At 60.6% G+C, this 53308-nt stretch carries 52 protein-coding genes and 1 other RNA gene; 26 read left to right on the forward strand and 27 right to left on the reverse strand.

The features are described from left to right. A partial coding sequence (locus tag BFQ03_RS02535; protein WP_139115623.1) for a M20/M25/M40 family metallo-hydrolase occupies positions 1–472 on the reverse strand: 472 nt, incomplete at its 3' end. Between the two features lie 160 nt (positions 473–632). Between BFQ03_RS02535 and BFQ03_RS02540 the strand changes: the two genes are divergently transcribed. Continuing rightward, positions 633–2000, forward strand: coding sequence for a CYTH domain-containing protein (locus BFQ03_RS02540; protein WP_065942414.1), 1368 nt, complete (start codon positions 633–635; stop codon positions 1998–2000). Positions 2001–2166: 166 nt separating this feature from the next. Here BFQ03_RS02540 and BFQ03_RS02545 read toward each other — a convergent pair whose 3' ends face one another. Beyond that, a complete protein-coding gene (locus BFQ03_RS02545) occupies positions 2167–2637 on the reverse strand; it encodes an Lrp/AsnC family transcriptional regulator (RefSeq protein WP_029289490.1) in 471 nt (156 codons plus the stop codon). A 127-nt stretch (positions 2638–2764) separates the two neighbouring features. On the opposite strand from BFQ03_RS02545, the gene BFQ03_RS02550 reads away from it, so the two are divergent. The 6 genes from BFQ03_RS02550 to BFQ03_RS02575 all read left to right on the forward strand — a co-directional run bounded on the left by BFQ03_RS02550 (position 2765) and on the right by BFQ03_RS02575 (position 8091). Further along, positions 2765–3100 carry a hypothetical protein gene (locus BFQ03_RS02550; RefSeq protein WP_065942415.1) on the forward strand — a complete coding sequence of 112 codons (336 nt, stop codon included), beginning with the start codon at positions 2765–2767 and terminating at the stop codon, positions 3098–3100. An 84-nt stretch (positions 3101–3184) separates the two neighbouring features. Further along, positions 3185–4936: a type IV pilus assembly ATPase TfpB gene (locus BFQ03_RS02555; protein ID WP_065942416.1), complete on the forward strand. Its 1752-nt coding sequence runs from the start codon at positions 3185–3187 to the stop codon at positions 4934–4936. Positions 4937–5022: 86 nt separating this feature from the next. Next, complete coding sequence (locus BFQ03_RS02560; protein WP_032858941.1) at positions 5023–5943, forward strand: SPFH domain-containing protein; 921 nt, start codon at positions 5023–5025, stop codon at positions 5941–5943. A 10-nt stretch (positions 5944–5953) separates the two neighbouring features. Then, positions 5954–6400, forward strand: a complete 447-nt coding sequence (locus BFQ03_RS02565) for an NfeD family protein (RefSeq protein WP_032858942.1) — start codon at positions 5954–5956, stop codon at positions 6398–6400. A 69-nt stretch (positions 6401–6469) separates the two neighbouring features. Next, positions 6470–6787, forward strand: a complete 318-nt coding sequence (locus tag BFQ03_RS02570) for a DUF2388 domain-containing protein (RefSeq protein ID WP_029289499.1) — start codon at positions 6470–6472, stop codon at positions 6785–6787. Positions 6788–6948: 161 nt separating this feature from the next. After that, complete coding sequence (locus BFQ03_RS02575) at positions 6949–8091, forward strand: DegT/DnrJ/EryC1/StrS family aminotransferase (RefSeq protein WP_065942417.1); 1143 nt, start codon at positions 6949–6951, stop codon at positions 8089–8091. 55 nt (positions 8092–8146) lie between these two features. Here BFQ03_RS02575 and gcvH read toward each other — a convergent pair whose 3' ends face one another. From gcvH to BFQ03_RS02620, 9 genes are all read right to left on the reverse strand, one after another. After that, positions 8147–8530 carry a glycine cleavage system protein GcvH gene (gcvH, locus tag BFQ03_RS02580; RefSeq protein ID WP_032858946.1) on the reverse strand — a complete coding sequence of 128 codons (384 nt, stop codon included), beginning with the start codon at positions 8528–8530 and terminating at the stop codon, positions 8147–8149. Between the two features lie 52 nt (positions 8531–8582). Beyond that, on the reverse strand, positions 8583–9665 hold the full coding sequence (gene gcvT, locus BFQ03_RS02585; RefSeq protein WP_032858947.1) for a glycine cleavage system aminomethyltransferase GcvT: 1083 nt from the start codon (positions 9663–9665) through the stop codon (positions 8583–8585). Between the two features lie 156 nt (positions 9666–9821). Further along, complete coding sequence (locus BFQ03_RS02590; protein WP_032858948.1) at positions 9822–11438, reverse strand: ABC transporter permease; 1617 nt, start codon at positions 11436–11438, stop codon at positions 9822–9824. Between the two features lie 195 nt (positions 11439–11633). Continuing rightward, positions 11634–12638, reverse strand: coding sequence for an extracellular solute-binding protein (locus BFQ03_RS02595; protein WP_032856975.1), 1005 nt, complete (start codon positions 12636–12638; stop codon positions 11634–11636). Positions 12639–12764: 126 nt separating this feature from the next. Next, positions 12765–13982: a 2-octaprenyl-3-methyl-6-methoxy-1,4-benzoquinol hydroxylase gene (locus BFQ03_RS02600; protein WP_167360836.1), complete on the reverse strand. Its 1218-nt coding sequence runs from the start codon at positions 13980–13982 to the stop codon at positions 12765–12767. 9 nt (positions 13983–13991) lie between these two features. Next, complete coding sequence (locus tag BFQ03_RS02605; RefSeq protein WP_032856973.1) at positions 13992–14477, reverse strand: DUF4442 domain-containing protein; 486 nt, start codon at positions 14475–14477, stop codon at positions 13992–13994. Continuing rightward, positions 14470–15657: a 2-octaprenyl-6-methoxyphenyl hydroxylase gene (gene ubiH, locus BFQ03_RS02610; protein WP_032856972.1), complete on the reverse strand. Its 1188-nt coding sequence runs from the start codon at positions 15655–15657 to the stop codon at positions 14470–14472. The genes BFQ03_RS02605 and ubiH overlap by 8 nt, the downstream gene beginning before the upstream one ends. Next, the gene (gene pepP / locus BFQ03_RS02615; RefSeq protein WP_065942419.1) at positions 15654–16976 is read right to left on the reverse strand and encodes a Xaa-Pro aminopeptidase; all 1323 of its coding nucleotides are present in this window, start codon (positions 16974–16976) and stop codon (positions 15654–15656) included. Before pepP ends, ubiH begins: the two co-directional genes overlap by 4 nt. Before the next feature lie 20 nt (positions 16977–16996). After that, positions 16997–17554, reverse strand: a complete 558-nt coding sequence (locus tag BFQ03_RS02620; protein ID WP_032856970.1) for a YecA/YgfB family protein — start codon at positions 17552–17554, stop codon at positions 16997–16999. Positions 17555–17691: 137 nt separating this feature from the next. Here BFQ03_RS02620 and BFQ03_RS02625 point away from each other — a divergent pair, with 137 nt between their 5' ends. From BFQ03_RS02625 to BFQ03_RS02640, 4 genes are all read left to right on the forward strand, one after another. Then, the gene (locus BFQ03_RS02625) at positions 17692–17901 is read left to right on the forward strand and encodes a TIGR02449 family protein (RefSeq protein WP_007982902.1); all 210 of its coding nucleotides are present in this window, start codon (positions 17692–17694) and stop codon (positions 17899–17901) included. Next, positions 17898–18215, forward strand: coding sequence for a cell division protein ZapA (locus tag BFQ03_RS02630; RefSeq protein ID WP_032856969.1), 318 nt, complete (start codon positions 17898–17900; stop codon positions 18213–18215). The genes BFQ03_RS02625 and BFQ03_RS02630 overlap by 4 nt, the downstream gene beginning before the upstream one ends. A 30-nt stretch (positions 18216–18245) precedes the next feature. Then, a non-coding RNA gene (ssrS, locus tag BFQ03_RS02635) (6S RNA) lies at positions 18246–18424 on the forward strand. Positions 18425–18480: 56 nt separating this feature from the next. Next, positions 18481–19116: a 5-formyltetrahydrofolate cyclo-ligase gene (locus tag BFQ03_RS02640; RefSeq protein ID WP_032856968.1), complete on the forward strand. Its 636-nt coding sequence runs from the start codon at positions 18481–18483 to the stop codon at positions 19114–19116. 2 nt (positions 19117–19118) lie between these two features. Here the strand turns inward: BFQ03_RS02640 and BFQ03_RS30165 are convergent, their stop codons facing one another. Next, entirely contained in the window at positions 19119–19271 is a 153-nt protein-coding gene (locus tag BFQ03_RS30165; RefSeq protein ID WP_090292371.1) for a hypothetical protein, read from the reverse strand. 196 nt (positions 19272–19467) lie between these two features. Here BFQ03_RS30165 and BFQ03_RS02645 point away from each other — a divergent pair, with 196 nt between their 5' ends. The 5 genes from BFQ03_RS02645 to BFQ03_RS02665 all read left to right on the forward strand — a co-directional run bounded on the left by BFQ03_RS02645 (position 19468) and on the right by BFQ03_RS02665 (position 25400). Then, complete coding sequence (locus BFQ03_RS02645; protein WP_032856967.1) at positions 19468–19917, forward strand: EVE domain-containing protein; 450 nt, start codon at positions 19468–19470, stop codon at positions 19915–19917. Positions 19918–20003: 86 nt separating this feature from the next. Then, the gene (locus BFQ03_RS02650) at positions 20004–20969 is read left to right on the forward strand and encodes an HlyD family secretion protein (RefSeq protein ID WP_065942420.1); all 966 of its coding nucleotides are present in this window, start codon (positions 20004–20006) and stop codon (positions 20967–20969) included. After that, positions 20966–23683 (forward strand): ribosome-associated ATPase/putative transporter RbbA, encoded by a 2718-nt coding sequence (gene rbbA / locus BFQ03_RS02655; protein WP_065942421.1) that lies wholly within the window; start codon positions 20966–20968, stop codon positions 23681–23683. The genes BFQ03_RS02650 and rbbA overlap by 4 nt, the downstream gene beginning before the upstream one ends. Continuing rightward, positions 23683–24801, forward strand: a complete 1119-nt coding sequence (locus tag BFQ03_RS02660; RefSeq protein ID WP_032856964.1) for an ABC transporter permease — start codon at positions 23683–23685, stop codon at positions 24799–24801. Before rbbA ends, BFQ03_RS02660 begins: the two co-directional genes overlap by 1 nt. Continuing rightward, positions 24798–25400, forward strand: a complete 603-nt coding sequence (locus BFQ03_RS02665) for a hypothetical protein (protein WP_139115624.1) — start codon at positions 24798–24800, stop codon at positions 25398–25400. The genes BFQ03_RS02660 and BFQ03_RS02665 overlap by 4 nt, the downstream gene beginning before the upstream one ends. A 69-nt stretch (positions 25401–25469) precedes the next feature. Here BFQ03_RS02665 and BFQ03_RS02670 read toward each other — a convergent pair whose 3' ends face one another. Then, positions 25470–25877 carry a flagellar basal body-associated protein FliL gene (locus BFQ03_RS02670; protein ID WP_065942422.1) on the reverse strand — a complete coding sequence of 136 codons (408 nt, stop codon included), beginning with the start codon at positions 25875–25877 and terminating at the stop codon, positions 25470–25472. Positions 25878–26026: 149 nt separating this feature from the next. On the opposite strand from BFQ03_RS02670, the gene BFQ03_RS02675 reads away from it, so the two are divergent. Both BFQ03_RS02675 and glpT read left to right on the forward strand, forming a co-directional pair. After that, on the forward strand, positions 26027–27004 hold the full coding sequence (locus BFQ03_RS02675; RefSeq protein WP_032856961.1) for an NADPH:quinone oxidoreductase family protein: 978 nt from the start codon (positions 26027–26029) through the stop codon (positions 27002–27004). A 273-nt stretch (positions 27005–27277) separates the two neighbouring features. Next, the gene (gene glpT, locus BFQ03_RS02680; protein WP_032856960.1) at positions 27278–28615 is read left to right on the forward strand and encodes a glycerol-3-phosphate transporter; all 1338 of its coding nucleotides are present in this window, start codon (positions 27278–27280) and stop codon (positions 28613–28615) included. Here glpT and BFQ03_RS02685 read toward each other — a convergent pair. Then, positions 28612–29265: a gamma-glutamylcyclotransferase gene (locus BFQ03_RS02685; RefSeq protein ID WP_032856959.1), complete on the reverse strand. Its 654-nt coding sequence runs from the start codon at positions 29263–29265 to the stop codon at positions 28612–28614. The two genes, glpT and BFQ03_RS02685, sit on opposite strands and share 4 nt — an antisense overlap. 381 nt (positions 29266–29646) lie before the next feature. Here BFQ03_RS02685 and BFQ03_RS02690 point away from each other — a divergent pair, with 381 nt between their 5' ends. Further along, positions 29647–30123 (forward strand): hypothetical protein, encoded by a 477-nt coding sequence (locus tag BFQ03_RS02690; protein WP_032856958.1) that lies wholly within the window; start codon positions 29647–29649, stop codon positions 30121–30123. A gap of 45 nt (positions 30124–30168) precedes the next feature. On the opposite strand, the gene BFQ03_RS02695 is transcribed toward BFQ03_RS02690, so the two are convergent. The 5 genes from BFQ03_RS02695 to BFQ03_RS02715 form a co-directional block, all read right to left on the reverse strand. Then, complete coding sequence (locus BFQ03_RS02695; protein ID WP_032856957.1) at positions 30169–31137, reverse strand: CDP-6-deoxy-delta-3,4-glucoseen reductase; 969 nt, start codon at positions 31135–31137, stop codon at positions 30169–30171. Further along, positions 31137–32603 (reverse strand): 4-hydroxy-3-polyprenylbenzoate decarboxylase, encoded by a 1467-nt coding sequence (ubiD, locus tag BFQ03_RS02700; RefSeq protein WP_032856956.1) that lies wholly within the window; start codon positions 32601–32603, stop codon positions 31137–31139. The genes BFQ03_RS02695 and ubiD overlap by 1 nt, the downstream gene beginning before the upstream one ends. Before the next feature lie 156 nt (positions 32604–32759). After that, positions 32760–34019 (reverse strand): transcription termination factor Rho, encoded by a 1260-nt coding sequence (gene rho / locus BFQ03_RS02705; RefSeq protein ID WP_003176825.1) that lies wholly within the window; start codon positions 34017–34019, stop codon positions 32760–32762. Positions 34020–34251: 232 nt separating this feature from the next. After that, positions 34252–34581 carry a thioredoxin TrxA gene (trxA, locus tag BFQ03_RS02710; protein WP_032857000.1) on the reverse strand — a complete coding sequence of 110 codons (330 nt, stop codon included), beginning with the start codon at positions 34579–34581 and terminating at the stop codon, positions 34252–34254. A 120-nt stretch (positions 34582–34701) separates the two neighbouring features. Beyond that, positions 34702–35403, reverse strand: coding sequence for a FadR/GntR family transcriptional regulator (locus BFQ03_RS02715; protein ID WP_032856999.1), 702 nt, complete (start codon positions 35401–35403; stop codon positions 34702–34704). Between the two features lie 256 nt (positions 35404–35659). Here BFQ03_RS02715 and BFQ03_RS02725 point away from each other — a divergent pair, with 256 nt between their 5' ends. Genes BFQ03_RS02725 through BFQ03_RS02740 form a run of 4 tightly spaced genes read left to right on the forward strand, consistent with a single transcriptional unit; the run spans position 35660 to position 38499 of the window. After that, entirely contained in the window at positions 35660–36445 is a 786-nt protein-coding gene (locus tag BFQ03_RS02725) for a transporter substrate-binding domain-containing protein (RefSeq protein WP_032856954.1), read from the forward strand. 14 nt (positions 36446–36459) lie between these two features. Beyond that, entirely contained in the window at positions 36460–37128 is a 669-nt protein-coding gene (locus BFQ03_RS02730; protein WP_032856952.1) for an amino acid ABC transporter permease, read from the forward strand. Further along, entirely contained in the window at positions 37125–37775 is a 651-nt protein-coding gene (locus BFQ03_RS02735) for an amino acid ABC transporter permease (protein ID WP_032856951.1), read from the forward strand. Before BFQ03_RS02730 ends, BFQ03_RS02735 begins: the two co-directional genes overlap by 4 nt. Further along, on the forward strand, positions 37762–38499 hold the full coding sequence (locus BFQ03_RS02740) for an amino acid ABC transporter ATP-binding protein (RefSeq protein WP_032856949.1): 738 nt from the start codon (positions 37762–37764) through the stop codon (positions 38497–38499). The genes BFQ03_RS02735 and BFQ03_RS02740 overlap by 14 nt, the downstream gene beginning before the upstream one ends. Here the strand turns inward: BFQ03_RS02740 and BFQ03_RS30395 are convergent. The 4 genes from BFQ03_RS30395 to BFQ03_RS02760 form a co-directional block, all read right to left on the reverse strand. Continuing rightward, positions 38471–39070: a DUF1120 domain-containing protein gene (locus BFQ03_RS30395; RefSeq protein ID WP_082445509.1), complete on the reverse strand. Its 600-nt coding sequence runs from the start codon at positions 39068–39070 to the stop codon at positions 38471–38473. The two genes, BFQ03_RS02740 and BFQ03_RS30395, sit on opposite strands and share 29 nt — an antisense overlap. Beyond that, positions 39036–41465 (reverse strand): fimbria/pilus outer membrane usher protein, encoded by a 2430-nt coding sequence (locus BFQ03_RS02750; RefSeq protein WP_065942424.1) that lies wholly within the window; start codon positions 41463–41465, stop codon positions 39036–39038. Before BFQ03_RS02750 ends, BFQ03_RS30395 begins: the two co-directional genes overlap by 35 nt. 49 nt (positions 41466–41514) lie before the next feature. Beyond that, on the reverse strand, positions 41515–42207 hold the full coding sequence (locus BFQ03_RS02755) for a fimbria/pilus chaperone family protein (RefSeq protein WP_275656690.1): 693 nt from the start codon (positions 42205–42207) through the stop codon (positions 41515–41517). Between the two features lie 135 nt (positions 42208–42342). Next, positions 42343–42990, reverse strand: coding sequence for a DUF1120 domain-containing protein (locus BFQ03_RS02760; RefSeq protein ID WP_032856947.1), 648 nt, complete (start codon positions 42988–42990; stop codon positions 42343–42345). A 481-nt stretch (positions 42991–43471) separates the two neighbouring features. Between BFQ03_RS02760 and ppx the strand changes: the two genes are divergently transcribed. Further along, entirely contained in the window at positions 43472–44974 is a 1503-nt protein-coding gene (gene ppx / locus BFQ03_RS02765) for an exopolyphosphatase (RefSeq protein ID WP_032856946.1), read from the forward strand. Positions 44975–44977: 3 nt separating this feature from the next. Here ppx and BFQ03_RS02770 read toward each other — a convergent pair whose 3' ends face one another. The 3 genes from BFQ03_RS02770 to hemB all read right to left on the reverse strand — a co-directional run bounded on the left by BFQ03_RS02770 (position 44978) and on the right by hemB (position 49914). Further along, positions 44978–46507 carry an amidase family protein gene (locus tag BFQ03_RS02770; RefSeq protein ID WP_239695217.1) on the reverse strand — a complete coding sequence of 510 codons (1530 nt, stop codon included), beginning with the start codon at positions 46505–46507 and terminating at the stop codon, positions 44978–44980. A gap of 152 nt (positions 46508–46659) precedes the next feature. Further along, positions 46660–48882, reverse strand: a complete 2223-nt coding sequence (ppk1, locus tag BFQ03_RS02775) for a polyphosphate kinase 1 (RefSeq protein WP_065942425.1) — start codon at positions 48880–48882, stop codon at positions 46660–46662. Positions 48883–48900: 18 nt separating this feature from the next. Continuing rightward, positions 48901–49914 (reverse strand): porphobilinogen synthase, encoded by a 1014-nt coding sequence (gene hemB / locus BFQ03_RS02780; protein ID WP_065942426.1) that lies wholly within the window; start codon positions 49912–49914, stop codon positions 48901–48903. Between the two features lie 218 nt (positions 49915–50132). Between hemB and BFQ03_RS02785 the strand changes: the two genes are divergently transcribed. Continuing rightward, positions 50133–50774, forward strand: coding sequence for a DedA family protein (locus tag BFQ03_RS02785; RefSeq protein WP_065942427.1), 642 nt, complete (start codon positions 50133–50135; stop codon positions 50772–50774). A gap of 318 nt (positions 50775–51092) precedes the next feature. Then, a complete protein-coding gene (gene elbB, locus BFQ03_RS02790) occupies positions 51093–51761 on the forward strand; it encodes an isoprenoid biosynthesis glyoxalase ElbB (protein ID WP_065942428.1) in 669 nt (222 codons plus the stop codon). Between the two features lie 114 nt (positions 51762–51875). Here the strand turns inward: elbB and BFQ03_RS02795 are convergent. Further along, on the reverse strand, positions 51876–53308 hold a 1433-nt coding region (locus BFQ03_RS02795; RefSeq protein WP_065942431.1), incomplete at its 5' end, for an FTR1 family iron permease.

Genomic DNA, 53308 nt, shown 5'->3' on the forward strand with positions numbered 1-53308 from the left:
CCAGGGGGCGGCCCGCCGCAGCCAGGGCGCGAGCGCCGGCCATGGAGCTTTCTTCATCACAGGTCGCGAGGATCAACAGCGGTTGCTTGAACGGTTGGTCCAGCAGCGGCAGGACCGCTTCGATAGCCAGGGCGAAAAAACCCTTCATGTCGCAGCTACCCAGTCCTACCCAACGGCCATCCACTTCCGTCAACTTCAAAGGATCGGTCTGCCACAGCGCCTCATCGTAAGGCACGGTATCGCTATGCCCCGCCAGTACCAGGCCACCGGGGCCGCTGCCGAAGCTGGCCAATAGATTGAATTTGCCGGGGCTGACCTGCTGGATATCGCAGGCGAAACCCAGGTCGCCCAACCAGCTTGCGAGCAGGTCGATCACCGGGCGGTTGGTCTGGTCGAGAGACGCTTGGGTGCAACTGACCGATGGCGCGGCAATCAGTGCGGCAAATTGTTCTTTCATGGACGGTAAAGGCATGCGCGGTCTCTCAACTTCCACAGATGAAACCCATCATAGAACCATCTGCATTACACAATAAACCCGTTGCGGCACGTTGCCGGGCTCAGTCCTGTACACTGCACGACCTTGGCAGCCACCTTTTCCCCCGGCTGCACTCCCGATCCTGGATGTTCCGGCCATGCAAAAAGAAACCGAAATCAAGCTTCGCGTCAGCCGCGAGACCCTCGCCGCGCTGCGCGAGCACCCGCTCCTGAAAAAACGCAATAAAAGTGGCTGGGAACGCCGTGAGTTGATGAACCAGTACTTCGACACCCCCGAGCGCGACCTGGCCCAGGCCAAGGTTGCCCTGCGCCTGCGCAAGGACGGCGACGACGTGATCCAGACCCTCAAGACCCGTGGCCAGAGCGTCGCCGGTTTGTCGGAACGTAACGAGTACAACTGGGAACTGCCCAAGGCCAAGCTCGACGTGAAAAAACTCGACGGAGAATGCTGGCCCGAGCAGTTGGCTGAACTGGACAAAAAGACCCTCAAGCCGATCTTCACCACCGATTTCGTCCGTGAGCGTGCCGAGATCGCCTGGGGCCGTGGCAAAGCCAAGGTAGTGATCGAAGCAGCCCTGGACCTGGGCCACGTGATCGCCGGCAAGCAGAAGGAAGAAATCTGCGAGCTGGAACTGGAACTGCGCGAAGGCGAACCCGCCGCCCTGCTGGAACTGGCTGCCGAGTTGGCCCAGACCCTGGCGCTGATGCCGTGCGATATCAGCAAGGCCGAACGCGGCTACCGCCTGTTCGACGCCAGCAGCTACTCCCTGAGCCTGCCTGCCCCACAACTGCAACCGCAAATGCCTCTGGATGACGTTTTCGCCGCGCTGATGTGGCATCTGCTGGGCAGCAGCCAGCGCCTGGCCGAGCAGTACCGTTTCAACGGCCACTGGCGCCTGCTGCAGGACTGGGTGGAAAACCTCGCCGAAATGCGCGCCCTGATCGGCAGCCTCGGCCAGGCCGCGCCACGTCAATCCACCAGCGAACTGCGCAGTGCCCTCGACGCCCTGCTGGAAGACTGGCGCCCACTGGTCCAGGCCGGCGAAGAGGATGAAGACGTGCGCAAGGCCGCGCCAGAGCAGTTCATCGAAGAATTGGACGACGTGCGCTGGGGCCTGTTCTCACTGAACACTTCGCGCTGGCTGCTGGCCCGCACCTGGACCCTGGACCGCAACGTGCGCGGCAACCGCCAGGGCGCCGCCCAGGTCGCCAACTGGCTGCCGCGCCTGCTGGCCGACGAAGCCGTCGCCCTGCGCCTGCCGCGCTACCAACAACAGCCGGAAGACCTGGCCGAGCAACTGCCGCGCATCGAGCGCCTGCAGGCGTGGCTGCACCATGCCCGCCACCTGCTGGAAATTGCGGAGCTGGATCGTTTGTACGGTGAGCTGAACAAGTTGGCCGCGCTGGCCAACCTGCCGATCACTGATGAGTCGCTGGATGCGCGGATGCATCAGGTGATTGCGGTGTACCAGAACCGGGCCTGGAAGACTTTGCTGCGTCTGTAAGATTGCTATCGCGTGTAGGAGCGAGCTTGCTCGCGAAGGACGTCAACGATAACGCGTGTTTGCTAGGTAAACGCGGCGCTCTCACGTTCTTCGCGAGCAAGCTCGCGCCTACAAAAAAGCCTTAACTGACTGGCATTAGGGCTTGCCGGCGATGACGTCCGCACTCTCACCGCAACACTGGCAGACTGGTAGTGGACTTGATCTCCGACAGCGCCACAATCGAGTTGACCTCCTGTATCCCCGGCACCATCGACAGTTTCTCGAAGAAGAAACGCTCATACGCCTCGATATCCGAGGTGACAATGCGCAACAGAAAATCCACCGCCCCCATCAGCACATAACACTCCAGTACTTCCGGGAATCCACGAATCGCCTCAGTGAACTCCGTGAAGTTGGACCGCCCGTGGGCGTTGAGTTTGACCTCGGCAAAGATCTGCGTGTTGAGGCCGATCTTCTTGCGGTCGAGCAACGTCACCTGCGCGCGAATCACCCCCTCTTCCTTGAGCCGCTGGATCCGCCGCCAGCAGGGCGACTGCGATAGCCCGACTTGTTCGGCAATCTGCGCGCTGGAGAGCGACGCGTCTTCCTGGAGCAACGCCAGGATCCGGCGGTCGTAGACATCCAACTCACTGTGCATAAAAATACCTTACAAACCATTACCTACGAATCGTATAAGTCATTTATAAGGCATATCGCTCAAACATAGATAAGAAATACCCGACACGCCATGTAAAAATTTCTCCAGTCAGATTTGGAGAACGGCCATGCATTCAGTCCCCACCAGCCCCGCGACCCGCCACGATGCCTGGGCAGTCAGCAACAGCCATTGCCAGGTGCGCTACCAGATCCTCGCCGAGGCTGAACCCGATGTGCTGTGCCGGATCCTCAATTACTTCGCCTTGCAGTTCCTGGTGCCGCAACAGGTAAACGTGACCCGCGACGAAGACCTGCTGAACGTCGAGGTGGTGATGGACGGCCTGAGCTGGCACCGCGCCCAGGTGATCGGTGAAAAACTTCGTAACCTGATCAGCGTGTGCTCGCTGGAGCTGCAACCTGTTGAATCCACAAGGCTGCAAGCGGTATCGGCGGCGGCTCAGTAAAAACCGGTAATAACCCACTGGGCGACAGCAATCAGGGTGGGACTAGCCTTGGCGCTACTGCTTGAAATCGCCCAGGAAACCGCCATGCCCGCAGTGCCAGAACTTCAGGATCGCAGGCTCTGCCTCGACGAACTGCTGCCCGCCCTCACCGCCCACGGCCTGCTCGACGAAGCCCTTGCCGAACGCTTGCGGCGCACCCCGACCAACGACTTGCATCCGCTGGAGTTTCTCGCCGACCAGTCACTGCCCGACCCTGCGCGGCCGGGCATGTCGCTGTCTCTGGAAGCACTGACACAATGGCTCGCCATTCACGTCGAACAGCCCTATCTGCGCATCGACCCACTGAAAATCGATGTGGCGAGCGTGGTGCCACTGATGTCCCACGCCTTCGCCCAGCGGCACAGCATCCTGGCGGTCGCCCTCGATCGCGACAGCGTGACGGTGGCCTGTGCCGAACCGTACCTGCGTGAGTGGGAAACGGGCCTGGGTCATGTCTTGAAGCGTTCGATCAAGCGCGTGGTGGCCAACCCCCAGGTGATCCGCCGTTGTACCCAGGAGTTCTTCCGGCTAGCCAGGTCGGTCAGCGGGGCCGACCAGACCAACCCCATGGCGTCCCCTGTCGAGCAGTTGCTCAACCTTGGCGCTGGCGACCAGGAGCCCGATGCCAACGACGCGCACATCGTCAACATTGTCGACTGGCTGCTGCAATTTGCCTTCGGCCAGCGCGCCAGCGATATCCATATCGAGCCCGGCGGCGACCAGGGCCGCATGCGCTTGCGCATCGATGGGTTGCTGCACGATGTCTATCAGTTTCCGCCACAGGTCACGACCGCCGTGGTCAGCCGCCTGAAAAGCCTCGGGCGGATGAATGTCGCCGAGAAGCGCAAACCCCAGGATGGCCGGATCAAGACCAAGACACCCACGGATATCGAAGTGGAGCTGCGTCTTTCGACCCTGCCCACGGCCTTCGGCGAGAAACTGGTGATGCGGATTTTCGATCCCCAGGTGCTGCTCCAGGACTTTCAGCAGTTGGGGCTTTCGGCCGATGACCTGCAGCGCTGGCAACATATGACCCGTCAGGCCAACGGCATCATCCTGGTCACAGGTCCCACGGGGTCAGGCAAGACCAGCACCCTCTATACCACCCTGCGGCAACTGGCGAACCGCACGGTCAACCTGTGTACGGTGGAAGACCCTATCGAGATGGTCGAGCCGGCCTTCAACCAGATGCAGGTCCAGCACAATATCGACCTGACCTTTGCCAGCGGCGTCCGCGCGCTGATGCGCCAGGACCCGGACATCATCATGATCGGAGAGATCCGTGACCTGGAAACCGCCGAAATGGCAATCCAGGCGGCATTGACCGGCCATCTGGTGCTATCGACCCTGCACACCAACGACGCCCCCAGCGCGGTCAGCCGCCTGCTGGAGCTGGGCATTCCCCATTACTTGATCAAGGCCACATTACTGGGGGTCATGGCCCAGCGCCTGGCGCGCAGGTTGTGCCCGCACTGCAAAAGCCCGGTGACGTTGAACGAGGACGATTGGAACAGTGCCACGCGGCCATGGGCGCTACCGACACCTGTCGGCGCGTTCCAGGCCAAAGGCTGCGCGGATTGCCGGGACAGTGGCTATCGCGGACGCATCGGGATCTACGAGGTCATGCTGATGAATGACGGCGCCAGGACCTTGGTCTGCGTCGATACCGATCTGCAGGCATTGCGTCGCGAAGCCCTCAAAGACGGCATGTGCAACCTGCGGTTGGCGGGCGCTCACAAGGTTGCCGACGGGCTGACCACCCTGGAAGAAGTGTTGCGGGTCACGCCGGCACTGTAGCGTTGAACGAGTAAACCGTTCTTATCTACGACAACCCCGTTACAATCGACAGACCTCGCGTCACCACCACCAGACAAGGAATCGTTATGCAGATCGGAACCGTGCTTCTCCTCTTCGTCGGCTTGGCCATCGCCATCCTGTTCATGGGCTTCAAGGTCGTACCCCAGGGCTACCAATGGACGGTGGAGCGTTTCGGCCGCTACACCAACACGCTCAAGCCTGGCCTGAATATCATCATTCCGGTGATGGACCGCATCGGGCGCAAGATCAACGTGATGGAAAGCGTGCTGGATATTCCGCCCCAGGAAGTGATCACCGCCGACAACGCCACGGTACAGATCGACGCGGTGTGTTTCTTCCAGGTGGTGAACACCGCCCAGGCGGCCTACGAGGTCAACAACCTCGAACATGCGATCCGCAACCTGCTGCAAACCAATATCCGTACGGTGCTCGGTTCCATGGAACTGGACGCCATGCTCAGCCAGCGCGACGGTATCAACGAGAAGCTGTTGCGCACGGTCGACGAAGCCACCGCGCCGTGGGGCATCAAGATCACCCGGATCGAGATCAAGGACATCAGCCCGCCTGCCGACCTGATGGCCGCCATGTCGGGCCAGATGAAAGCCGAGCGGATCAAGCGCGCACAGATTCTTGAGGCTGAAGGCCTGCGAGCGTCCGCCATCCTGACCGCCGAAGGTAAGAAACAGGCGCAAATCCTGGAGGCTGAAGGGGGTCGTCAGGCGGCGTTCCTCGAATCCGAAGCCCGTGAACGTCAGGCCGAGGCAGAAGCCCGCGCCACCCAAGTGGTGTCGCAAGCGATTGCTACCGGTAACGTGCAAGCCATCAACTACTTTGTCGCACAGAAATACATCGATGCACTGGGCAAGCTGGCCTCGGCCAACAACAGCAAGGTGATCCTGATGCCGCTGGAAGCCAGCCAGGTCATCGGCGCAGTGGGCGGCATCGGCGAAATCGTCAAGGCCACCTTCGACAACAAGAAAGCCTGAGGCCCGCACCATGTGGGAGTTCCTGCAACACCTGTCGTTCTGGGATTGGCTGGCGCTGGGCACGGTGCTGTTGATTCTCGAAGTGTTTGGTGCCGGCGGTTATCTGCTGTGGATGGGCATCGCAGCAGCAGCGGTTGGCGTGCTCAAGTTCCTGATGCCGGGGCTTGGGCTGGAGCTGCAACTGCTGCTGTTTGCCGTGCTGTCGATACTGACGGCGGTGTACTGGTGGAAACGCCAGCGCAGCAGCGCCAAGGCCAGCGACCAACCGGGCCTGAACATGCGTGGTTCGGAGCTGATTGGTCGCACCTTTATGGTGCATCAAGCCATTATCGATGGCCGGGGCAAGATCAAGGTCGGTGACGGCGTGTGGATGGTCACCGGGCAGGATTCGCCAGTAGGCGCTCAAGTCCGGGTGGTTGGCCAGGACGGTGTGATTTTACGGGTCGAAACTGTTTAGTCATCCACGGAACTAGGCTGGGTTATCTACAATCAAACTGTTCAGTTAACCCAGTCGGAGTCACCCATCATGCGTCTCAAATATGCTGTCGCCACCCTCGCCGTGCTGTCCCTTCCTGTTGGTTCAGCGATGGCCGACAGCTTCTGGCGTAACGTCATCTCGTCGGGCGCTACCACAGGCTCCACGTACCTGACCTTCAAGGACCACAAGCTGGTCGTCGCCGCCCAGGACGATGCCGGCAGTTTCGTCGCCAGTGATGGCGGTATCCGTGGCCCATACCTGGAAGCCGCCATGCAGAAAGTGCGTGCAGACAACCCAGGCCTGAAAGCCACTGATATGGAGTTGGCCAACGCCATCCTGGCGAAAAACGCTGTGGCTGCCGAGTAAATCCGGCGCATGAAAAAGCCGCTTTAGAGCGGCTTTTTTTTGCCTGTTTTTCGACGATACGTTCACAGGCGACAGGCTATATTCAGTTCCCTCGTGCGACGATGCCGGGGTTGATTTGAGTTTTTATTCTTGGTTTTTCTCAAGCGGGTATCTTCGACATCATGAGCCAACTGCCTTTCCTGCCGTTTTCAAAACCGGTCATTGATGAAGCCACCATCGCGGCGGTCGGTGATGTGTTGCGCTCTGGCTGGATCACCAGCGGGCCGAAGGTGCAGGCGTTCGAAGCGCAATTATCGGAGTACTTTGGCGGCCGGCCGGTACGCACCTTCAACTCCGGCACCTGCACCATGGAGATTGCCCTGCGTATCGCCGGCGTCGGGCCGGGGGATGAAGTGATCACCACGCCGATCTCCTGGGTGGCGACGGCCAATGTGATTCTGGAGGTGGGCGCCACACCGGTGTTTGCCGATATCGATCCGGTCACCCGAAATATCGACCTGGCTCAGGTGGAAGCAGCCATCACGCCGCGCACCAAGGCGATCATTCCGGTGTACCTGGCGGGCCTGCCGCTGGATATGCCGATGCTCTACGCCTTAGCCAACAAATACGGGTTGCGTATCGTCGAGGATGCCGCCCAGGCGCTGGGCTCCAGTTGGGATGACCAGCGGATTGGCGCCACCGGGGATCTTGTCTCGTTCAGTTTCCAGGCGAACAAGAACATCACCTGTTCCGAAGGCGGCTGCCTGGTGCTGAACAACGCCGAAGAAGCGCGCCTGGCGGAAAAGTACCGGCTGCAAGGCGTTACTCGCAGCGGCTTCGATGGCCTGGACGTGGATGTACTGGGCGGCAAGTTCAATATGACTGACATCGCCGCCGCAATCGGGCTGGGCCAGTTTGCCCAGATCGAACAGGTCACCGCCCATCGCCAGGCCCTGGCCCGGCATTACTTCGAGTGTTTTGGCAGCGATTTCGAGACAACGTACGGCGCGCAACTACCGCCTGCGGACTTTGAAAACAGCAATTGGCACCTGTTCCAACTGGTACTGCCCGAGCGTCAGGATGGCCTCCCGGCCCGTGCCACGTTCATGGAGCAGATGCAGGCCCAGGGTGTAGGCATTGGCTACCACTACCCGCCGATCCACCTGCTGAGTTTGTATCGGGCACAAGGGTTCAAGGAAGGCATGTTCCCGGTAGCCGAAAAAGTCGGGCGTTTGATTGTCTCGTTGCCGATGTTTACGGCGATGAGCAAGGCGGATGTGGAGCGTGCTGTCGCGGCGGTGAAAACAGTACTGCAGACGGGTTAAACCCAATCAATGTGGGAGCGGGTTTGCTCGCTCCCACAATGGGTTGTGCGTAGGCTTATTCGCCAATGGCGGCCTTGTAGCCGGCAGCATCCAGCAGCTTTTCCAGCTCGGCGGGGTTGCTTGGCTTGAGCTTGAAGATCCAGGCCTCGTAGGGCTTTTCATTGAGCGACTCAGGGGCATCGGCCAATTCATCGTTGACCGCAATTACTTCACCCGACACTGGCGAATAAATATCCGAAGCAGCCTTCACCGACTCCACTACGCCCGCCGCGTCGCCGGCGGCGAACACCTTGCCCACTTCAGCCAACTCAACGAAAACCACATCACCCAATGCTTCCTGGGCATGGTCGGAGATCCCGACGGTCACGCTGCCGTCGGCTTCCAGGCGTGCCCATTCGTGGCTTTCGGCAAAACGCAGTGCGGCAGGGATATCGCTCATAGTCTGTGTCCTCAAAAAGAAATGTCAGCGGCCATTGGCCCGCCGGAAAAGGTTAGATCAAGGTCTTGCCATGGCGCACGAAGGTCGGCTTGACCACTCGCACCGGGTACCACTTACCGCGAATCTCTACTTCCGCACGGTCAGCGGTGGCCATCGGTACACGCGCCAGCGCAATGGATTTGCTCAGCGTAGGAGAGAAACTACCACTGGTGATCTCTCCTTCGCCAACATCAGCGATGCGAACCACTTGATGAGCGCGTAAAACCCCACGTTCTTCCAGCACCAGGCCCACCAGTTTGAGCTGCACGCCAGCCGCGCGCTCGGCTTCCAGGGCGGCGCGGCCAATGAAGTTGCGACTGGCGGGTTCCCAGGCAATGCTCCAGGCCATATTGGCGGCCAACGGTGAAACGCCCAGGTGAATATCCTGGCCGTAGAGGTTCATTCCGGCCTCCAGACGCAATGTGTCACGCGCGCCAAGGCCAATGGGCGAGATACCCGCGCCTACCAGGTCATTGAAGAACGCCGGGGCCTGGTCGGCAGGCAGGACGATCTCCAGGCCATCTTCACCGGTATAACCGGTACGGGCGATAAACCAGTCGCCGTCGGCACGGCCCTCGAAAGGCTTGAGCTGGTGGATCAAGACGCCGCGTGACTGGGTGACCAGTTCGGCAATCTTGTGCCGGGCCTGAGGGCCCTGGATAGCCAGCATGGCCAGGTCCGGACGCTCGCGCATGTGTACCTGATAGCTGCCCAGCTGGGCCTGCATCCAGGCGAGGTCCTGGTCGCGGGTGGCCGCATTGACCACCAGCCGGTAACCGTCGTCGGCACGGTAGACGATCATGTCGTCCACCACCCCGCCCTGCTCGTTGAGCATGGCGCTGTACAACGCATGGCCACAGCCATGCAAACGATCGACATCATTGGCCAGCAGCAATTGCAGCCACTCCTTGGCCTGGTGGCCCGAGATGTCGATCACGGTCATATGGGAAACATCAAACACCCCACAGTCACGGCGCACCTGATGGTGCTCCTCGACTTGCGAGCCGTAATGCAAAGGCATATCCCAACCGCCAAAATCGACCATTTTCGCGCCTAGGGCGAGATGCAGGTCATACAGAGGCGTACGCTGTCCCATGGGTTTCTCCTTCCGGGCGTGGCGAAGGTGCGGACGGTCGCCGTTCGGGCTACACACCTTGAAATACAAGGCTTGCAGCCACGTTCAGCCATCCGATCTGAAAGATGGACCGCACCGAATGCCGCGCATTGTAGCCTCAAGCCGTAGGACTGGCACCTAACCGATTCGTCGGGCAGAACGTCGAATCAAGCCGATGACCGGCAACAGGCCGACCAATACCAGGGTCAGAGCGGGCAAGGAGGCGCGCGCCCACTCGCCTTCGCTGGTCATCTCAAAGATGCGTACCGCCAACGTATCCCAGCCGAATGGGCGCATCAGCAAGGTCGCGGGCATTTCCTTGAGCACGTCGACGAACACCAGCAGGGCTGCGCTCAAAGTGCCTGGCAGCAAAAGTGGCAGATACACTTTGCAAAACAGTCGTGGCCCACTGACCCCAAGACTACGCGCCGCTTCCGGCAGGGACGGGCGAATACGTGCCAGGCTGTTTTCCAGTGGGCCATAGGCCACGGCCAGGAAGCGCACCAGATAGGCCATCACCAGTGCCGACAGACTGCCCAGCAACAACGGCTTGCCCGCGCCCCCCAGCCAGCCGGAAACAGGGATTACCAGTTCACGGTCCAGATAGCTGAACGCCAACATGATCGACACCGCCAGCACCGAACCCGGCAAGGCGTAACCCAGGTTACCCAGGCTGATCCCGGAACGAATCGCCCGGGTCGGCGCCAGACGGTTGGCGAACGCCAGCAGCAGCGCCACGCTGACGGTGATCAGCGCGGCCATGCCCCCCAGGTAGAGGGTATGCACGATCAGCCCAGCGTAGCGCTCATCGAGATCAAAACGACCGCGCTGCCAGAACCACGCCACCAATTGGATCATGGGGATGACAAAGGCGCAGGCAAATACCAACCCGCACCAACCACTCGCCGCAGCCGCCTTGAACCCACGCAGGTGATACAGCGCCTTGCCGCGCGGCCGTTCATTGCTGGGACGGCTGGCACCACGGGCACGGCGCTCGCCGTAGAGCACCAGCATCACCACCAGCAGCAGCAGGCTCGCCAGTTGCGCGGCGCTGGACAGGCTGAAAAATCCGTACCAGGTCTTGTAGATCGCGGTGGTGAAGGTGTCGAAGTTAAAGACCGACACCGCACCGAAGTCCGCCAGGGTTTCCATCAGTGCCAAGGCCACGCCAGCGCCGATGGCCGGTCGCGCCATGGGCAAGGCCACTCGCCAGAACGCCTGCCACGGCGATTGCCCCAGCACCCGCGCCGCTTCCATCAACCCCTTGCCCTGCGCCAGAAAGGCGGTGCGCGCCAGCAGGTAGACGTAGGGATAGAACACCAGCACCAGCACGATGATCACGCCACTGGTGGAGCGCACGCGCGGTAGGCGCAGGCCCGTGCCGAACCACTCGCGCATCAGGGTCTGCACTGGCCCCGAGAAGTCCAGCAGGCCGACGAAGACAAACGCCAGCACATAGGCGGGAATTGCAAACGGCAACATCAGCGCCCAGTCCAGCCAGCGCCGGCCGGGGAATTCACAAAGGCTGGTCAGCCAGGCCAGGCTGACGCCCAGCACCGTTACGCCAACCCCGACGCCCAGCACCAGAGTCAAGGTATTGCCCAGCAGACGCGGCATCTGGGTGTCCCACAGGTGGGACCAGATTTGGGTGTCGATGCTTTGCCAGGACAACAGCAGGACGCTCAACGGCAGCAGCACCAGGGCGGCGACGGTGAAGACTGGCAGGTACCAGCGGCGTTGGGCGGGGTGGGCCAAAAGCGGATTCTCAAGCAGTGGATGATTTGGAGGCATGTACAAAACATTGTGGGAGCTGGTTTCTGTGGGAGCCGGGCTTGCCCGCGATGCTGACACCTCGATTTATCAGAAATACCGAGGTGATGCTATCGCAGGCAAGCCAGCTCCCACACAAGCCAGCTCCCACATTAGATTTGCGGTGTTTTTAAGCCCGTATCAGTTCCAGCCCGCGCGATCCATCAGGCGAATCGCTTCGGCCTGGCGCTTGCCCGCGACTTCCACCGGCAGGGTATCGGCAACGAACTTACCCCAGGCAGCTACTTCTGCAGACGGCTGCACCGCCGGGTTGGCCGGGAACTCCTGGTTCACGTCAGCAAAGATCTTCTGTGCTTCTGGGGTGGTCATCCACTCCACCAGGGCCTTGGCCGCCTCCGGGTGCGGTGCATGCTTGGTCAGGCCAATACCCGACAGGTTGACGTGCACGCCACGGTCGCCCTGGTTCGGCCAGAACAGTTTGACGCCCAGGTCCGGCTTTTGCTTGTGCAGGCGGCCGTAGTAGTAGGTATTGACGATGCCGACATCACATTGCCCGGCGTTGATCGCTTCCAGCACGGAAACGTCATCGGAGAACACGTCAGTGGACAGGTTACTCACCCAGCCCTTGATGATTTCTTCGGTCTTGGCCGCGCCATGGGTCTCGATCAGGGTGGCGGTCAGCGACTGGTTGTAGACCTTTTTCGCCGTGCGCAGGCACAGGCGGCCTTCCCATTGCTTGTCGGCAAGGGCTTCGTAGGTGGTCAACTCACCCGGCTTCACGCGGGCAGTGGAGTAGGCAATGGTCCGCGCCCGCAGGCTCAAGCCGGTCCAGGCATGGCTTGCAGCACGATATTGCGCAGGGATGTTGGCGTCGATCACCTTGGAGGTGAACGGCTGCAGGATGCCCATCTGCTCGGCTTGCCAGAGGTTGCCGGCATCCACGGTCAGCAGCAGGTCGGCGGTGGCGTTCTCGCCTTCGGCCTTGATGCGCTGCATCAGCGGCGCTTCCTTGTCGGTGATGAACTTGATCGGGACGCCGGTCTTCTTGGTGTAAGCGTCGAATACCGGCTTGATCAGCTCGTCGATACGAGAGGAGTAGACCACTACTTCGTCAGCCGCCTGGGCGGTCGTGCTGGCAATCAGGGTGAGTGCCAGGGCAGTCAGGAGGCGCTTGGGTGCCAACATGGGTGCGGTCTCTCGTAATCGAAGGAGTGCAAATGATAAGGACTCACATTTAGCATCTCAACCGAACACTTGGTGGAGGCGTTACGAGATGTTGCATAACTGGATTCTGGGGTGCGGCAACTGGCCTCAGGGCTTGGCCAGATCCGGTAGATCCCCGGTCAACCCCAGCGCCTGGCGCACAAACAGCGCCTTGGCCTCGGGCATCTGGTCGACCATCTTCAACCCGGCATTGCGCAACCAGCGCAACGGCAATTGATCAGCCTGGAACAACCGCTCAAAGCCCTCCATTGCCGCCATCAGCGCAAGATTGTGGGGCATGCGCCGGCGCTCGTAGCGACTGAGCACCTTCACATCGGCCAAGCGCTCACCGCGCTCGGACGCCTGCAGCAGCACCTCGGCCAGCACCGCCGCGTCGAGGAACCCCAGGTTAACGCCCTGCCCCGCCAACGGGTGGATGACATGGGCCGCATCGCCAATCAGGGCCAGGCCTTCGGCGACGTAACGCTTGGCGTGACGCTGGCGCAGTGGCACGCACAGGCGTGGGTCGGCACTGACCACGGTGCCCAACCGGCCTTCAAAGGCACGTTCTAGTTCGCGGCAGAAGGTTTCGTCGTCCAGGGCCATCAGGCGTTCGGACTCGCTCGGTGTGGTTGACCAGACGATGGAACACCAATCTTCCTGGCCATCGCGCACCAATGGCAGGAACGCCAGCGGCCCGTGGTCGGTAAAACGTTGCCAGGCCGTGCGCTGGTGCGGCTGGCTGCTGCGTACGCTGGTGACAATGGCGTGATGCAGGTAATCCCATTCGCGGGTGGCGGTGCCGGTCAGGCGGCGTACCGCCGAGTTGGCCCCGTCCGCGGCGATCACCAATGGCGCGCGCAGGGTGCGGCCATCGGCCAGGGTCAGCAGCCAGTCGTCGCCGGAGCGGCGCATCTGCTCCAGGCGGGCATTGGCCAGCAGGCCCAGGTCGCAGTCGTGCAGGCGGTCGAGCAAGGCGTCCTGGACCACGCGGTTTTCGACGATATGCCCCAACACTTCGGCATGCACGCTGGCCGCCGAAAAGTGGATCTGCCCGGTGCCGCTGCCATCCCAGACCTGCATCTCGCCGTACGGGCTGGCGCGGCGGCTGGCAATGCCATCCCACACCCCCAGGCGCTCAAGAATGCGCTGGCTGGCCGCCGACAAGGCACTCACTCGCGGTTCAAAAGGAGCCGCGGCGTCGAATGGCTTGACGCTCAACGGGCTGCCGTCGAGCAGCAGCACTTGCAGGCCACTGCCTTGCAACGCCAGCGCCAGGGCGCTTCCGACCATTCCGGCCCCGACAATCAGCACATCTGCGCGCATGTCCATGCTTTAAGCCTGTCTCGCTGGCGGCTTGCGCCGCACGTAAAGGGTTTTGTCGACGCGCGCCACCAGGGTGCCGGAGCCGTCATGAATCAGGACCTTGAGGTGGGGCAAATACTTCTCGCCACCTGCGGTCTGTCGACGAATTTCATCCAGCAAGGCGTCGTCGATGGAAAATTCGGCATACACCGGGCCTTTGCCCGGCGAGATGAAATCGATGCTGGCGGCCTTATCCCAGACGATGTAGTCGCGCCCCAGGTTCTCCATCAACAGCAGCATGTAGAACGGGTCGACCATCGAATACAGGCTGCCGCCAAACTGGGTCCCGACATAATTGCGGTTGTACCAGCCCAGGCCCATGCGCACCTTGGCGTGACGAAAATCCGCACTCAGGTGCTGCACCCGAACCCCAGCCCCCAGGTACGGCGGGTATAGGCTCAAGAACCAGCGCAACAACCGCGCCTTGCCCAGGCGCTCGATCAGCCACTTACGCATCGGGGCGCGTACCCAGGCCCATGGCCTGCCGAGCGAACCAGCGCTTGGCCGGCGGCAACAGGTCCAGGCCCAGCAGGCCCAGGTTGCGGCCCATGGCGACCAGTGGTTGGCCGCTGCCGAACAGGCGGGTGACCTGGTCGGAGAAACCCACGGTCATTTGCTGATCCAGGCGCTGGCGTTCGCGGTAGGCCTGCAAGGTCGCCAGGTCGCCCGGTATTGCCGGCCCGCCCAACAACGCCTCGGCCAATGCATAAGCGTCGCGCAGCGACAGGTTGAAACCCTGGCCGGCAATCGGGTGCAGGCTGTGGGCGGCGTTGCCGAGGATCACCAAGTGCGAGCGCACTTGCTCCTCGGCCTCCACCAGCGTCAGCGGATATAAGTGACGCGCGCCGACCTGTTTCAAGGTGCCCAGGCGGTAGCCGAACACGCCCTGCAACTCACTGAGGAAGCTGCGCTCATCCAACTGCGCCAAGCGCTGGGCGTCCATGCCGACACGGGTCCAGACTAGCGCACAGCGGTTGTCCGCCAGCGGCAACAAGGCCATCGGGCCCTCATCGGTGAAACGCTCGAACGCCTCGCCGTTATGCGCTTCGCTAGGGGTGATGTTGGCGATCAGCGCGCTCTGGTTATAGGGACGCTGTTTGACGCCAATACCCAACTGCTCGCGCAAGCCGGAGCGGCCGCCATCGGCCAGTACCGCAAGGTCGCACTCGATGACGGTTTCATCGTTGAGGGTCAGGCGGTAGCCGTCGGCCAGCGGTTCCAGGCGGCTGACTTCAGCCGGGCAACGCCAACTGATCACGTCCTTGTCCAGGCCTTGCCACAGGCACTGCCCGAGCCAGGCGTTTTCCACCACGTAGCCCAGGGCCGGCACGCCTTCTTCCAGCGCCGACAAGCGGGCGGTAGAGAAGCGGCCACGATCGGAAACGTGGATTTGCTTGATCGGCTCGGCACGCCGGGAAATGTCCTGCCACACGCCCAGGCGCTGGTAAATCTGCCGCGCACCAAACGACAGCGCCGAAGAGCGGGCGTCGTAGCTCGGCTGATAGCTGTCGCCGGGAGCGAAGGGTTCGATCAACACGATCTTCCAGCCCCGGGCCTTGGCCCCGGCCTGCAACGCCAACGCCAGGCTGGCGCCCACCAGGCCGCCGCCGATAATGGCCAGGTTGACCCGGCTCATCGGGCGGCCGCCATCAGTGCTTCGATCTCGGCCACGGTCTTGGGTACGCCGCCGGTCAGAATTTCACAGCCTTGCTTGGTCACCACCACGTCATCCTCGATGCGCACGCCTATGCCACGCCATTTCTTTGCCACGTTCTGGTTGTCCGGGGCAATGTAGATGCCCGGCTCCACGGTCAGGGCCATGCCCACTTCCAGCACTCGCCACTCGCCGCCGACCCTGTATTCGCCGACATCATGCACATCCATGCCCAGCCAGTGTCCGGCGCGGTGCATATAAAAAGCCTTGTAGGCTTCGCTGGCGATCAACTCGTCCACATCACCCTGCAACAAGCCCAGCTTCACCAACCCGGCGGTGATGACGTGCACTGTCGCCTCATGCGCCTGGTTCCAGTGCTTGTTCGGTGCGATCTGCGCAAAGGCGGCTTCCTGAGAGGCCAGCACGATTTCATAGATCGCTTTCTGCTCGGCGGAAAACTTGCCATTGACCGGCCAGGTGCGGGTGATATCGCTGGCGTAGCAGTCGATCTCACAGCCGGCATCGATCAAAACCAGATCACCATCCTTGAGCAACGCGTCATTCTGCTGGTAGTGCAGGATGCAACTGTTGCGCCCCGACGCGACGATGGAGCCATAAGCCGGCATCTTCGCCCCGCCCCGGCGGAACTCGTAATCAAGCTCGGCTTCCAGGCTGAACTCATGCAGCCCGGCGCGGCTGGCCTGCATCGCCCGGATATGGGCAGCGCAGGAAATCCGCGCAGCTTCGCGCATCACCTTCACTTCTGCGGCGGATTTATACAGGCGCATGTCGTGAAGCAGATGATCCAGGGCAACGAATTCGTTCGGCGGCTGCGCGCCGAGGTGCGCCTTGGAGCGGATCACGTTGATCCATTCCATCAGGTGCCGGTCGAACTCGGCATTGCTGCCCATGGCCGAGTACACCCTGTCGCGACCTTCGATCAGGCCGGGCAGGATGTCGTCGATATCGGTAATCGGGAAAGCATCGTCGGCGCCGTATTCGCGAATCGCGCCTTCGGTACCGGCGCGCAGGCCGTCCCACAATTCGCGCTCGGCATTGCGTTCGCGGCAGAACAGCACGTATTCGCCATGGGCGCGGCCCGGCATCAACACAATCACCGCTTCCGGTTCGGGGAAGCCGCTCAGGTACTGGAAGTCGCTGTCCTGGCGGTAGACATGCTCGACATCACGGTTGCGGATCGCCACGGCGGCGGCCGGCAGGATCGCGATGCTGTTGGGTTCCATCTGCGCCATGAGCGCCTTGCGGCGGCGGGTGTATTCCGCTTTGGGGATATGGATCATGGGCAGATGGGTTCCCTCTCTTAGTGCAGCGACGGCTTGGGCGCTGCGGGCTCAGCGGACTTTTTGGTCTCGGTGAACAGCAGCAGCGGCGCGACGCGCAGGTATTCCATGACTTCCATGTAGTCGCCTTCGCCGTCTTCGGATTCTTCCAGGGCATCTTGCACCTGGGAGATGGCTGCCAAATCCTGCAACACTTCCTTGGCGTCGCTGCTCAACTCCAGGCCACCGGCATTTACGCCAAAACCATGGAGGAAGCCCTGGCACCATTGGCCCAGTGCGGCGGCGCGTTCGGCGAGCGGGGCGTCATCGCTTGGCAGCAGCAGGACCACAGTGACGTCATCACCGGTCAGTTCGCCCTTGACCATCTCTTGTAGGCCGATCAAGGCATTGCGCACGTTGTCCAACGGCTCGGTTTCCAACAGCTCGGCAACGTCAGCCAGCCAGTTGTCGGCGTCAAAGCCAACACCGGTGCAACTGCGGCCCAGCAGCACGCCGTGCAGTTCGGCAGGCGAGCAAGGATGACCGCTGGAGCTCAGCAGTTTGGAAAAAGCGTCGTACGGGGAGTTCTGAATAGGCATGATGAGCTAGGCGCCAGGCGGCGCGATGTCTAGAATGAAGCGCTGTATCCTAGCACCGGCAGACGCACCCGACTATCAAGGGCGTCAGATCGTTTATCCTGCAGTTGCCATTCATCAGACAAATCCAGTGGAACCCCATGGAAGACACCGACTTGCAAGCGCTGATGGCCAGACTCGAATTGCTAATTACCCGGGTCGAGCAACTAAAGAGTCAAAACGGACTCCTATTAGCTCAGGAAAAGACCTGGCGCGAGGAACGCGCTCACCTCATTGAAAAAAACGAAATCGCCCGGCGTAAGGTCGAATCGATGATTTCGCGCCTGAAGGCCCTGGAGCAAGACTCATGAGTTCAAGCAATAGCGTCACCGTGCAGATTCTCGACAAAGAATATTCAATCATCTGCCCCCAGGAAGAGCGCAGCAACCTGGTGAGCGCCGCCCGCTACCTGGATGGCAAGATGCGTGAGATCCGCAGTAGCGGCAAAGTCATCGGCGCCGACCGTATCGCCGTGATGGCCGCGCTGAACATTACCCACGATCTGCTGCACAAGCAGGAACGCCCTGACGTACAGGCCAACGGCTCGACACGCGAGCAAGTGCGCGACCTGCTGGAGCGCGTTGACCTGGCTCTTTCCAACGATCAAGAGCAACCCAAGGGCTGATTGCAGCGGCTGTTTGGGGTATACTCGCTTCACTCCCTGGCGTGCTTGCCAGTCGGCGATGTCCCTGAGCCGATTCGCACTACCCTGGAAGTTGCACGTTGGGCTGGTGTGCATGTCCGCTAGACGGAAAGCCTTAAAGCCTACTGCATCTTCCACCTTGAACTTTCGGGTTCAAGGGCTAAGTCGACAGCGGTTCTGTCGGGGAGCCTGATTCCCAAACTCAATGCCAGTCCCCGGACTGGCATTGTTGTATGAGCCGACCACCATGACCGAACCTGCGCCGCTTTCCCGTCCGCAACTTCGACGCATGTTACGCAAGGCCCGCCGTGCCCTGACGCCGAGCGAGCAGCGCCAGGCCGCCCTTGGCCTGTATCGGCAACTGGCACAGCACCCGCTGTTTCGCCGGGCCAAACATATTTCCCTGTACCTGCCGATGGATGGTGAAATCGATCCGCGCTTGCTGCTGCGCGCGGCCCAGCGCCGAGGCAAGGCCACTTACCTGCCGGTGCTCAGCGCCTGGCCGCGGACCAAGATGGTGTTCCAGCGCGTGCGGCGCGGGGAAAAACTCAAAGCCAATCGCTTCGGCATTCTTGAGCCACGGGCCAACCTCGGACAACAGCGCAAAGTCTGGGCACTGGACCTGGTGTTGTTACCGTTGGTGGGCTTCGACGATGCCGGTGGGCGACTGGGTATGGGTGGCGGTTTTTATGACCGCAGCCTGGCCTATCTTTCGCGCCGCAGTCACTGGCGCAAGCCAACCCTGTTGGGCCTGGCCCATGAATGCCAAAAAGTCGAACGACTGGCGCAGGCAAGCTGGGATGTGCCGCTGGAAGGCACCGTTACCGATAGGACGTGGTATGTCGCAGAGGGGACGCCGCTGGAATCAACGGCGCCAAAATAGAGTCAGCGCTTGAACAATTGTGGCTGCTGCTGTTGTGCAAGTTCAACGGGGGCTTCGGTCTTGTTCGACCACAAGCTCTGTGCATACCCGGTGGTCACGACGCCCAGACCGAACAAAATAACCAAAATCCATAGTAAATCCGGTTTGCGTTTCATCGATTGCCCCCCTTCAGGCATATCACACACGATGACAGCAACGTTCCAAAGTAGTCCGTTCCAGCTGCGTCAAGCTTAAAATCCCGGCATTCTGCGTTAACGTGAACCAACACGCAAACCTTGACGTCAACCGACCGTCGGTTTGTCATGAAAGTGACGCACAACCTGCCCAATCCCCTGCAAAGGAGCAAAAACCATGGCCTATTGGCTGATGAAATCCGAGCCCGATGAGCTGTCCATCAAGGGCCTGGAAAACCTCGGCGAAGCGCGCTGGGATGGCGTGCGCAATTACCAGGCGCGCAACTTCCTGCGGGCCATGGCCGTGGGTGATGCGTTCTTCTTCTACCACTCCAGTTGCCCGGAGCCGGGGATTGCCGGCGTAGGGAAAATCGTCGAAGCGGCTTACCCAGACCCGACAGCGCTGGAACCTGACAGTCATTACTTCGACGCCAAGGCCACCCCGGAAAAAAATCCGTGGAGTGCGATCACCGTTGCCCACGTCGAAACCTTCCCCAAAGTCCTCGGGCTCGGCTACCTCAAACAGCAGACCGCCCTGGCTGAACTGCCACTGGTGCAAAAAGGCAGTCGCTTGTCGGTGATGCCGGTGACAGCCGAGCAGTGGGCGGCAATCATGACCCTGCGCTAGCGCCTAAAGGGATTCATTTGACCGGTATCAACGGCTATCGGTTACGATCCCGGCAAACTAGGACGCTAACACCGCAGGATGCACCCATGTCGACGCCCCATCGCAGTTCGCATTTTTTCGCCTTTCTCCTGATTCTGTTGTTGGTAGCCGCCGGTGGCTTCGGCTACTGGAAGTCCACCCTCGACCGCCTGCCGGAAGGCTTGAGCATGGGCAACGGCCGGCTGGAGTCCACCGAAGTGCAGATCGCCACCAAGATCCCCGGCCGCCTGGCCGAAGTACGGGTCGATGAAGGCGACAAAGTGCTAAAGGGCCAGTTGCTGGCGCGTATCGACACCCGCACCCTGGAAGCCCAGCGCGCCCAGGCCGAGGCCGAAGTGTTGCGCGCCAAGGAAAACTTCGCCGCCGCCGAAGCCAACGTGCAACTGCGCCAGAGCGAAAACCTGCTGGCCAGCCAGGAGCTCAAGCGCACCCAGGAGCTGTACCGACGCGGCTTCGCCAGCGCGCAGTTGATCGACCAGCAGCAGGCGCACCAGAACACCGGCAATGCCGCTGTGATCGCCGCCCAGGCCCAGGTCAATGCGGTCAAGGCCGCCATCGGTGCTGCCCAGGCCCAGGTGGCACAACTGACCAGTGAAATCGAAGACAGCAGCCTGCGCGCGCCCATCGACGGCATCATCCAGTTGCGCCTGGCCGAACCTGGCGAAGTGCTCGGTGCCGGCGGGCGGGTGCTGCTGCTGATTGATCCGAATGACCAGTACATGAACCTCTATCTGCCCGCCTCCGTCACCGGGAGCCTGACCGTGGGCAGCGAAGCGCGGATCGTGCTCGATGCCCTGCCGGATCAGCCACTGCCGGCAAAAATCAGCTTTGTCGCGGCCAAATCCCAGTTCACACCCAAAGAAGTGGAAACCCGCGATGAGCGCCAGAAACTGGTGTTCCGCGTCAAGCTGCGCCTGACTCAACCCAGCGCCGTGCCCCAAGCCAAGCCCGGCATGCCCGGCGCCGGCTACGTGCGCACCGCCGACCTGGACTGGCCGGCCAACCTGCAATGAACGGCCTGGCGCTGCACGCCACCGGCATCAACCACCGCTACGGCAAGCAACAGGCACTGATCGACATTGCCTTCAGCTTGCCGGCCGGCACGCGCTGCGGGCTGATCGGCCCGGATGGCGCGGGCAAGTCGAGCCTGCTGGGCTTGATCGCCGGGGTCAAAAAGCTGCAGGCCGGTGATTTGCAGGTACTCGGCGGCTCCATCGAAGACCGCCGCCACCGCAACAGCCTGTACCCGTTGATCGCCTTTATGCCCCAGGGCCTGGGCGGCAACCTGTACCCCGAGCTGTCCATCCGCGAGAACATCCGTTTCTTCGCCACCCTGTTTGGGCTGTCGAAGGCCGATTGCGACCAGCGCATGCACAACCTGCTGCTGGCCACCGACCTGGCACGCTTCGCCGACCGCCCGGCGGGTAAGCTGTCGGGCGGGATGAAGCAAAAACTGGGGCTGTGCTGCGCGCTGATCCACGATCCGGACCTGTTGATCCTCGATGAACCCACCACCGGCGTCGACCCATTGTCACGTCGACGCTTCTGGGAACTGGTGGAAAGCGTACGCAGCGAGCGCCCGCAACTGACACTACTGGTGGCCACGGCCTACATGGAGGAAGCCGAACAGTTCGAACATTGCCTGATGCTCGACCGTGGCAAACTGATCGCCGATGGCCTGAGCCATGAACTGGCCGCCATCACGCCCAGCGGCAAACTGGATGACGCCTTCACCCACTTCCAGGGCGACAGCGCCCACGACAACCAGCCACTGGTGATCCCTCCCCGGGAAAACGGCAACAGCGACATCGCCATCGAAGCCCACGACCTGACCCTGCGCTTTGGCGACTTCATAGCGGTGAACAAAGTCAGCTTCGCCATCGGGCGTGGCGAGATTTTCGGCTTCCTGGGCTCCAACGGCTGCGGCAAGACCACCACCATGAAAGTCCTTACCGGGCTGATGCCGGCCAGCGAGGGCAGCGCCATGCTGTTGGGCAACCCGGTGAATGCCAAGGACCTGGCGACCCGCAAGCGCGTGGGGTTCATGTCCCAGAGTTTCTCGTTGTACGGCGAACTCAGCGTGCGCCAGAACCTGGTGCTGCATGCCCAGTTGTTCGACTTGCCCAAGGCCGACAGTGGCCCGCGTATCGATGAGCTGATCCAGCGCTTTGACCTGAGCCATATCGCCGACCAGCCGTCCGGCGAGTTGCCGCTGGGGTTGCGCCAGCGCCTGTCCCTGGCCGTAGCGGTGCTGCATCGGCCGGAAGTGCTGATCCTCGACGAACCCACCTCCGGCGTCGACCCCGCCGCGCGGGATGATTTCTGGCGTTTGCTGGTGGAGTTGTCCCGCGAGCAAGGGGTGACCATTTTCCTGTCCACCCACTTTATGAACGAAGCCCAGCGCTGCGACCGTATTTCGTTGATGCATGCCGGCAAGGTGCTGGCCTGCGACACCCCAGACGCCCTGCAACAACAGTTCCACGGCGACACACTGGAAGCGGCCTTCGTCACCTGCCTGGAACAGGCTCAGGGCGCCCCCGAAACCGCCACGCCGAACGAAACCGTGAGCGCCGCCAGTGCGCCACCCATCAGTAAACGCGGCTTCAGCCTGGCCCGCTTGCTGGCCGTAGCCAGCCGCGAAGGCAAGGAGTTGCTGCGCGACAAGGTCCGCATGGCCTTTGCCCTGCTCGGCGCGATTTTCATGATGGTGATCTTCGGTTACGGCATTTCCCTGGATGTGGAAAAGCTCGCCTTCGCCGTGTATGACCAGGACCAGACCCCGCAAAGCCGTGCCTATCTGGAAGCCTTCCGCAGTTCGCGCTACTTCGCCGAACAGCCACCGATCACCGACTCGGCCGAACTGCACCGCCGCCTGCAACGCTCGGAAATCAAACTGGCCCTGGAGATTCCTCCCGGCTTTGGCCGCGACCTGTATGCCGGACGCCAACCCGCGGTGGCCGCCTGGCTCGATGGCGGCATGCCGTTTCGCGCCGAGACCAGCCGCAACTATGTAGAAGCGGTACACCAGGCCAATCTCCAGCAATTGGCCGAACTCAACAGCACACCGCTGTCCCAACCCGCTGCCGCCAAACTGGAAACCCGCTTTCGCTACAACCAGGACGTGGTCAGCGTAAATGCCATCGGCCCGGGCGTGATGGCGCTGATCCTGGCGTTTATCCCGGCGATGCTCACCGCCCTGGGCATCGTGCGTGAAAAAGAACTGGGCTCGATCACCAACTTCTACGCCACGCCGCTGACCCGCCTGGAATTCCTCCTCGGCAAACAGGCACCCTACCTGGCCGTCAGCCTGATCAACCTGGCGTTGCTGGTGGCAATGAACCGCTGGCTATTCGGCGTGCCGTTCAAGGGCAGCGGCGTGACCCTGGCGTTTGGCGGCCTGTTGTATGTGCTGGCCACCACCAGCATGGGCCTGCTGATTTCCGCGTTCACCCGCACCCAGATCGCCGCGATCCTCGGCACCATGATCATCACCAGCCTGCCGACCATCCAGTTCTCCGGGCTGATCGTGCCACGCTCATCCCTGGAAGGTGCGGCCGCACTGATGGGTATGCTGTTTCCCGCTGGTTACTTCCTCGACGTCGCCGTTGGCACCTTCACCAAAGCCCTGGACCTGCGCCAGCTATGGCCACAGTGCCTGGCGCTGTTCGGGTTTTTCCTGGGGTTCACCGGGCTTAGCCTGGTCATGCTCAAGAAGCAGGAGGCCTGATGCATAAGCTTGCGCATATCCTGCGTCTGGGGATCAAAGAACTCACCAGCCTACGCCACGACAGCGTATTGCTGCTGTTTCTGTTCTACGCCTTCACCGTGGCTATCTATATGCCCGCGGCCGGCTCGGTGATTGGCGTGCACAACGCCAGCGTCGCGTTTGTCGATGAAGACCATGGCCAACTGTCCCGCCAACTGGCGCAAGCCCTGCAACCACCGCAATTCCAGCCCGCCGCACCACTGGCCTACGACCAGTTGGACAAGGTCATGGACAGCGGCCAGTACACCTTCGTGATCAATGTGCCGGCCAACTTCCAGGCCGACCTGCTGGCCGGACGCCAACCGAGCGTGCAGGTCAACGTGGATGCCACGGCGATGAGCCAGGCCTTTATGGGCGCGGGGTATATCGGGCGGATATTCCAGCGCGAACTGCTGACCTACAGCGGCCAGGCCGACGTCGCCAGCCGGGCGCCGGCGACACTGACCACCCGGGCACTGTTCAACACCAACCTGGAGGGTGGCTGGTTCCTGGCGGTGATCCAGATCGTCAACAACATCACCATCCTTGCCATCGTCCTGACCGGCACCGCACTGCTGCGCGAGCGCGAGCACGGCACCCTCGATCATTTGCTGGTGCTGCCGCTGACCGCGCTGGAAATCATGCTGGCAAAAATCTGGAGCAACATGCTGGTGGTGGTGCTGTGTACGTGGCTGTCGCTGGAAGTGGTGGTCAAGGGCATGCTCGGCGTGCCGCTGGCCGGTTCGTTGAGCCTGTTCCTGCTGGTGACGGCGTTGTACCTGTTTGCCAGCACCGCCCTGGGCATCTTCCTCGCCACCCTCGCCCGCTCGACGCCGCAGTTCGGGCTGCTGGCGATTCCGGTGATCATTCCGATGCTGTTGCTGTCAGGCGGCAGCACACCGCTGGACAGCATGCCGCAATGGTTGCAGTGGGTGATGCAGGGCTCGCCGTCGACGCATTTTGTGAGCTTGAGTGCGGCGATTCTGTTCCGCGATGCGGGAGTGAACGTGGTGTGGCCGGATTTGCTGGCGCTGGCGGGGATTGGGTTGTTGTTTTTTGCGGTGGCGTTGGCGCGGTTTAGGAAGAGTTTGGCTTCTTGAATAAAACCTTCAAAACTAAAAGCTATAAAAATATTGCACTTAGTAAAAAATACCATAAAGACCTGTCAGTTATAACAGTAGTCCGCGACCCTCTCCGATGGTTAATTATAAAAGCGAGTGCAAACTTATTGCCTTCAACATTTCAAGGAAAGCAAAAAATGATTAACTCACCGGAATCAAATAAAAACCGCTCCCAAGACAACGATATCAAACACGATATAAAAATCATTATTGACCCAAAAAAACCTCTAGGGAGAACAACGGTCACTGGAGAATTCAGTCCACATGGCTCCCTAGGAAGGATAGAGGTTGAATATACCCACAAGGACTTAATATATACTCTTAAAGCTATTAGATACATGTGCGCGAACGACACTGGATTCTCGCGAAATCCAAAATTCATAATTAAGCCCATGCTTATCCAAGGACCTGAGCTATCATTCACCCCTGTTAAGGATGGGCAATGGCATGCCTGGGGGGCGTCTGGAGATTATAAAACAAGTCAACCTAGCTTAATCGTCACCTTTACGTTTATTTTCGACTCAAATCCAGACGGGGCCTCTATAGTTGACAATAAGACATTACTACTTACCGCATAATTTTCATTGCAACCAGCAACCTAGGTTGCTGGTTTTCTATACCTGACAAAAAACTCAATCAGTTCAGCTCTATTGAATGATCAGGTTATTGAACAACAGATCCTCAACCACCGGTTTACCCGTCTCGTCACTCATCACTTGCTGCGTCTGCTTCAATGCTTCCTGGCGCAGCTTTTCCTTACCCTCAACACTGCCCATGCTCTCGACAGTCTGCTGGGTAAACAACGCCACCAATTGGTTACGAATCAACGGTTCATTGGCCTTGATCGCCGCCGCCGCTTCCGGGCCGGTCACGCGCAGGGCCACATCGGCTTTGTACACCCGCAGTTTCGGGCCGCCATCCAGGGCATAGTTGCCGACAAAGGGCGGGGTCAGGCTGTAATAGCTGACCTTCGGCGCTTCGCCTTCCTTGGCTTCTTCGGCATGGGCTGCCATCGGCAACGTCAGGACCAGCATCAACAGGATCCACGCTTTCACAGTTCATTCCTCAAATTCGGTTGCCAGTAGCATAACGCTAGCAAGGCAGAGCACAAGCTTATGGCGACTTATCAGGCCGGGGCATGCTCGTTGACCCGTGACCTGACCCACCTACACTTATCGGCCACTACGCCAAAAGGAAGAGTCCGATGAAAGCCGTGCTGTGCAAAGCCTTCGGCCCCGCCGAAACCCTGGTGCTGGAAGAGGTCGCCAGCCCCGCGATCAAGAAGAACGAGATCCTGCTGGATGTGCATGCCGCGGGGGTGAATTTCCCGGACACGCTGATCATCGAGGGCAAGTACCAGTTCAAACCGCCCTTCCCGTTCTCGCCGGGCGGCGAAGCGGCAGGCGTGGTCAGCGAAGTCGGGGAAAAGGTCAGCCACCTGAAGGTCGGTGATCGGGTCATGGCGTTGACCGGCTGGGGCAGCTTTGCCGAACAGGTCGCGGTGCCGGGCTATAACGTGCTGCCGATTCCGCCGAGCATGAGTTTCAACACCGCCGCCGCCTTCAGCATGACCTACGGCACCTCGATGCACGCCCTCAAGCAACGCGGCCACTTGGCGGCCGGCGAGACCCTGCTGGTGCTGGGCGCATCCGGTGGCGTGGGCCTGGCCGCCGTGGAAATCGGCAAGGCCATGGGCGCCCGGGTGATCGCCGCTGCCAGCAGCGCCGACAAATTGGCCGTGGCCAAGGCGGCGGGGGCTGATGAGTTGATCAATTACAGCGAGACCAATCTCAAGGATGAAATCAAGCGCCTGACCGACGGCAACGGCGCAGACGTGATCTACGACCCGGTGGGCGGCGATCTGTTTGACCAGGCCGTTCGCGCCATTGCCTGGAACGGCCGGCTGCTGGTGGTGGGGTTTGCCAGCGGGCGCATTCCCGAGTTGCCGGTGAACCTGGCACTGCTCAAGGGCGCGGCGGTGGTTGGGGTGTTCTGGGGCGCATTTGCCCAGCGCCAACCCCAGGACAATGCGGCGAACTTCCAGCAATTGTTCAGTTGGTATGCCGAGGGGAAGTTGAAGCCATTGGTGTCGCAGGTGTATCCGCTGGATAACGCAGCGCAGGCGATTAATGACCTCGGGCAGCGCAAGGCCGTGGGCAAGGTAGTCGTCCAGGTCCGCTAGTGATTTGAAATGCAATCAATGTGGGAGCGGTGTATCAGTCACATTTTCAGTGGCTGATACACCGCAATCGCGAGCAAGCCCGCTCCCACATTTTGATCTCCAGCGCTATCAGAAGCCAGTTACGACCACAACTTATCTATTTGCGACATGTTCGTAAAAGAACATGCAATTGCTCAAATTTCCTGTGTTTGCAGATAAGAGGCGATGCTATTTTCGGTAACGAAACTGTAACATTCGCATCCGCAGTCAAAACAAGAAATCTGGAGCTCTTGAATGTTTGCTTTCTTTCGTCCTGCCGCACATCAGGCGCCCCTGCCTGAAGAAAAAATCGACAGTACCTACCGACGCCTGCGCTGGCAGATCTTCGCCGGTATTTTCATCGGTTACGCAGGGTATTACCTGCTGCGCAAAAACTTCTCCCTGGCCATGCCGTACCTGATCGACGAGGGTTACACCCGTGGTCAACTGGGCTTGGCCATGTCGGCGATTGCGATTGCCTACGGTCTGTCCAAGTTCCTCATGGGCCTGGTGTCCGACCGCTCCAACCCGCGCTATTTCCTGCCCTTTGGCTTGCTGGTATCGGCCGGGGTGATGTTCATTTTCGGTTTCGCGCCTTGGGCCACCTCCAGCGTGACCATGATGTTCATTTTGCTGTTCATCAACGGCTGGGCCCAGGGCATGGGCTGGCCGCCGAGCGGGCGAACCATGGTGCACTGGTGGTCGCAGAAAGAACGCGGCGGCGTGGTGTCGGTATGGAACGTGGCGCATAACGTCGGCGGCGGCCTGATCGGCCCGCTGTTCCTGCTGGGCATGGCCTGGTTCAACGATTGGCATGCGGCGTTCTATGTGCCGGCCACCGTGGCCCTGCTGGTGGCGGCATTTGCCTTTATCACCATGCGCGATACCCCGCAGTCTGTGGGCCTGCCGCCCATCGAGCAGTACAAGAACGACTACCCGGAAGGCTACGACGCCAGCCACGAAGAGGAATTCAGCGCCAAGGAAATCTTCGTCAAGTACGTGCTGCGCAACAAAATGCTCTGGTACATAGCCCTGGCTAACGTCTTCGTCTACTTGCTGCGCTATGGCGTGCTGGACTGGGCGCCGACTTACCTCAAGGAAGCCAAGCACTTCACGGTCGACAAGTCGTCCTGGGCGTACTTCTTCTACGAGTGGGCTGGGATTCCCGGCACACTGTTGTGCGGCTGGATGTCGGATAAGATCTTCCGTGGCAACCGTGGCCTGACCGGCATTGTGTTCATGGCGTTGGTCACCGTCGCGACCCTGGTGTACTGGCTCAATCCGCCAGGCAACCCGATGGTCGACATGATCGCGCTGTTCTCCATTGGCTTCTTGATCTACGGCCCGGTGATGCTGATCGGCCTGCAGGCGCTGGAGCTGGCACCGAAGAAGGCTGCGGGTACGGCGGCGGGCTTCACCGGCCTGTTCGGTTACCTGGGCGGTTCGGTGGCGGCCAGTGCGGCCATGGGCTACACCGTGGACCACTTCGGCTGGGACGGCGGCTTTGTGCTGCTGATCGGCGCGTGCCTGTTGGCCATCGCGTTCCTGATTCCTACGCTGTGGCACACCAATAGCGTCAGCTCGGCGCGTTAATCGCCGCCGCAGCCTTTGGCACATCGCTTGAGCCGCGCCTCCAGATTCTTGTCTGGCATGGCGTGGCTACGCAGGGCGTTGACGGTCTGCTCGACATAATCGCGAGTAGTGCCGTAGCGCCCGCAAGCGCTGGCGAATACCTGATTCAGCACACTGTCGGGCAAGTTGCCAGCATAGCTGGGCAGGTGCCGCTCCAGCACAAAACCCAATGCCTGCACCTGGCTGCCATCTTCAAGCCGGCAACTGAGCCAGTGCGGCCGATACGAAGGGTAAGGCATCTCCCGCTGCCACAAGGCATAGAGCGAGGCTTCCAACTGCTCCTCCGGCAGGCGGTAGGCAAAGCCGCTGCACGAGCCGCCACGATCCAGGCCAAATACCAACCCCGGCAACTCCGGCGTGCCCCGATGCTCGTGGGACCACAGGTACAGGCCCCGGTGATAACCGTGGACCCGTGCGCGCAGGCGCTGGGTGGCCGAACACTCGGGGCGCCAGATCAGCGAGCCATACGCAAACAGCCAGACCGGCCCACCCTTGTGCAGGCCCATGGTGGCCTGCATCGAGCTCATCAATTGTTCGTGAGTGAGTTGCGGCCCCAGATCGAGTCGCGGTGGGTAAGCCAATTGCAGAAGTTCGGATTCAATAACGGTCATGGCAGATCGCTTAGGTCTCCTGTGCATTACCAGTTATAGGCGACTTTACCGTAATAGAACGCGCCGCTGTAACCGCAAGGCGAAAAAGTGCTATAGGCCGCGTAGTCACGCCGGGCGTACCCGCTTCAGCGCCTTCCACCAAGCTGTATTGGCGGGAAGTCGGTAGCCCGACGACATATAGCTTAATGACATTTATTTGTACGAATAAATACCCTTTATGAATAAGAAAAAGCATAAGCAACGTGCCCCTTTCGTCAGGATTACTCCAGAAAACCCCGCTATTTTCAGCGCCCGTTCAGCCTTTATGGAGGATGAACCCTCAAAATAGGCCCGCGTCACGACCCATTTAGCCGTGCATTCACCGACTATCGAGGTCGCCCCATGAAAAACCGACTTTCCGGCCTGCTGCTCCTGGCGCAGGCCACCACCGCCCTGGCCGCCGAAGCGCCAGCCAACGACGACAAAGGCTTCTGGTACGCCCAGACCAGCGTCTACACCCGGCACTTTGCGCCGGACCCCGAGCACAACAACAACCAGGACCTGATCGGCCTGGAGCGCAATGACGCTTCGGGGTGGGTGTATGGCGGTGCGACCTTTCGCAACTCGTTTCGCCAGCGCTCGTATTACGCTTACGCGGGCAAACGCTATGACATGGCCGACTATCCGGTGTACTTGAAGCTGACCGGCGGGGCGATCCAGGGCTACCGCGGCAAGTACCGCGACAAGATTCCATTGAACCGCTATGGCGTGGCGCCAGTGATCATTCCTTCGGTCGGGGCTCACTACGGGCCGGTAGCGGCGGAGTTCGTGCTGCTGGGATTCAATGCGGCGATGGTGACCACGGGCGTGCGGTTCTGACGCAGACAGACAGTGGACACCATCCAATGTGGGAGCGGTGTACGGTCAGGAGCGCGGGGCGTAGGCAAACACGTCGGCGCGCATCTGGTGTGCATCCATGCCGGCGTTGACCAGTGCATCCAGCGTGCCATAGATCATCGCGGGTGAACCGCTGGCGTAGACATGCACACCCTTGAGGTCGCTGATGTCTTCACACACCGCCTCATGCAACAAACCACAGCGCCCCTCCCAACCGCACAGGTCACTGACCACTTTGTGCAGGAACAGATTGGGCAATTGCTGCCACTGCTCCCAATGTTCGACCTGGTAGAAATCATCCGGTTGGCGCACGCCCCAATACAGATGCACCGGGTGCTTGAAACCGCTGGCCCGGCAGTGCTCGATCAGGCTGTGCATCTGTGCCATACCGGTGCCAGCCGCGATCAGCACCAGCGGCCCGTCGGGCAATTCGGCCAGATGGGTATCGCCAAATGGTAGCTCGACCCGCGCCATCTGGTTGCGCTGCAACTGCTCGATCAGGCTGCGGGCGCTGTCTTCACGCACCAGCACATGCAACTCCAGCTCCCGCCCGGCGTGGGGCGCCGACGCCAGGGAAAACGCCGACTTTTCGCCGTTTTCCCGCTCGATCATCAGGTACTGGCCCGCGTGGTAGCGTACCGCCTTGCCGGCCGGCGCCCGCAGGCGCACGCGCCACACGTCGCCACCCAGGTCCACGCACTCGCTCAACTGGCAGGCAAGTTTGCGAACCGGCAACTCTCCCGGCGCCAGCACGCCATCCCACAGCACGACGCAATCTTCCAGCGGCTCGGCAATGCAGGTGTAGAACTCACCATGGTCACGCACCTCGCCGGCCTGTTGCACCCGGCCCTCGACCAACAGGGCCGCGCACACGTGGCACACGCCGTTGCGGCACGCCTGGGGGCATTCGTAGCCAAGGCGCCGTGCACCTTCAAGAATCCGCTCGCCGGGCTGCAAGTCAAGGACCGCGCCGGAAGGTTGCAGGGTTACACGCATCAATCTATTCCCAATTCTTTCCACATCGCATCGACACGCGCCGTCACGGCGTCATCCTTGACGATTACCCGGCCCCACTCGCGGGTGGTTTCACCCGGCCATTTATGGGTGGCATCCAGGCCCATCTTCGAGCCCAGGCCCGACACCGGCGAGGCGAAGTCGAGGTAGTCGATCGGCGTGTTGTCGATCATTACCGTGTCGCGCTTGGGGTCCATGCGCGTGGTAATGGCCCAGATCACGTCGTTCCAGTCCCGGGCGTTGATGTCGTCGTCGGTGACGATAACGAACTTGGTGTACATGAACTGTCGCAAAAACGACCACACACCGAGCATTACCCGCTTGGCATGGCCCGGGTACGACTTCTTCATGGTCACGATGGCCATGCGATACGAGCAACCCTCGGGCGGCAGGTAGAAGTCGGTGATTTCCGGGAACTGCTTCTGCAGGATCGGCACAAACACCTCGTTCAGCGCCACGCCGAGAATCGCCGGCTCATCAGGCGGCCGGCCGGTGTAGGTGCTGTGGTAGATCGGTTTGATCCGGTGGGTGATGCGTTCGACGGTGAACACCGGGAAGCTGTCGACTTCATTGTAGTAGCCGGTGTGGTCGCCATACGGGCCTTCATCGGCCATCTCGCCCGGATGAATCACGCCTTCGAGGATGATTTCGGCGGTGGCCGGCACTTGCAGGTCGTTGCCACGGCACTTCACCAGCTCGGTGCGGTTGCCGCGCAGCAGGCCGGCAAAGGCGTATTCGGACAGGCTGTCGGGCACCGGCGTCACGGCGCCGAGGATGGTCGCCGGGTCGGCGCCCAGGGCCACCGAGACCGGGAACGGCTGGCCGGGGTGCTTCTCGCACCACTCACGGAAGTCCAGCGCGCCACCACGGTGGCTCAGCCAACGCATGATCACTTTGTTGCGGCCGATCACTTGCTGGCGGTAGATCCCCAGGTTCTGGCGATCCTTGTTCGGGCCCTTGGTGACGGTCAGGCCCCAGGTGATCAGCGGGCCGACATCGCCGGGCCAGCAGGTCTGGACCGGAAGCATCGCCAGGTCGACATCATCGCCTTCGATGACCACTTCCTGGCAAACCGCGTCCTTGACCACCTTGGGCGCCATGGCAATGATCTTGCGAAAGATCGGCAGCTTCGACCAGGCATCCTTCAGGCCCTTGGGTGGCTCGGGCTCCTTGAGGAAGGCCAGCAGCTTGCCGATCTCGCGCAACTCGCTGACCGACTCGGCGCCCATGCCGAATGCCACCCGATCGGGTGTGCCGAACAGGTTGCCGAGCACCGGAATATCAAAACCTGTGGGGTTCTCGAACAGCAGCGCCGGGCCCTTGTTACGCAAGGTACGGTCGCAAATCTCAGTCATTTCCAGGACCGGGGACACCGGCACCTGAATACGTTTCAACTCTCCGCGCTGCTCAAGTTGCTGCACGAAATCCCGAAGATCCTTGAATTTCATTAACCATGCCACCCGTAAAATAGGCGTACATCCTACCTGCTCTGAAGGCCGCTGGCAGCTTATCGCCGCGCATTTGCGCTCGGAACTTGCTTAAAAAACCGGCGAAAAAAAATGGCGCCCCTTGGGGCGCCATTCTTTCGGACCTGAAACGTCGTATTACTTACGCTTCATCGACAGGAAGAACTCGTCGTTGGTCTTGGTGGTTTTCAGCTTGTCGATCAGGAACTCGATGGCGGCGACTTCGTCCATCGGATGCAGCAGCTTGCGCAGGATCCACATGCGCTGCAGTTCGTCATCGGCAGTCAGCAACTCTTCACGGCGGGTGCCGGAACGGTTGATGTTGATGGCCGGGAACACACGCTTTTCAGCAATGCGACGGTCCAGAGGCAGTTCCATGTTGCCGGTACCCTTGAACTCTTCGTAGATCACTTCGTCCATCTTCGAGCCGGTTTCAACCAGCGCGGTGGCGATAATGGTCAGCGAGCCGCCTTCTTCGATGTTACGCGCGGCGCCGAAGAAACGTTTCGGCTTCTCCAGGGCGTGGGCATCGACACCACCGGTCAGGACCTTGCCGGAGCTCGGGATCACGGTGTTGTAGGCACGGGCCAGACGGGTGATGGAGTCGAGCAGGATCACCACGTCCTTCTTGTGTTCGACCAGGCGCTTGGCCTTCTCGATCACCATTTCGGCAACCTGCACGTGGCGGGTTGGCGGCTCATCGAACGTCGAGGCAACCACTTCGCCGCGCACGGTGCGCTGCATTTCGGTCACTTCTTCCGGACGCTCGTCGATCAGCAGCACGATCAGGTGAACTTCAGGATTGTTACGCGCGATGTTCGCTGCGATGTTCTGCAGCATGATGGTCTTACCGGCTTTCGGCGGCGCGACGATCAGGCCACGCTGGCCCTTGCCGATCGGGGCGCACAGGTCGATGACTCGACCGGTCAAGTCTTCGGTGGAACCGTTGCCGGCTTCCATCTTCATGCGCACGGTCGGGAACAGCGGCGTCAGGTTCTCGAAGAGAATCTTGTTCTTCGCGTTCTCGGGACGATCGAAGTTGATCGTGTCGACCTTGAGCAGGGCGAAATAACGCTCGCCTTCCTTTGGAGGGCGGATCTTGCCAACGATGGTGTCACCGGTGCGCAAGTTGAAGCGACGGATCTGGCTCGGCGAGACGTAGATATCGTCTGGGCCGGCAAGATAGGAAGCGTCTGCAGAGCGAAGGAAGCCGAAGCCGTCCTGGAGAATCTCCAGCACGCCATCACCGGAGATTTCCTCGCCGCTTTTCGCGTGCTTTTTCAGCAGGGAGAAAATCACGTCCTGCTTGCGCGAACGGGCCATATTTTCTATGCCCATTTCTTCGGCCAGTTGGAGCAGGTCGGTAATCGGCTTTTGCTTGAGTTCAGTCAGATTCATATAGGAATGACGTAATCATTTATAGAGGGGGGGAATTAAGCTTTTGGCTTAATGAGGCCGCGCCGCAGAGAAGGCGACAGGATCGCGTACTAATCGAAAGGAATGCGTCGGCGACGGCTTGCAGGGGGCAGTGGAGAAACCAGTGCGGGGCCGAATGTACCACCTGAATTTCAGAGCGTCTAGCCCTGCTTCACGAAAAAGCCCCGCAATTTGCGGGGCTTTTTGACGACGCTTAGATGTTGGCGTCGAGGAATGCAGCCAGTTGCGACTTCGACAGTGCGCCGACCTTGGTGGCCTCGACGTTGCCATTCTTGAACAACATCAGGGTCGGGATACCACGCACGCCATGCTTGGCCGGGGTTTCCTGGTTTTCGTCGATGTTCAGCTTGGCAACGGTCAGCTTGCCTTCGTAGGTGGTTGCGATGTCGTCCAGGACCGGAGCGATCATTTTGCAAGGACCGCACCACTCAGCCCAGTAATCAACCAGCACCGGGCCTTGGGCCTGCAGTACTTCGGCCTCAAAGGTCGCGTCGGTGACGTGCTTGATAAGATCGTTGCTCATGGATGTCTCCGGGTTGTAAGCAAAAAAAACGTTGCCCATCATAGCCGCCCTTCCTTCGTTCAGGAAGCCGCCGCTGATTGACTCTTGCTATCACGCGTCATCATTTTCGGTATTACCGATTCAGGATGTTGCCGGCGTGACAAAGGCGATGCCCGTGCGCAGCGCCGCGTTACGCACGTGCTCCTGCATGGATTTATGTGCCGCCGCGCTGCTGCGCCGGGCCAGGGCACGGAGGATCTTGCGGTGCTCCTGCCAGGTTTCCATGGCCCGCTCCGGTCGGATGAACGGTAGTTTCTGGCTTTCCAGGAACACCTCGGCACTGGCGCTGAGGATGCTGACCATCGCCTGATTGCCACTGGCCAACAGGATGCGCTGGTGGAAAGCGAAGTCCAACCGTGCGGCCGCCTCGAAATCACCGGCCTTGAGTTCCCGGCGCATGGCCTGGACATTGTCTTCGAGCTCATCCAGCTCCTCGGTGGTCAACGTCATGGCCGCCAGCCCCGCCGCAAACCCCTCCAGGGCATAACGCAACTGGAAGATATCCAGCGGGCTGGCCTGCGCGGTAAATGGCCAGGCCACTGCGCCCAGATCGGCCTCAGGCGGCGCCTGCACAAACACGCCCTTGCCCGGCTGCACACTGACCACTCCCAGCGCACTGAGCGAAGACAAGGCCTCACGCAACGAGGCACGACTGACCCCCAATTGCAGCGCCAGGTCGCGCTGGGAAGGCAATGCATCGCCGGGGCCGAAGCCCTGTTCCTTGATGAGTTTGCGGATAGCTTGCAAGGCCGCTTCCGGTACGGCTTGGGCGATGGAATTCATGAAAAAACCCGAGGTTTCAGTCAACAGTGGGCCTAGTTGTAAAGCTATTCTCGGCAGCCGGCAAGCCACGCCCTAAAGGGGCTCGCGCGGTTTTGCCAGCGCTCGAAAAGGGTGCAAAACGAGACCTGACTGTTCAGACCAGTCAGACCGATATATGCCTGGAAAAACCTGCCTTGCAGGCGTTTCAGGGCGTCATGGCATGGGCTATGCACTGGCAAAACTCAGAAATGTCCTTCACCACTTTCGGAGAGTTGCCATGACCAAGCGTTGCAGCGCCCTGCTCACTGCCTTGTTTGCCAGCCTGATGCTTAGCCAGGCGCCTGCCCAGGCCAATGGCCTGGACGATATCGTCGCACGTGGCACCCTCAAGGTCGCCGTGCCCCAGGACTTTCCGCCGTTCGGCTCGGTTGGCCCGGATATGCAACCGCGCGGTTTGGACATCGACACCGCAAAGCTGCTGGCCGAGCAACTCAAGGTCAAGCTGGAACTCACACCGGTCAACAGCACCAACCGCATTCCATTCCTGACCACCGGCAAGGTGGACCTGGTGATTTCCAGCCTGGGCAAGAACCCGGAGCGCGAGAAGGTCATCGACTTTTCCAAGGCCTATGCGCCGTTCTATCTCGCCGTATTCGGCCCGCCGGAAGCGACCATCACCCACCTCGACGACCTCAAGGGCAAGACCATCAGCGTGACCCGGGGCGCCATTGAAGATATCGAGTTGACCGCCGTAGCGCCCAAGGAAGCCACGATCAAGCGCTTCGAAGACAACAACTCGACGATCGCCGCCTACCTCGCCGGCCAGGTGGACCTGATCGCCAGTGGCAACGTGGTGATGGTGGCGATCAGCGAGCGCAACCCCAAGCGGGTGCCGGCGCTTAAAGTCAAACTCAAGGATTCGCCAGTGTATGTCGGCGTCAACAAAAACGAGCCGGCGCTGTTGGAAAAGGTCAACCAGATCCTGGTCGCCGCCAAGGCTGACGGCAGCCTGGAAAAGAACGCAATGCAGTGGCTCAAAGAGCCATTGCCTGCCGATCTCTGAGGCGGAGCTGATTGATGGCCTATCAATTCGACTTTGTGCCGGTGCTGGCCAATACCGACCTGCTGTTGCGTGGCGCGCTGTTCACCCTGGAGCTGACCGCCATCGGTGCGATCCTGGGGGTGGCGCTGGGGATTGTCGGCGCCGTGGTGCGCGCCTGGAAAATCCAGCCGTTCTGCTGGTTCTTCGGGGTGTATGTCGAATTGATTCGCAACACACCGTTCCTGGTGCAGTTGTTCTTCATCTTCTTCGGCCTGCCGTCCCTGGGCTTGCAGATTTCCGAATGGCAGGCGGCGGTACTGGCGATGGTGATCAACCTCGGCGCCTATTCCACGGAGATCATTCGTGCCGGTATCCAGGCGATTCCTCGCGGGCAACTGGAGGCGGCGGCAGCCTTGGCCATGACGCGTTTTGAAGCGTTTCGCCATGTGGTGCTGCTGCCGGCGCTGGGCAAGGTCTGGCCGGCCCTGAGCAGCCAGATCATCATCGTGATGCTCGGCTCGGCGGTGTGTTCGCAGATCGCCACTGAAGAGTTGAGCTTTGCCGCCAACTTTATCCAGTCGCGCAATTTCCGCGCCTTTGAAACCTATGCCCTGACCACGCTGGTGTACCTGTGCATGGCGTTGATGATCCGCCAGTTGCTCAATTGGATCGGTCGCCGCTATGTAATGAGGAACAGCCGATGAGTGATTTTTCATTCTGGGACATCGTGCGCAACCTGCTGACCGGCCTGCAGTGGACGTTACTGTTGTCGCTGGTGGCGTTTATCGGCGGTGGGCTGATCGGCTTGCTGGTGATGACCCTGCGCATCAGCCCCAAGGCGCTACCGCGCAACATCGCCCGGACCTATATCGAATTGTTCCAGGGCACGCCGTTGTTGATGCAATTGTTCCTGGTGTTCTTCGGTGTCGCCTTGCTGGGGATCGATATCTCGCCGTGGCTGGCCGCCGCGATTGCCTTGACCCTGTTTACCAGCGCCTACCTGGCCGAGATCTGGCGCGGCTGTGTCGACTCCATTGCCCATGGCCAATGGGAGGCTTCCGCCAGCCTGGCGCTCAATCCTTATGAGCAACTGCGCTATGTGATCCTGCCCCAGGCCCTGCGAATTGCCGTGGCACCGACGGTGGGCTTCTCGGTGCAGGTGGTCAAGGGCACGGCGGTGACGTCGATCATCGGCTTCACCGAACTGACCAAGACCGGCGGCATGCTCGCCAACGCCACCTTCGAGCCCTTCATGGTCTACGGCCTGGTGGCGCTCGGTTACTTCCTGCTCTGCTACCCCTTGTCCCTCAGTGCCCGCTACCTGGAAAGGAGACTGCATGCCTCTGCTTAGAATATCCGCGCTGCATAAGTATTACGGCGATCACCATGTGCTCAAAGGTATCGACTTGAGTGTCGAGGAAGGCCAGGTGGTGGCGATCATCGGCCGCAGCGGCTCGGGGAAGTCTACGTTGCTGCGCACCCTCAATGGCCTGGAGTCGATCAACGACGGGGTGATTGAAGTCGACGGCGAATACCTCGATGCGGCCCGTGCCGACCTGCGCAGCCTGCGGCAAAAAGTCGGCATGGTGTTCCAGCAGTTCAACCTGTTCCCCCATTTGACCGTGGGTGAAAACGTCATGCTCGCGCCCCAGGTCGTGCAAAAGGTCACCAAGGCCAAGGCTGCGGAACTGGCACGACAGATGCTCGACCGTGTCGGCCTGGGAGAGAAGTTCGACGCGTTCCCGGATCGCCTGTCCGGCGGCCAGCAGCAACGGGTGGCCATCGCCCGCGCATTGGCAATGTCGCCCAAGGTGCTGCTGTGCGATGAAATTACCTCGGCCCTGGACCCGGAACTGGTCAACGAAGTACTCAGTGTGGTGCGCCAACTGGCCAAGGACGGCATGACCCTGATCATGGTGACCCATGAAATGCGCTTTGCCCGGGAAGTCGGCGACAAGCTGGTGTTCATGCACCAGGGCAAGGTGCATGAAGTCGGTGACCCGAAAGTGCTATTTGCCCAACCGCGCACCGCCGAACTGGCCAATTTCATTGGCTCGGTGGAGTCGCCGGGCTGACGCCAACGCCATGCGACAACCACTCGACCTGCACCTGGCCCTGGAGCGTCGTTTCGCTGCGCACAGAGAACGCGTCAACCGGCAGGAATGGGGCGATCTCCAGTTGTGCCGATAGCCGTCGGCCCGTTATCGGTACGCCAGCCGCACGGGCAATCAGGACCTGCCCGGGCACAAGCCGCTCGCTGGCGTGCGCAGGCACCGAGCTCTCGGCGACCAACTCCACGGGTCGGCCATCAAGGTGGGCGTGCCGGATATTCAGGGCAAAGGCCCCGGTGGCGCCAAACCGAAAGCCCAAAGGCCCCGCAGGTACCCCACTGAACCGTACTGCCATGGGAACGGGATCAATGCACACCACGTTCAGGAGCACGGTCCGGGTACCGTAAGACTGTGCACTGACATGTTCATCGGGCGCTTGACGCATTACGCCGTAGTCGACCCGTGGCTGGCTTAACGCCAACTGACAGGTAGCGAGACTGGCCTCGCTGGCCAATAACGCCACGACGAATAAAAGACACGGATAAATCCTGCCGATCGATTTACAACGCACGGCAGGTCGCCGAAGCAGTTTCATAAAGTTTGTCATTGGAGGGCTCTGGCTCAAGGTTCAGTTGCAGCAGGCAAGGCTTCGTAGAGCCCGGTAGCTCAACACTCAGGGTCTGTTGGGGCTGGCTGTCATTCAGGAAAATCAGGCCGTCGCCCACTACGTTGGTCAGGAAGGCCTTGTCCTGGCCAAATACTGCAGCGCCCTGGGGTAACGCACGTCCCTGCGGGTCATGGGCCGTCAACAGAACCCGACGGGCGCTGACCACCTTGAACTCCACGGAATTGAACGACCCACGAGCAGCGGCAAGCGTTTGGGTGCCGTTCTTGAGATCGACACGCTTGGGCAGGGACTGGGTCTGCACTTCGAGGTGGCTGGTGCTATAGGCCGGCAATCCAGGAATGACCGCGTGACCGCGGTAGTCGGTCCAGACCGGCCCATGGGGTGTCGAGACTTTGGCTCCCGTGATGTTTCCCACCGATAGCAGGCCGAAAGTATCCTGCACCGCGTAGGGTGAAAAGGTCAGCCCTTGTCCATGAGCCACGACGCCCCCCTGCAATTGCCCGGTGTAGGTGGTGCCTGATGCGTCCCGGTTCACCCCCGCACCCACGCGGGTGTAGCGAGGCATGACGTCTACACGACCATGCACCGCCTTCTGGCGATCCGTAAGGTCGCGCTCGGTGCCCACTTCATAGTTCACATACTCGTTGACCCGTTCCGACAGTGTTGTACCGATATCGGAGCGGCCGTTGCGCCGGCTGGCGAAAGATGTGAGGCGGCGATCATCGCCAAACGGCACACTGACTTGCAGGCGCACCGACAGCCCTTCGGAGGGAAGTTCCTCGTTGACGGCATAACGGCGCTTTCGCCGGCGCGACGGACCGGTCTGCGAGTCGGCGACGAGTGCGACATCGACGTCGTCGAAACGCTTGGTCCACGACGCGAACACATGCTCGGTGCTCTGCCCGTCAAATTGCGCGTTATGGGAGTAGGTGACGGAGAGCGTACCCAAAACCGGCGCGGCCCAACTCAGTCCGGCGGTGTACTGGCGCTGAAAACGCGTGTCCAGAAGATCGTTGGTCGAGGCTGTGCCGACCTCCAGGACATCACGGTAACCTCGACTCTGGGTGGTGGCACTCAGGCTTGCCTCAACACCCGCGCCCAACGGGCTACCCAGCGACACGGAGTTGCGTGTCCCGCCCACACCGCGAACCTTATCGCGGGACCGATTGTGTCGTGCACTCACTGAAACCCGTTGGAAAAAGACACGACTCAACGTGCCACCTGCCGCGTGGTATTCATCTGTCCCCAATAAACCGAGCCCCAGGGCTGTGCCTGCGCCCAAATCCCAGGTGCCGCTGCCCATCGCCACCACCGGTTGCTCCCTGTTGCTGGCGATGGTTTCCCGCACCTTGCCCAGCGCAAAGTCGAAACCAGGTTGCACGGGCACGTAGGCACCGAAAGACGCCGCAGGCACCACGAAACTGCGTTTGCCTCCCCGCGTACCGATGACACTCACGTCCAGGTCGCTGGTACCATTGAGCAGTGGCAGGTCCGTCAGGCGAAAAGGCCCTTCGGGCACCAGGGTCGAATGGATCAACACCCCGGACTGGCGCACCTCAACCCTTGCCTGGCTATGGGCCAAGCCTTCGACCACTACACCGTTGGTGCTCCCGACACGGGCGACACCATCAGGAAAGAGCTGGAACCCCGAGAGCTGGAGGCCGCCAAATACCGGGTTCCTGCTGGAAATCTGACCCGCCTGGAAGGTCGACTTCAAGGCCGCGAAATCTCGCTGGGCATAGGCGTACACATGTTCGCTGCTACCCTTGCCGTTATCGGAAACATAGAACTGCCGACTGCGCACAATCCAGTTGCCAAGATTGAAGCCCGCCTCGGTATAGGCCGAGACAAAACGGTTGGAGTCGCCGCGCGCATGGTTATCGAATCCAAGCACATCGTAATTGAGCATGGCGGCCGTACCGCCCTGGCTGAAACTGCCAGCCTCCCACTCGGGTTCACGCAACGATTGCGTAGGTACCACCAGGGACACCTCGTCACTACCGGGGCGCAATCTCACCAACGTCGCCGGGAACTCGCCAAGGAAATCGTGACACGCCTGGTCGGCCGTCACACCAGCCTGCAAGACCGCAGGCGGCACCCGCAAACCAGCTTTGTCCAGTAACCCCCGGGTAAAACACAGTTGGCCCTGGTAATCGAACCGGGCATCCACCAAGCCTAGCGCCGCGCCATTGACCCGCAGCCCGACCACCTGGACACCTTCGCGAAAACGCGCCGCGCTGCGGAAATAGTCCGAAACTTTTGGATCAATGCCATGAGTGGTCAGGGCTGCCAGGTCAAACCCTTCCCCCAACTCGATGGCCAATGCATCCCCATGATGCCCAAAAAGGGTTGCCAACCCCATGAACAGCCCCGAATAACAGGCGCCGCCCACTCCCTTGCCCACCACTCGGTTAAATCCCATGATCGGCAACATCTGCGCTGTAGCTGTCAACGGTGAACCCGTACACCGTGGCGGGCTGCAATACGACCGAGGTAACGCCCGCCAGTGGCCCCTGGGCATCAACCGCCAGTACTTCACCTGGCAGGATGTAACTGCGCGGCAAGGTTGCCAACGTTTTCCCCGGGAGCAGTTGCAACTCCAGCGCCAACCGCACCACATACGCACTGTCGTTATGAACGGCCAGCCCATTGCCCTGGCGCTTCCATTTCAACAACTCCCAGGGTGCCTGGTGCTTGGCCAACCCCTTGGGATGCAGGATCAGCGGTAAATTCTGCCGCAGGGTAAAGCCAATGGTCGCCCCACCAGGGCTGCGGGCCTGTGGAATGCCTTCAAAGGAAACACGTTTCAATCGTTGGGTCTTGAGCGGCGTGCCAGATGTATTGATAAAACGAACCAACTGGGTCTCACCGGCTTCGACCCGGGTAATCGGTGGCGTGACGATCAGCAGTGGCTCTTTATCCTCCGGTATATTCTCGATCACCGAGTGAAGTAGTGCGGGCCCCGGATCTGTGTTCTTGATATTGATCGTCGCTTCACCGTTCTCCTCATACAGCACGACAACCGTTGTTTCGGGTTGCATACCATCGGCCACCGCCATGCCACTTGCGCAAAACAATAATATTGCACACCACGATAGCGTCACACCTGCTTTCAAAAAACAACTCACTGTGTTTTCTCCGCAACGATCAAGACAAATAGCAAACGCACAGAAAAACAGCCGACAAGTCCCGAAAGCGTCATGACACTTTTCGTTTCAATATCGGCTGTTACTAGAGGTTTAGATGTAACTAAGCACTAAGGTGGCGCGGCCATCCAGCGTCACATCACGGGTGAGGTCCAGGTCTTGCGCTTTGTTAATGACCGCCATCACTTCAATGATGCCCGTGAGCTGAGCAATGGATGCGGGGGTTATGCTCGCACCATTACGCCACGAGTACTGGGTAGGCGCTTGTGCGACTTTTCCGTCACTGTTCTGCCAGGCGCCGGTGCTGACCCGCATGATCGGACTCAACGTGAGACCTGAAGACCTCAGATCTCGCAGAGTGACCGAGTACCCCCCGGTACGTCGGGACGATACAGCGCCCAACCCGAAGTTCTGCGCTTCGGTATAGCCGCCGCCGAGAATGCCAGTGACCTTGCTGCCCGCCTGCAAATCGGTCAGGGTCAGGCCGAACTTGGCCGGGGTGGTACCGCAGTTGACAACCAACGATGTGGTTTGCGGTGAGCGAGGATTGAAGCTGGTCTGGGACAACTCACCGGAACGGATAACCCCATAGTCGATGATGCCACTATTACCCAAGCTCAAATTGCAGGCTGCGGGCGTGATCGTCCCCCGCACTACCAACTGAGCAACGTTTGTTGCCTGAGCGCCAATACTTGCAGCCAGGCAAATAACACCCATCGTCAAACCCAATACTTTTTTCATGATCGACCTGTCGTTAGAAAGTGTTCAGGCATTACTTCTTTAATAACCAGGCAATTCCTTCGTCGCCATTAGTTCCTCCCTGAAACACAAAGCTATAAATAAATAACACCACGGCATCATTGCCGACCGACAGTTTCACCTTCGACTCACTCAATAAATATAAGACGACACCCAGAACTCTGTGGGACTCGTTTAAAACAACTGACTCTTTTACCACCCACCAAAGTAGTCCAGAGCAGATTAAGGATGAGTATAATTAACTACTCCTGTAGGAAATTATATAATCTCCAAAATTCTCTAAAAGTCTTTTAGTTCCCTACACCCCACTAAAGATATGTCATCGGTCATCCGGAAACTTTCCCTACATTTCCTACAAAACTTGATCAAGAGCAGGCGTAGGACAAATCACCGAGCACTACGCGTTGGCGTCAGCGTTTGATCGTGGCACGATGGCAAGGTTATCGACCGAGATCCCCTACCCATGCCGCAATCCCAAGCCAAGAATCTGTCCCTGATCGCCGCCATCGACCTGGGCTCCAACAGCTTTCACATGGTCGTGGCCAAGGCCCAGAACGGTGAGATCCGCATCCTTGAGCGGCTCGGCGAAAAGGTACAACTGGCTGCCGGGATCGACGATGAGCGCAAGCTCAACGAAGAATCCATGCAGCGCGGGCTCGACTGCCTCAAGCGTTTTGCCCAACTGATCAACGGCATGCCCCAGGGCGCCGTGCGAATCGTCGGTACCAACGCATTGCGCGAAGCGCGTAACCGTGGCGAATTCATCCGCCGCGCCGAGGAGATCCTCGGGCACCCGGTGGAAGTCATCTCCGGGCGTGAAGAAGCACGCCTGATCTATCTCGGCGTTTCCCACACGCTGGCCGATACCCCCGGCAAACGCCTGGTGGCCGACATTGGCGGTGGCAGCACCGAGTTCATCATCGGCCAGCGCTTCGAGCCGCTGCTGCGCGAAAGCCTGCAAATGGGTTGCGTCAGCTACACCCAGCGCTATTTCAAGGACGGCAAGATCACCCCGGCCCGCTACGCCCAGGCGTACACGGCGGCGCGGCTGGAGATCATGAGCATCGAGCATGCCCTGCACCGCCTGACCTGGGATGAAGCCATCGGCTCATCCGGCACCATCCGCGCCATCGGCCTGGCCCTGAAGGCTGGCGGCCACGGCACCGGCGAGGTGAATGCCGAAGGCCTGGCCTGGCTCAAGCGCAAGCTGTTCAAGCTCGGCGATGCCGAGAAAATCGACTTCGAGGGCATCAAGCCCGATCGCCGGACCATCTTCCCGGCCGGTCTGGCGATCCTTGAGGCCATCTTCGACGCCCTAGAACTGCAACGCATGGACCACTGCGATGGTGCCCTGCGTGAAGGCGTGCTCTACGACCTGCTGGGCCGCCATCATCATGAAGATGTGCGTGAGCGCACCCTCGGCTCACTGATGGAGCGCTACCACGTCGACCTGGAGCAGGCGGCGCGGGTGGAGCGCAAGGCGCTGCATGCGTTTGACCAGGTCGCCGAGGATTGGGACCTGCAGGACGGGGTCTGGCGTGAACTGCTGGGCTGGGCAGCCAAGGTCCATGAAGTGGGTCTGGATATCGCCCACTACCATTACCACAAGCACGGCGCGTACCTGATCGAGCACTCCGACCTGGCGGGCTTTTCCCGGGAAGACCAGCAGATGCTGGCGCTGCTGGTGCGCGGTCATCGCCGCAATATTCCCAAGGACAAGTTCGCCGAGTTCGGCGCCGAGGGCATCAAGCTGATTCGCCTGTGCGCCCTGCTGCGCTTTGCGATCCTGTTCCACCACATCCGTGGCACCCAGCAGATGCCGCAGGTCACCTTGCGCGCCAATGGTGACAGCCTGGATGTGGTATTCCCCGAAGATTGGCTGGACGAGAACCAACTGACCCAGGCGGATTTTGCCCAGGAAGCCGAGTGGCTGACGCGAGTGGGTTTAAGCCTGAACGTGTGCTGATCCCTAGACGCTCTCGGCCGACGACAACATCGGCGCGCCAGGCAGGAACGCCGGCTCGCGGATAGCCTGCGATGCCTGTTCATAGCCATACGCAACCGAGAGCAGTGTGGCTTCACTGTTGCTCGTACCCGCAAAGTGCAACGCGGTTGGCATGCCCTCATCATCCATGCCCGAGGGCACCGATATGCCGGGGTAGCCAGCTGCCGCGGCAAAGAAATAACTGTCTGAACGAAAACTCGACAGCACCGCGTCCAGCTTATGCTCCTTCAGTGGCTTATCGAAGATATCCCTGAAAATCGGGAGAACAGCCTCCCACAGCTGCTCCCGTTGCTCATCCGTCACCGCCAGGCTGTTGATGTGTTCCAGCAGCGCCTGGTCCGGCTCTCCGGCTCGCCTGTCACGCTCGTTGAACGCAATAAGCTCGGCCAACGACTTCACCGACAACCCTTGCCTGCCAGCTAGGTAGCCGTCGATTTTTTGCTTGAGCCCTGCAAAAAGCGCATCGTTGTATTGATCGTACGTCTCTGGCGCCACATCAGCGTCCAGGCTGGCTATTGGCACAAGGACTGCCCCCTTGGCCACCAGCAATCTGATCGCGTCCTCGAAATACTGCCTATCCGCGCGCCTGGCCGGGTCCCTGGCCTGCTCTGGCGACAACTCAGGCACCGGCGTGTAGCCAATGCGTTTGCCCTGCAAGGCATCGGGCGTCAACCCGGCGGTGTAGACCGTTGTTTCGACCATGGCGTTTAGCGCTTCGCCAGCATCGCGCACGTTACGCGTAAACGTGCCCACCGAGTCCAGTCTTGAGCTGGTCATCACCCCCTCGGTACTCACCAGTCCGGCCGTGGTTTTCAAACCGAGCACACCGTTGTAGGCCGCCGGCGCAATGATCGAACCGTTGGTCTCGATGCCCAATGCGAGCGGGACAAGTCCCTGGGCTACCGCCACGGCCGATCCAGTACTCGACCCCGCCACCTGCCCACCCAGTCGATGAGGGTTAAGGGTTTGCCCGCCACGGGAGCTCCAGCCATCAACCGGTACGCTGGAGCGAAAGTTGGACAGCTCACTCATATTGGTTTTACCCACGATCACTGCACCCGCCTTGAGCAAGTTATCCACGACCTTGGCGTTTTTTGTCGTCGGCGAACCTAGCAGCGCACGGGAACCCGCACTGGTGTGCATTTTTCCGCGGGTTTCGAATACATCTTTCAGGGCAATCGGCACACCGTGCAAAAAGCCGCACACCCCGCCGCGGTTACGCTCCTGATCGCGCGCCCGCGCCTGCTCAAGCGCATCGGGGTTGATCTGCACAAACGCGTTGCCGCCTTGCAAGCCATGATCGATGTTTGCGATGTTTTTCAACGAGTCCCGCACCAGAGACTCAGACGTCACCGCCGCCCGGGCCATGTCGCGCGACATGGCCTGCGCACTGCGGTAGCCCTTCGGCGGCGAGGTCAATGCCTCGTAAAGCCCCGCTGCTCCCAACCCGATTCCTATGCCTGATCCCATCATCGAAAAATCCTCAACTGCCATGTACAGGCTATCGCCTGATAGCCAGAGGTCAGTCTAGGAACGGGAACATACAACCCCCAACCTGGCAAATCCGACAGGCTTGTCCGATTTCTCAGTGGTGGATGTAGGCGGGAAACATGGAAGCGGACCTGCCCGCTTCCATGAGGGGAGCGTCAACGAACGGCCAGCACCGGGCTGCCGAGCCGCTCCAGCAACGTCGCCTGCGCACTGCGCGGGTTCTGGTTGCCGGTCGGCGTGTTGCGCACGTAGCGCCCATCCGACTGCAGGCTCCAGCTGTGGGTGTTATCGGTGAGATAACTCTCCAGCTCTTTCTTGACCCGCATGATCAGCTTCTTGCCTTCCACCGGGAAGCAGGTCTCCACACGCTTGTCGAGGTTGCGCTCCATCCAGTCGGCGCTGGAGAGGAACATCTGCTCCTCGCCGCCGTTGAGGAAGTAGAACACCCGCGTGTGCTCCAGGAAGCGGCCGATGATCGAACGCACGTGAATATTGTGCGACACCCCGGCAATGCCCGGGCGCAGGCAGCACATGCCACGCACCACCAGGTCGATGCGCACACCGGACTGGCTGGCCTTGTACAGCGCGCGGATGATCTTCGGATCGGTCAGCGAGTTGAACTTGGCGATGATATGCGCCGGCTTGCCGTCGAGGGCGAACTGGGTCTCGCGGGCAATCATGTCGAGCATGCCCTTTTTCAGGGTGAACGGCGCATGCAGCAGCTTCTTCATGCGCAACGTCTTACCCATGCCGATCAATTGGCTGAACAGTTTGCCGACGTCTTCGCACAAGGCATCGTCGGAGGTCAGCAGGCTGTAGTCGGTGTAGAGCTTGGCGTTGCCGGCGTGGTAGTTACCGGTACCCAGGTGCGCGTAACGCACGATTTCACCGGCTTCGCGACGCAGGATCAGCATCATCTTGGCGTGGGTCTTGAAGCCGACCACACCGTAGATCACCACCGCACCGGCCGCTTGCAGGCGGCTGGCCAGTTGCAGGTTGGATTCTTCATCGAACCGCGCACGCAGCTCGATCACCGCCGTGACTTCCTTGCCGTTACGCGCGGCATCCACCAGCGCATCGACGATTTCCGAGTTGGCGCCGCTGCGGTACAGGGTCTGGCGCACGGCCAGGACGTGTGGGTCCTTGGCAGCCTGGCGCAACAGGTCGACCACCGGGGTAAACGACTCGAACGGGTGCAGCAGCAAGATGTCCTGCTTGCTGACCACGCTGAAGATGTTCTCGCTGTTTTGCAGCAGTTTCGGGATCTGCGGGGTGAATGGCGTGTATTGCAGCTCCGGATGGCTGTCCAGGCCAGTAATGCTGAACAGGCGCGTCAGGTTCACCGGGCCATTGACCTGGTACAGCTCGGTCTCGGCCAGGTTGAACTGCTTGAGCAGGTAGTCCGAGAGATGTTTTGGGCAGGTGTCCGCCACTTCCAGGCGTACTGCATCGCCATAACGGCGGGAGAACAGCTCACCGCGCAAGGCGCGGGCCAGGTCTTCGACGTCTTCGGTATCCACGGCCAAATCGGCGTTACGGGTCAGGCGGAACTGGTAGCAGCCCTTGACCTTCATGCCCTGGAACAGGTCATCGGCGTGGGCGTGGATCATCGACGAAAGGAATACATAGTTATCGCCAGCCCCCCCTACCTCTTCCGGTACCTTGATGATCCGTGGCAACAGGCGCGGCGCCGGGATGATCGCCAGGCCCGAATCACGACCAAAGGCATCGATCCCTTCGAGTTCGACGATAAAGTTCAGGCTCTTGTTCACCAGCAGCGGGAACGGGTGTGTCGGGTCGAGGCCAATCGGGGTGATGATCGGCGCGATTTCGTCACGGAAATAGCGACGCACCCAGGTCTTGAGCTTGACGGTCCAGTTGCGCCGACGGATGAAGCGCACCTGATGCTTTTCCAGCTCCGGCAACAAAATGTCGTTGAGGATGGCGTATTGGCGATCCACATGACCGTGCACCAGTTCGCTGATGCGGGCCAGTGCCTGGTGCGGCTGCAAACCGTCGGCGCCGGCCTGTTCGCGGGCAAAGGTGATCTGTTTCTTGAGGCCGGCAACACGAATCTCGAAGAACTCATCCAGGTTGCTGGAGAAGATCAGCAGGAACTTCAAGCGCTCCAACAGCGGGTAGGACTCATCCAGCGCCTGTTCCAGCACGCGGATGTTGAATTGCAGTTGCGACAGCTCGCGATGGATATACAGGCTGCTGTCATCCAGGTTCGGAATCACGATAGGCGGTGCCGCCACCATCGGCTCCGCGAGCACGACAGGCTGCTCAGGTGCAAGCTCCGGCGGGGTTTCGGCGACTTGTTCAACCACCGGATGCGCATCTTTTACGGCAACGTCTGTGAGTCCTTCGGTATTCATCGAGTGTTCCTGTGAGGGCTATTGTTGCTCTCTAAGCAATTGGGCGGCACGGGCGGCAAAGTAAGTCAGGATGCCATCAGCCCCCGCACGTTTAAAGGCGGTAAGGGATTCCAGGATGACTCCTTCACTCAACCAGCCATTTTGAATCGCAGCCATGTGCATGGCGTATTCACCACTGACCTGATAGACAAAGGTCGGCACCTTGAATTCCTCCTTGACCCGATAAAGGATGTCCAGGTACGGCATGCCGGGCTTGACCATCACCATATCGGCACCTTCGGCCAGGTCCGCCGCCACTTCGTGCAGGGCTTCATGGCTGTTGGCCGGGTCCATCTGGTACGAGGCCTTGTTGGCCTTGCCCAGGTTCAACGCCGAGCCGACCGCATCGCGGAACGGGCCGTAGTAGGCGCTGGCGTACTTGGCCGAATAGGCCATGATCCGCACATTGACATGGCCGGCCAGCTCCAAGGCTTCGCGAATCGCCTGGATCCGACCGTCCATCATGTCCGACGGGGCCACCACCTGGGCGCCCGCTGCGGCATGGGACAGCGCCTGCTTGACCAATGCGTCGACGGTGATGTCGTTCTGCACGTAGCCTTCTTCATCCAGAATGCCATCCTGCCCGTGGGTGGTGAACGGGTCCAGCGCCACGTCAGTGATCACCCCAAGCTCAGGGAAACGCTCGCGCAGGGCGCGGGTCGCGCGCTGGGCAATACCTTCGGGGTTCCAGGCCTCGGCGGCATCCAGGGACTTGAGCCCGGCCGGCGTGACCGGAAACAGCGCCAGCGCCGGGATCCCCAACTCGACCCACTGCGCCGCTTCTTGCAAAAGCAGATCAATGGTCAAACGCTCGACACCCGGCATCGAGGCCACCGCTTCCCGGCGATTTTCACCGTCCAGCACAAACACCGGCAGGATCAGATCATCCACCGTCAGGACATTTTCACGAACCAGACGGCGAGAAAAGTCATCACGACGGTTGCGGCGCAGGCGGGTAGCGGGAAACAGGCGTTGGGCGGGGGTAAAGCTCACGGCAGACTCCTGAGCCCGGCTTGACGGGCGAGCGTGACAGTTATAAGCGGCCATTATGACGAAGGAATGACAGTTGTGCTTACTCATACAACCGGCATGCGACCTGTCGCCGCATTCATGGTTTCTGTAGGAAATGTTCACTTTGTGACACATCTCGATACTTTCATGAATGTTCACGAAGGCGTAGGCTGCGCGTTCATTTCGCCAGCACCCAGACAATGCTCCAACAATTTCTGAATGACTTTGGCTACTTTGCCCTCTTCCTGGGGACGTTCTTCGAAGGTGAGACCATTCTGGTGCTCGCGGGCTTCCTGGCGTTCCGCGGATACATGGATATCAACGTGGTGGTGGTGGTTGCGTTCTTCGGCAGCTATGCCGGCGACCAGCTCTGGTATTTCATGGGCCGTAAACATGGGCGCAAATTGCTGGCGCGCAAGCCGCGCTGGCAACTGCTGGGCGATCGGGCGCTGGAGCATATCCGCCGGCATCCGGATATCTGGGTCCTGAGTTTCCGCTTCGTGTATGGCCTGCGCACAGTGATGCCCGTGGCCATTGGCCTGTCAGGCTACCCGCCGGGACGCTATCTGTTGCTCAACGGCATTGGCGCGGCGATCTGGGCGGCAGCGCTGGGCGCGGCGGCCTACCACTTCGGCGCCGTGCTCGAAGGCATGCTGGGCAGCGTCAAGAAGTACGAGCTGTGGGTGCTCGGCGCCTTGCTCTTGCTCGGTCTGGGCTTATGGTTACGCCGGCGCATCCGTAATGCCCGCCTGGCGCGGGAAAACTGCGCCGCCGAGAAAGCCCAGTTGGCGCAGGTACAGGCCGAAGCGAAAAAGCCCGAGTCTACGACACCCGCCGAGTAAGTCGGACCGATGAGGCACCGCCTGCGGCAATGCGCTGGCCAAGGCAGCTTGTGCCACCCACTCTCGGTGCGCCGGGTATCACTGCACCATTGCGCATAGAACTGCAGGTTGGCCCACGGCGGGTTCCAACTGGCCAGCGGCGTGGCCACGCCAAAGATCACCGCCTCGTTTTCGTCCTCCTCCTGTGAAGGAGCAAAAACCATGGGCAAATCCGGTCAATTATTGTTACATCAAGATTAGGTGCAATGGCCGGATGCCCTATTGGCAATGAGCGACAAATAAGTAGACATTTAACGCCATAAATCAGGAGAAATGCCCATGAGCAAAAAGATTGCAGTGATCCTTTCCGGCTGTGGCGTGTACGACGGCGCTGAAATCCATGAAAGTGTGATCACTTTGTTGCGCCTGGACCAGCGCGGCGCTCAGGTTCAGTGCTTTGCCCCGAACATTGCGCAACACCATGTGATCAACCATCTCACCGGCGAAGAAATGCCCGAGTCACGCAATGTGCTGGTGGAGTCGGCGCGCATAGCGCGGGGTGAAGTGAAGGATATTCGCGAAGCCAACGTTGAAGAGTTCGACGCGCTGATCGTGCCCGGTGGGTTTGGCGCAGCCAAGAACCTGTCGAACTTTGCCGTTGAAGGCGCTGGTTGCAGCGTCAACCCGGACGTACTGGCGCTGGCCGAAGCCTTTGCCGAAGCGGGCAAGCCCGTGGGGCTGATCTGCATCTCGCCGGCGCTGGCAGCGAAGATCTACGGCCCAGGCGTGGTGTGCACCATCGGCAACGATGCTGGCACGGCAGCAGCCCTGGACAAGATGGGCGCCACCCACCAGGAATGCGCGGTGGACGAGATCGTCGAAGACAAGGCGCGCAAACTGGTGAGCACACCGGCCTACATGTTGGCCAAAAACATCAGCGAAGTGGCCTCAGGCATCAACAAGTTGGTGGACCGGGTGCTGGAACTGACCCACGAGAACGACGCCTGACCCGCCCCCTGTAGGAGCCCGGCTTGCCGGCGATAGCATCACCTCGGTGTCACTGACAGACCGAGGCGTCTGCATCGCAGGCAAGCCAGCTCCTACAGAAGCCGGCACCGGCGATCAGGCCACCCGGCGCTTCTCGGCCAGCCGGCTGCGGCTGTACAACACCACAATCGCAATGATCGCCACTGCCTGGGCACTCAACGAATACGCATCGGCATGGATGCCCAGCCAGTCAAAGTCAAAGAACGCCACCGGCCGGGTGCCGAAGATACCGGCCTCCTGCAACGCCTTGACGCCATGCCCGGCGAACACCACCGACAGCGCGCACAGCAGCGCCGCGTTGATCCCGAAGAACAGCGCCAATGGCAGCTTCGCCGAGCCGCGCAGGATGATCCACGCCAACCCCATCAATAGCACCAGCGCCGTGGCGCCACCGGCCAGGACGGCGTTGTGTCCGGCGGGGCCGGCCTGTAGCCACAGGGTTTCGTAGAACAGGATCACTTCGAACAGTTCGCGGTATACCGAGAAGAACGCCAGTATCGCAAAACCAAAACGCCCACCACCGCCCACCAGACTGCTCTTGATGTAGTCCTGCCAGGCGGCCGCGTGGCGGCGGTCGTGCATCCACACACCCAGCCACAGCACCATCACGCTGGCAAACAGCGCCGTGCAGCCTTCCAGCAACTCGCGCTGGGCGCCGCTGACGTCAATCACATAGGCCGCCAGGGCCCAGGTCGCTGCACCGGCCACCAATGCCAGGGCCCAACCGACGTTGACGCTGCGCACCGCCGACTGCTGGCCGGTGTTACGCAGGAAGGCGAGAATCGCCGCCAGTACCAGAATCGCCTCCAGCCCTTCACGCAGCAGAATCAGCAAGCCCGAGATGTAGCTCAACGACCAGCTCAGGCCATCGCCGCCCAACAAGCCGGCAGCTTCAGTGAGTTTGCCCTTGGCCACGTCCAGGCGCTGCTGGACTTGCTCGATCGGCAGAGCGTCCTGCAACGACTGCCGATAGGCCATCAAGGCTTTCTCAGTGTCCTTGCGCACGTTGGCATCGACGTTATCCAGGGAGCTTTCTACCAGCTCGAAGCCTTCCAGATACGCGGCTACCGACAGGTCGTAGGCCTGTTCATGCTCGCCACTGCGAAACGCCGCCAGGCTCTTATCCAGCGTGGCAGCGGTGTAGTCCAGCAATTGCGCCGGGCCACGCTGGACCTGCGGCGGCTGCGCCCGTTGCGCACGGAATACACGCACGGCGTCCGGGCCTTCGGCGGCCAGCACTTCTTCCGGAGTCTGGCGGGCCAGGTCCGCCAGGTTGAAGGATTTTTCGCTTTTCGCCGCAGCCGGGTCAGCGGTGAAGCCCGCGATGTAGGTCGCCAGGTCCCAGCGCTGACGGTCATCCAACTGGTCGGCGAACGACGGCATATCGGTGCCTTCGACGCCCAGGCCCAGGGTGTTGTAGATGCCGTAGAGGCTCAGGCGGTCCAGGCGCTGCGCATCGCGCAGGTTGGCCGGCGGCGGTGTCATGCCGACACCGGCCGGGCCATCGC

Source organism: Pseudomonas sp. 25 R 14 (assembly GCF_900004755.1).
GTDB classification, from domain to species: domain Bacteria; phylum Pseudomonadota; class Gammaproteobacteria; order Pseudomonadales; family Pseudomonadaceae; genus Aquipseudomonas; species Aquipseudomonas brenneri.

Bases quoted from the DNA above. Each gene is read 5' to 3' on its own strand.
- BFQ03_RS02540 (WP_065942414.1), top strand. From the start codon at position 633: ATGCAAAAAGAAACCGAAATCAAGCTTCGCGTCAGCCGCGAGACCCTC.
- BFQ03_RS02545 (WP_029289490.1), bottom strand. From the start codon at position 2,637: ATGCACAGTGAGTTGGATGTCTACGACCGCCGGATCCTGGCGTTGCTC.
- BFQ03_RS02550 (WP_065942415.1), top strand. From the start codon at position 2,765: ATGCATTCAGTCCCCACCAGCCCCGCGACCCGCCACGATGCCTGGGCA.
- BFQ03_RS02555 (WP_065942416.1), top strand. From the start codon at position 3,185: ATGCCCGCAGTGCCAGAACTTCAGGATCGCAGGCTCTGCCTCGACGAA.
- BFQ03_RS02560 (WP_032858941.1), top strand. From the start codon at position 5,023: ATGCAGATCGGAACCGTGCTTCTCCTCTTCGTCGGCTTGGCCATCGCC.
- BFQ03_RS02565 (WP_032858942.1), top strand. From the start codon at position 5,954: ATGTGGGAGTTCCTGCAACACCTGTCGTTCTGGGATTGGCTGGCGCTG.
- BFQ03_RS02570 (WP_029289499.1), top strand. From the start codon at position 6,470: ATGCGTCTCAAATATGCTGTCGCCACCCTCGCCGTGCTGTCCCTTCCT.
- BFQ03_RS02575 (WP_065942417.1), top strand. From the start codon at position 6,949: ATGAGCCAACTGCCTTTCCTGCCGTTTTCAAAACCGGTCATTGATGAA.
- gcvH (WP_032858946.1), bottom strand. From the start codon at position 8,530: ATGAGCGATATCCCTGCCGCACTGCGTTTTGCCGAAAGCCACGAATGG.
- gcvT (WP_032858947.1), bottom strand. From the start codon at position 9,665: ATGGGACAGCGTACGCCTCTGTATGACCTGCATCTCGCCCTAGGCGCG.
- BFQ03_RS02595 (WP_032856975.1), bottom strand. From the start codon at position 12,638: ATGTTGGCACCCAAGCGCCTCCTGACTGCCCTGGCACTCACCCTGATT.
- BFQ03_RS02600 (WP_167360836.1), bottom strand. From the start codon at position 13,982: ATGCGCGCAGATGTGCTGATTGTCGGGGCCGGAATGGTCGGAAGCGCC.
- BFQ03_RS02605 (WP_032856973.1), bottom strand. From the start codon at position 14,477: ATGCGTAAGTGGCTGATCGAGCGCCTGGGCAAGGCGCGGTTGTTGCGC.
- ubiH (WP_032856972.1), bottom strand. From the start codon at position 15,657: ATGAGCCGGGTCAACCTGGCCATTATCGGCGGCGGCCTGGTGGGCGCC.
- pepP (WP_065942419.1), bottom strand. From the start codon at position 16,976: ATGATCCATATCCCCAAAGCGGAATACACCCGCCGCCGCAAGGCGCTC.
- BFQ03_RS02620 (WP_032856970.1), bottom strand. From the start codon at position 17,554: ATGCCTATTCAGAACTCCCCGTACGACGCTTTTTCCAAACTGCTGAGC.
- BFQ03_RS02625 (WP_007982902.1), top strand. From the start codon at position 17,692: ATGGAAGACACCGACTTGCAAGCGCTGATGGCCAGACTCGAATTGCTA.
- BFQ03_RS02630 (WP_032856969.1), top strand. From the start codon at position 17,898: ATGAGTTCAAGCAATAGCGTCACCGTGCAGATTCTCGACAAAGAATAT.
- BFQ03_RS02640 (WP_032856968.1), top strand. From the start codon at position 18,481: ATGACCGAACCTGCGCCGCTTTCCCGTCCGCAACTTCGACGCATGTTA.
- BFQ03_RS30165 (WP_090292371.1), bottom strand. From the start codon at position 19,271: ATGAAACGCAAACCGGATTTACTATGGATTTTGGTTATTTTGTTCGGT.
- BFQ03_RS02645 (WP_032856967.1), top strand. From the start codon at position 19,468: ATGGCCTATTGGCTGATGAAATCCGAGCCCGATGAGCTGTCCATCAAG.
- BFQ03_RS02650 (WP_065942420.1), top strand. From the start codon at position 20,004: ATGTCGACGCCCCATCGCAGTTCGCATTTTTTCGCCTTTCTCCTGATT.
- rbbA (WP_065942421.1), top strand. From the start codon at position 20,966: ATGAACGGCCTGGCGCTGCACGCCACCGGCATCAACCACCGCTACGGC.
- BFQ03_RS02660 (WP_032856964.1), top strand. From the start codon at position 23,683: ATGCATAAGCTTGCGCATATCCTGCGTCTGGGGATCAAAGAACTCACC.
- BFQ03_RS02675 (WP_032856961.1), top strand. From the start codon at position 26,027: ATGAAAGCCGTGCTGTGCAAAGCCTTCGGCCCCGCCGAAACCCTGGTG.
- glpT (WP_032856960.1), top strand. From the start codon at position 27,278: ATGTTTGCTTTCTTTCGTCCTGCCGCACATCAGGCGCCCCTGCCTGAA.
- BFQ03_RS02685 (WP_032856959.1), bottom strand. From the start codon at position 29,265: ATGACCGTTATTGAATCCGAACTTCTGCAATTGGCTTACCCACCGCGA.
- BFQ03_RS02690 (WP_032856958.1), top strand. From the start codon at position 29,647: ATGAAAAACCGACTTTCCGGCCTGCTGCTCCTGGCGCAGGCCACCACC.
- BFQ03_RS02695 (WP_032856957.1), bottom strand. From the start codon at position 31,137: ATGCGTGTAACCCTGCAACCTTCCGGCGCGGTCCTTGACTTGCAGCCC.
- ubiD (WP_032856956.1), bottom strand. From the start codon at position 32,603: ATGAAATTCAAGGATCTTCGGGATTTCGTGCAGCAACTTGAGCAGCGC.
- rho (WP_003176825.1), bottom strand. From the start codon at position 34,019: ATGAATCTGACTGAACTCAAGCAAAAGCCGATTACCGACCTGCTCCAA.
- trxA (WP_032857000.1), bottom strand. From the start codon at position 34,581: ATGAGCAACGATCTTATCAAGCACGTCACCGACGCGACCTTTGAGGCC.
- BFQ03_RS02715 (WP_032856999.1), bottom strand. From the start codon at position 35,403: ATGAATTCCATCGCCCAAGCCGTACCGGAAGCGGCCTTGCAAGCTATC.
- BFQ03_RS02725 (WP_032856954.1), top strand. From the start codon at position 35,660: ATGACCAAGCGTTGCAGCGCCCTGCTCACTGCCTTGTTTGCCAGCCTG.
- BFQ03_RS02730 (WP_032856952.1), top strand. From the start codon at position 36,460: ATGGCCTATCAATTCGACTTTGTGCCGGTGCTGGCCAATACCGACCTG.
- BFQ03_RS02735 (WP_032856951.1), top strand. From the start codon at position 37,125: ATGAGTGATTTTTCATTCTGGGACATCGTGCGCAACCTGCTGACCGGC.
- BFQ03_RS02740 (WP_032856949.1), top strand. From the start codon at position 37,762: ATGCCTCTGCTTAGAATATCCGCGCTGCATAAGTATTACGGCGATCAC.
- BFQ03_RS30395 (WP_082445509.1), bottom strand. From the start codon at position 39,070: ATGAAACTGCTTCGGCGACCTGCCGTGCGTTGTAAATCGATCGGCAGG.
- BFQ03_RS02750 (WP_065942424.1), bottom strand. From the start codon at position 41,465: ATGGGGTTGGCAACCCTTTTTGGGCATCATGGGGATGCATTGGCCATC.
- BFQ03_RS02760 (WP_032856947.1), bottom strand. From the start codon at position 42,990: ATGAAAAAAGTATTGGGTTTGACGATGGGTGTTATTTGCCTGGCTGCA.
- ppx (WP_032856946.1), top strand. From the start codon at position 43,472: ATGCCGCAATCCCAAGCCAAGAATCTGTCCCTGATCGCCGCCATCGAC.
- BFQ03_RS02770 (WP_239695217.1), bottom strand. From the start codon at position 46,507: ATGGCAGTTGAGGATTTTTCGATGATGGGATCAGGCATAGGAATCGGG.
- ppk1 (WP_065942425.1), bottom strand. From the start codon at position 48,882: ATGAATACCGAAGGACTCACAGACGTTGCCGTAAAAGATGCGCATCCG.
- BFQ03_RS02785 (WP_065942427.1), top strand. From the start codon at position 50,133: ATGCTCCAACAATTTCTGAATGACTTTGGCTACTTTGCCCTCTTCCTG.
- elbB (WP_065942428.1), top strand. From the start codon at position 51,093: ATGAGCAAAAAGATTGCAGTGATCCTTTCCGGCTGTGGCGTGTACGAC.